Source organism: Streptomyces sp. ITFR-21 (genome assembly GCF_031844685.1).
Taxonomy (GTDB): Bacteria; Actinomycetota; Actinomycetes; order Streptomycetales; family Streptomycetaceae; genus Actinacidiphila.
Genome location: NZ_CP134605.1, coordinates 5,384,056 through 5,425,000 on the forward strand (window position 1 = coordinate 5,384,056; position 40,945 = coordinate 5,425,000).

Annotated in this window: 29 protein-coding genes and 3 pseudogenes; 28 read left to right on the forward strand and 4 right to left on the reverse strand. The window is 74.0% G+C overall.

Annotated elements, in window-relative coordinates:
- Positions 1–215: 215 nt before the first annotated feature.
- From RLT57_RS24195 to RLT57_RS24240, 10 genes are all read left to right on the forward strand, one after another.
- Positions 216–2,336, forward strand: a complete 2,121-nt coding sequence (locus RLT57_RS24195) for an ATP-binding protein (protein WP_399129923.1) — start codon at positions 216–218, stop codon at positions 2,334–2,336.
- 79 nt (positions 2,337–2,415) lie between these two features.
- A complete protein-coding gene (locus RLT57_RS24200) occupies positions 2,416–3,960 on the forward strand; it encodes a PucR family transcriptional regulator (RefSeq protein WP_311299372.1) in 1,545 nt (514 codons plus the stop codon).
- 365 nt (positions 3,961–4,325) lie between these two features.
- On the forward strand, positions 4,326–5,786 hold the full coding sequence (locus RLT57_RS24205; RefSeq protein WP_311299373.1) for an aldehyde dehydrogenase family protein: 1,461 nt from the start codon (positions 4,326–4,328) through the stop codon (positions 5,784–5,786).
- Positions 5,787–5,904: 118 nt separating this feature from the next.
- Positions 5,905–6,444, forward strand: a complete 540-nt coding sequence (locus RLT57_RS24210; RefSeq protein WP_311299374.1) for a transposase domain-containing protein — start codon at positions 5,905–5,907, stop codon at positions 6,442–6,444.
- Between the two features lie 194 nt (positions 6,445–6,638).
- Positions 6,639–8,561, forward strand: coding sequence for an acyl-CoA dehydrogenase family protein (locus tag RLT57_RS24215; RefSeq protein ID WP_311299375.1), 1,923 nt, complete (start codon positions 6,639–6,641; stop codon positions 8,559–8,561).
- Positions 8,562–8,702: 141 nt separating this feature from the next.
- Positions 8,703–9,953, forward strand: coding sequence for a 1-deoxy-D-xylulose-5-phosphate reductoisomerase (gene dxr / locus RLT57_RS24220; protein WP_311299376.1), 1,251 nt, complete (start codon positions 8,703–8,705; stop codon positions 9,951–9,953).
- Positions 9,950–11,269, forward strand: coding sequence for a M50 family metallopeptidase (locus RLT57_RS24225; protein ID WP_311299377.1), 1,320 nt, complete (start codon positions 9,950–9,952; stop codon positions 11,267–11,269). Before dxr ends, RLT57_RS24225 begins: the two co-directional genes overlap by 4 nt.
- Before the next feature lie 100 nt (positions 11,270–11,369).
- Positions 11,370–12,524 (forward strand): flavodoxin-dependent (E)-4-hydroxy-3-methylbut-2-enyl-diphosphate synthase, encoded by a 1,155-nt coding sequence (gene ispG / locus RLT57_RS24230; RefSeq protein WP_311299378.1) that lies wholly within the window; start codon positions 11,370–11,372, stop codon positions 12,522–12,524.
- Between the two features lie 124 nt (positions 12,525–12,648).
- Complete coding sequence (locus tag RLT57_RS24235; protein WP_311299379.1) at positions 12,649–13,494, forward strand: GNAT family N-acetyltransferase; 846 nt, start codon at positions 12,649–12,651, stop codon at positions 13,492–13,494.
- 22 nt (positions 13,495–13,516) lie between these two features.
- Positions 13,517–14,083, forward strand: a complete 567-nt coding sequence (locus RLT57_RS24240) for a GNAT family N-acetyltransferase (protein ID WP_311299380.1) — start codon at positions 13,517–13,519, stop codon at positions 14,081–14,083.
- Positions 14,084–14,252: 169 nt separating this feature from the next.
- Here RLT57_RS24240 and RLT57_RS24245 read toward each other — a convergent pair whose 3' ends face one another.
- Both RLT57_RS24245 and RLT57_RS24250 read right to left on the reverse strand, forming a co-directional pair.
- Positions 14,253–14,690, reverse strand: a complete 438-nt coding sequence (locus RLT57_RS24245) for a ferritin-like domain-containing protein (protein WP_311299381.1) — start codon at positions 14,688–14,690, stop codon at positions 14,253–14,255.
- Positions 14,687–15,082, reverse strand: coding sequence for a hypothetical protein (locus RLT57_RS24250; protein WP_311299382.1), 396 nt, complete (start codon positions 15,080–15,082; stop codon positions 14,687–14,689). Before RLT57_RS24250 ends, RLT57_RS24245 begins: the two co-directional genes overlap by 4 nt.
- Before the next feature lie 651 nt (positions 15,083–15,733).
- Between RLT57_RS24250 and rimP the strand changes: the two genes are divergently transcribed.
- From rimP to RLT57_RS24295, 9 genes are all read left to right on the forward strand, one after another.
- Positions 15,734–16,264 carry a ribosome maturation factor RimP gene (gene rimP / locus RLT57_RS24255; RefSeq protein ID WP_311299383.1) on the forward strand — a complete coding sequence of 177 codons (531 nt, stop codon included), beginning with the start codon at positions 15,734–15,736 and terminating at the stop codon, positions 16,262–16,264.
- 2 nt (positions 16,265–16,266) lie between these two features.
- On the forward strand, positions 16,267–17,253 hold the full coding sequence (nusA, locus tag RLT57_RS24260) for a transcription termination factor NusA (RefSeq protein ID WP_311299384.1): 987 nt from the start codon (positions 16,267–16,269) through the stop codon (positions 17,251–17,253).
- A 214-nt stretch (positions 17,254–17,467) separates the two neighbouring features.
- A complete protein-coding gene (locus RLT57_RS24265) occupies positions 17,468–17,755 on the forward strand; it encodes a YlxR family protein (protein WP_311299385.1) in 288 nt (95 codons plus the stop codon).
- 162 nt (positions 17,756–17,917) lie between these two features.
- On the forward strand, positions 17,918–21,091 hold the full coding sequence (infB, locus tag RLT57_RS24270; protein WP_311299386.1) for a translation initiation factor IF-2: 3,174 nt from the start codon (positions 17,918–17,920) through the stop codon (positions 21,089–21,091).
- Between the two features lie 95 nt (positions 21,092–21,186).
- The gene (locus tag RLT57_RS24275; protein WP_311299387.1) at positions 21,187–21,480 is read left to right on the forward strand and encodes a DUF503 domain-containing protein; all 294 of its coding nucleotides are present in this window, start codon (positions 21,187–21,189) and stop codon (positions 21,478–21,480) included.
- 33 nt (positions 21,481–21,513) lie between these two features.
- The gene (gene rbfA / locus RLT57_RS24280; protein ID WP_311299388.1) at positions 21,514–22,008 is read left to right on the forward strand and encodes a 30S ribosome-binding factor RbfA; all 495 of its coding nucleotides are present in this window, start codon (positions 21,514–21,516) and stop codon (positions 22,006–22,008) included.
- A complete protein-coding gene (truB, locus tag RLT57_RS24285; RefSeq protein ID WP_311299389.1) occupies positions 22,005–22,904 on the forward strand; it encodes a tRNA pseudouridine(55) synthase TruB in 900 nt (299 codons plus the stop codon). Before rbfA ends, truB begins: the two co-directional genes overlap by 4 nt.
- Before the next feature lie 354 nt (positions 22,905–23,258).
- Positions 23,259–27,026 carry a serine protease gene (locus RLT57_RS24290; protein WP_311299390.1) on the forward strand — a complete coding sequence of 1,256 codons (3,768 nt, stop codon included), beginning with the start codon at positions 23,259–23,261 and terminating at the stop codon, positions 27,024–27,026.
- 305 nt (positions 27,027–27,331) lie between these two features.
- On the forward strand, positions 27,332–28,285 hold the full coding sequence (locus RLT57_RS24295) for a bifunctional riboflavin kinase/FAD synthetase (RefSeq protein WP_311300847.1): 954 nt from the start codon (positions 27,332–27,334) through the stop codon (positions 28,283–28,285).
- Positions 28,286–28,602: 317 nt separating this feature from the next.
- Here the strand turns inward: RLT57_RS24295 and RLT57_RS24300 are convergent, their stop codons facing one another.
- Entirely contained in the window at positions 28,603–31,899 is a 3,297-nt protein-coding gene (locus RLT57_RS24300) for an SCO5717 family growth-regulating ATPase (RefSeq protein WP_311299391.1), read from the reverse strand.
- A gap of 355 nt (positions 31,900–32,254) precedes the next feature.
- Here RLT57_RS24300 and rpsO point away from each other — a divergent pair, with 355 nt between their 5' ends.
- The 5 genes from rpsO to RLT57_RS24325 all read left to right on the forward strand — a co-directional run bounded on the left by rpsO (position 32,255) and on the right by RLT57_RS24325 (position 37,742).
- Positions 32,255–32,542, forward strand: coding sequence for a 30S ribosomal protein S15 (gene rpsO, locus RLT57_RS24305; protein WP_033173003.1), 288 nt, complete (start codon positions 32,255–32,257; stop codon positions 32,540–32,542).
- Positions 32,543–32,899: 357 nt separating this feature from the next.
- Positions 32,900–35,119 carry a polyribonucleotide nucleotidyltransferase gene (locus RLT57_RS24310; RefSeq protein ID WP_311299392.1) on the forward strand — a complete coding sequence of 740 codons (2,220 nt, stop codon included), beginning with the start codon at positions 32,900–32,902 and terminating at the stop codon, positions 35,117–35,119.
- Positions 35,116–36,492, forward strand: coding sequence for a M16 family metallopeptidase (locus RLT57_RS24315; RefSeq protein ID WP_311299393.1), 1,377 nt, complete (start codon positions 35,116–35,118; stop codon positions 36,490–36,492). The genes RLT57_RS24310 and RLT57_RS24315 overlap by 4 nt, the downstream gene beginning before the upstream one ends.
- A 48-nt stretch (positions 36,493–36,540) precedes the next feature.
- A complete protein-coding gene (dapB, locus tag RLT57_RS24320) occupies positions 36,541–37,296 on the forward strand; it encodes a 4-hydroxy-tetrahydrodipicolinate reductase (RefSeq protein WP_311299394.1) in 756 nt (251 codons plus the stop codon).
- 5 nt (positions 37,297–37,301) lie between these two features.
- Positions 37,302–37,742: a hypothetical protein gene (locus RLT57_RS24325; protein WP_311299395.1), complete on the forward strand. Its 441-nt coding sequence runs from the start codon at positions 37,302–37,304 to the stop codon at positions 37,740–37,742.
- A 117-nt stretch (positions 37,743–37,859) separates the two neighbouring features.
- On the opposite strand, the gene RLT57_RS24330 is transcribed toward RLT57_RS24325, so the two are convergent.
- Positions 37,860–38,402, reverse strand: coding sequence for a hypothetical protein (locus RLT57_RS24330; protein WP_399129300.1), 543 nt, complete (start codon positions 38,400–38,402; stop codon positions 37,860–37,862).
- A 220-nt stretch (positions 38,403–38,622) separates the two neighbouring features.
- On the opposite strand from RLT57_RS24330, the pseudogene RLT57_RS33720 reads away from it, so the two are divergent.
- From RLT57_RS33720 to dapA, 4 genes and pseudogenes are all read left to right on the forward strand, one after another.
- Positions 38,623–38,907 (forward strand): annotated as a pseudogene (locus RLT57_RS33720) (FAD-dependent thymidylate synthase); the annotation flags it as partial.
- 60 nt (positions 38,908–38,967) lie between these two features.
- A pseudogene (locus RLT57_RS33725) lies at positions 38,968–39,360 on the forward strand (hypothetical protein); the annotation flags it as partial.
- A 3-nt stretch (positions 39,361–39,363) separates the two neighbouring features.
- Positions 39,364–39,813, forward strand: a pseudogene (thyX, locus tag RLT57_RS24345) (FAD-dependent thymidylate synthase); the annotation flags it as partial.
- Between the two features lie 161 nt (positions 39,814–39,974).
- A complete protein-coding gene (gene dapA, locus RLT57_RS24350; RefSeq protein WP_311299396.1) occupies positions 39,975–40,874 on the forward strand; it encodes a 4-hydroxy-tetrahydrodipicolinate synthase in 900 nt (299 codons plus the stop codon).
- Positions 40,875–40,945 lie beyond the last annotated feature (71 nt).

Consider the following 40,945-nt stretch of genomic DNA (forward strand, 5'->3'; position numbering starts at 1 on the left):
CGCGGCGGCGCCTGTCGTCGCAGGCTAGGCCGGGCCCCGGCCCACCCGCATACGCCGATAGGTAACACTGACCGGCCCGGTTTCGCCGGATCGGACAGTGCGCGCGCCGCCGCCCGGTCCCGCCAAGATCCTTTTACCGGCGTAGCGGCTCGACTACATTGTGCGCATCGTCAAACGACGAGACGAGGGGCGAGGGGCAGCACGCCATGGACGCCATGGATTACGAGGGCACGCACCAGCAGGCGGGCCCGTACGGGGGTCAGGCGCCGCGCAAGCCCGCCGGCGCCCCGGTGCCGCGCCCGGCCGGCCCGCCGCCGATGCCGACACAGGCGCCGCCCGCGTCGGCGCTGGAGATCTGGCTGCGCACGCCGCGGGTTGTGGACGCGCCGGGGGTGTACGGGTTCGGGCACACGCCCAACCCCGAGCCCGATCCGGACCGGCTGCCGGCCCGCCACCTCCTCGGGCTGGCCCTCCTCACCGCGTTGGCCGCCGTCTTCCTGTGGTCGCTGTTCTTCAACGGCGGTTCCCTCGCCTTCCGGCTGGTGGTCGGCATCATCCGGGTGTTTCTGCCCGACGCCTGGACACACGGGACGTTCTTCTTCACCGTCTTCGGCTACTCCGGATACGCCGTGGTGATCTTCCTGCTGGCACTGCTGCTCGGCCGCAGGGGCCAGTGGCGCGAGGTCCACCGCCGCTACATCCGGCCCGCGCTGGGCGGGTCGGGCTCCCGCCGCCGAACCGGTGCCGCCCCCGGGGACGGTCGGTCTGATCCGGTGGAGTGGCCCGAGGTGCGGGAGGCCGGGCAGTACGCGCTCGCCGACCGGCTGGCCGCGGAGGTGCGGACCGGGCGGATGAACGACGTGGACTACGCCCGGATCCGGCGTGCGTGGGCCGGGGTGCGGGCGGATCCGGGCCGGCTGCCCGCGTTCGCCGACGCAGTGGCGCGCCAGGGCGCCGGGGCGTGCGGCCACCCCTCCGGGGCGCGCGACCTGCCGCACCGCGGCGCGCCGCACGACCTGCTGACCCGGCAGGTGCGGATCGGCCGCGGCGCCGACGACGAGCGGAACCCGTACCAGCACCGCGGCTCCGGGATCGCCCTCGACCCCACGCTGCTCGGCACCGGGCTGCTCGTGGTCGGGCCGCCCGGCTCGGGCAAGACCCGGCAGCTGGTCCGGCCGGTGGTCGAGTCGCTGTGCCTGCAGGCCCTCGCCGGGCAGGCCGCGGTCGTCGCGGTGGGCGCGGCGGGTACCGATCTGGGGCCGGCCGGCGCCTACGACGTGGTGATCTCGCTCGCCGACCCCGCCTCCCGGTACGACCTCGACCTGTACGGCGGCAGTACCGATCCGGACGCGGCGGCCGGCACCCTCGCCGAGGCGCTGCTGGACGCGAACACCGGCGAGGAGGGCGAGCTGCTGCGGGCCGCGACCGCGCTCGGCCAGCTCCTCGGCCCGTACCGGGCCGCCCACGGCCGTTTCCCGTCCGTCACCGAGCTGCGCGAGCTGCTGGAGGGCACCGCGCACTCCTACGCCGCCCTGCGGGACGCCCTCGACGCGGTCGGCGCGCCGGGCATGATCAGGGAACTGGAGGCCCGCGCCCGGCAGGCGGGCCGCCCCGACGACATAGGGCCCCGGCTGGCCGACCGGGTGGCGCTGCTGGAGCGGCCCGCGTTCGCCGGGTTCTTCGACGTCACCGGACGCTCCCGGCCGTTCTCCATGTACGCGCTGGAACACCCGTTGCGAGTGCGCGTCGACCTGCCGCAGCGCGGCCACGCCGAGGCGTCCCGGATCCTGGCCCGGCTGGTGCTGGCCCAGTTCACCGCGGCCGTCACCGCCCGCCGCGACCGCTCGCTGTTCGCCTGCCTGGTGCTGGACGACGCCGCGCGGACCGTCACCGCCGAGTCGGTGCGGGGCCTGGCCCGGCTGCGGTCCGCCAACGCCGGGGTGCTGCTGACCCTGCGCACCCTCGACGACGTGCCCGAGGCGCTGCGCGGCGCCCTGCTCGGCGCGGTCGGCTGCCGGATGGCGATGTCCGGCGTGACGACCTGGGACGGCCGGCGCTTCGCCGAGGCGTGGGGCACCACCTGGGTGGAGGCCAAGGACGTCACCCGCACCCCCGACCGGTCCGGCGGCTTGGTCCGCCGCGCCTCCCGTGGGGTGCGGCGGCTGTTCACCGGCGAGGCCGCCACCACCGAGTCCGTCACCGTGCGCCGGGTGGAGCGGGACCGGTGGTCGGCCTCCGATCTGGCGCACAGCGTCCCGGCCGGGCACGCGGTGCTGTCCCTGACCACCACCGCGGGGGAGCACGCGCCGCCCGTCCTGCTCGACCTGCGGGCGTGAGCGGGTGTCGCGGGGTGCGGCACAATCGAAGAGCCCGGCCGGTCCCGGCCGGCCCCTTCCCACCGCCCGCCAGGACCGTATGCCCCTCACTCTCGCGTCCCTCGTCCACCACTCGGCGCTCAGGCTCACCGTCCTCGCGGCCGGGGACCGGCTCGACGCCGAGGTGCGCTGGGTCCACACCAGCGAACTGGACGACCCGGGACCGTACCTGGAGGGCGGCGAGCTGCTGCTCACCACCGGTCTCAAACTCGACGGCGAGGACACCCGCTTCCTGCGCGCCTACGTACGACGGCTCGCCGCGGCCGGTGTGGTGGGCCTCGGCTTCGGGGTGGGCCTCGGCCACGACGAGGTGCCGCCCGCGCTGGTGAGCGCCGCCGCGCAGGTCCGGCTGCCGCTGCTGGAGGTGCCCCGGGCCACGCCGTTCATCGCGATCAGCAAGGCGGTGTCGGCGGCCGTGGCCGCCGACCAGTACCAGGCGGTCACCGCGGGCTTCGAGGCTCAGCGGGAGCTGACCCGGGCGGCGCTGGCCCCCGACGGCACCGGCGCGCTGCTGTCGCGGCTTGCCGCCCACCTCGACGGCTGGGCCGCCCTGTACGACTCTTCCGGCGCGGTGCTCGCCGCCGCCCCCGACTGGGCCGGGCGGCGCGCCGCCCGGCTGGCCGGCGAGATCGACCGGCTCCGTGACAGGCCCGCGCCGGCCAGCGCCGCCGTCGCAGGACCGGCCGGCACCGAGGACCGGGTGGAGCTCCAGTCGCTGGGCACCGGCCGCCGCCCGCGCGGCTTCCTCGCCGTCGGCACCGAGGAGCGCCTGGACACCGCGGCGCGCTACGTCGTCAACGCCGCCGTCGCGCTGCTGTCGCTGTCCCTGGAGCAGTCCCGTACCCTCCAGGACGCCCAGGAGCGGTTGGCGGCGGCCCTGCTGCGGATGCTGCTGGCCGGTGAGCCCGAACACGCCCGCAGCGTCGCCGGACGCCTCTACGGCACCCTCTTCGACCAGCGGCTGCGGCTGCTCATCGCCGAGCCCGCCGACTCCGCCGGCGACCCCGCCTACGACGCGCCGGCCCTGCTCGCGGAGCGCACCGAGGCCGCCGCCGCCCGCAGCGGCGAACCCCTGCTCGCGGTGCGCGAGGGCACCCGCTACACCGTGCTGGCCGCCGAGGACGCGACGTCGCTGGCCACCGCCGTCGACCTCGCCGAGGCCGACGACACCCTGGCGGCCGGACTGTCCTCGGCCGTTCCGCCGGCCGAGGTCCCCGAGGCCCACCGCCAGGCCGAGAGCGCCCTCGCGGTGGCCCTGCGCCGCGGCCTGAACCTGGTCGAGCACAGCGAGGTCGGCGCGGGCTCCGTGATGCCGCTGCTGGCCGACGACGCGGTCCGGGCCTTCGCCGAGGGCATGCTGCGGCCGCTGCGCGAGCACGACGCCACAGCGCGCGGCGACCTGGTGGCCTCGCTGTCGGCCTGGCTGTCCCACCACGGGCAGTGGGACGCGGCGGCGGCCGTCCTCGGCGTGCACCGGCACACGCTGCGCTACCGGATGCGGCGGGTCGAGGAGATCCTCGGCCGCTCACTGGACGATCCGGACGTGCGGATGGAGCTGTGGCTCGCCCTGAAGGTGGACGCCTGAGGCCGGGCGCTCCAGGCCGGGGCCCGGAAGGGCGGCGGCGGGAGGCGTCCCCCGCAAGGTGGCGTGCTCAGGCGGATGCCTGGACAATCGGGTGCCGGGAGAGAGCGTGTGCCGGGAGAGGGCGGGCGCCCGGAGGCGCCGCGGTTCAGCAGCCGCTCCGCACGGGTTGTGGCCGCCGCCCGGGACGGCGGCGACCGCTCCCGGCGTGCCGGGCCGCGCGCCGGGAGTGGCCAATGCGTAGCGCGCGCCCGGCCCCGTACTACACCGTGGACAACCGCCGGGCCCCGGCGGCGCGCTTACGGTGAAGGCGTCGGACCCGGCCGGGTCCGCCGTTGTCCACGAAGTGCACGAAAGGGCGGGACACCGTGACGAGCACAGCCGCAGCCCCGTACGCGTTCTGGCTGGCAGGCCGCCCGGCCACCGGGACGGACAGCCTGGAGGTGACCAACCCGTGGGACGGCTCGACGGTCGCCGCGGTGAGCGTGCCGACCGGGGAACAGGTCGAGGAGGCGGTGGCGGCTGCCGCCGCCGCCCAGCGGGACTTCGCCGCGACACCCGCGCACGTCAGGGCCGCCGCGCTGGACCTGGTGGCCAGGCGGCTGGGGGAGCGGGCCGAGGAGATCGCCCGGCTGATCACCGCGGAGAACGGCAAGCCGGTCAAGTGGGCGCGCGGCGAGGTCGGCCGGGCGGTGTCGGTGTTCCGGTGGGCGGCCGAGGAGGCCCGCCGGTTCAACAGCGGCGAGGCGCAGCGCCTGGACACCGACCCGGGCGGGGTCGGGCGGCTGGCGCTGACCCGGCGGTTCTGCCACGGCCCGGTACTGGGCATCGCGCCGTTCAACTTCCCGCTGAACCTGGTTGCGCACAAGGTCGCCCCGGCGCTCGCGGTGGGCGCGCCGATCATCCTCAAGCCCGCCCCCGCCACCCCGCTGTCCGCGCTGGTACTCGGCGAGATCCTGGCCGAGACCAGCGGGCTGCCCGCGGGCGCGTGGAGCGTGCTGCCGGTGCCCAACGACCGGATGGCGGAGCTGGTCGCGGACCCGCGGCTGCCGGTGATCTCCTTCACCGGATCCGACACGGTCGGCCACCGGATCAAGGACGCGGTGCCGCGCAAGCACGTCACCCTGGAACTCGGCGGCAACGCCGCGGCCGTGGTGCTCGCCGACTGGTCTTCGGAGCAGGACCTGGAGTGGGCGGCGGCCAGGATCGCCACCTTCGCCAACTACCAGGGCGGCCAGTCCTGCATCTCGGTGCAGCGGGTGATCGCCGACGCCGCCGTGTACGACGCGCTGCTGGAGAAGGTCGTCACGAAGGTACGTGCCCAGGTCACCGGCGACCCCTCCGACGACGCCACCGACGTGGGCCCGCTGGTCGACGAGGCAGCCGCCGAGCGGGTCGCCCGGTGGGTGGACGACGCGGTGGCCAAGGGCGCCAAGCTGCTGACCGGCGGGGACCGGGACGGTGCCGGCTACGCGCCGACCGTACTGGCCGAACTGCCCGGCGACGCGATCCTGGCGTCCGCCGAGGCGTTCGGCCCGGTGCTGTCCCTGCACCGGGTGAACGGCGCCGACGAGGCGTTCGCGGCGGTCAACGCGTCGCGGTACGGGCTGCAGGCCGGCGTCTTCACCCACGACCTCCAACTGGCGTTCCGCGCCCACCGCGAACTGGAGGTCGGCGGGGTGATCGTCGGCGACGCGCCCTCGTACCGCGCCGACCAGATGCCGTACGGCGGGGTGAAGGACTCCGGCAACGGGCGCGAGGGCGTCAGGTACGCGATGGCCGACTACACCTACGAGCGGGTGCTGGTGCTCACCGGCCTGGACCTCTAGGAGCAACGCCGTTCAGTCAGGTGCTGGGGCTGTTCGTCAAGGCTGGTGGAACGAGGCAGCGGAGCTGCTGTAGAAGAGGTTTGTCCGCCAAGACATCCTCACTACAGGAGCTCCGCTGTTGGAACAGGCTGCCGCTCCAGGAACGGTCGGGGTAGCGAGCGGGGTGTTCGCGCCGGGGCATATCGGCGAGCTGACCCGGATCATCCCGTTCGGGATGGTCGATGAGGTGCTGGCGGCTACGGGTGCGGTGCAGCGCAGGTTTCGGCTGGTGCCGGCTCGGGTCACGGTCTACCTGCTGCTGGCCGAGCTCTCTTCGCCGGACCGGGCCACGGGCGGGTTTGTTGACCGGTTGTGCGCCGGGCTGTCCGGCCCGGCACGAGTCCGGCCCTGTGGCAGTGCTCTTCGCCAGGCCCGTCAGCGGCTGGGGCCGGCACCGCTGAAAGCACTGTTCGACCTGGTCAGCGGCCCGACTGCTACGACCTCGACTGCCGGGCGGTGGCGGGGGCTGCGGGTGGTCGCGGTCGACGGCACCCTGCTGCCCGTCCCGGACGCCGGGGCCGATCTCGCGGTGTTCACCCGGCAGCGGCTGGGCAACGGGATCGCGGGCTATCCGCAACTGCGGCTGGCCGTGCTGGTCGCCTGCGGGACCCGGCGGTGATCCAAGGCAGTCTTCGGCCCGGCCGCGCTCGGTGAGCTGGAGTACGCCCGCCGCCTGGCGGTGGACCTGCGGGCCGGGATGCTGCTGCTGGGCGACAGGAACTTCGCTGCCGCCGCACCGCTGCGTCGCGGATATTCGGGTAGTACGGACAAGGAGCACCGGTCGGCAACCGGCTACCCGGAGGTGACGCAACCGTGTCCGCACCCGCCGCAGTACGCAACGTCTCGGAGCGCGAAGCCCGGCAGGTGGCGGAGGCCGCCAGGGAACAGGACTGGCACAAGCCCAGCTTCGCCAAGGAGCTGTTCCTCGGCCGTTTCCGTCTCGACCTCATCCACCCGCACCCCCAGCCCGCCCCCGAGGCGGTCGCCAAGGGGGAGGCGTTCCTCGAACGGCTCCGCGAGTTCTGCGAGACCCGGGTGGACGGGCCGCGCATCGAGCGGGAGGCCCGCATCCCGGACGAGACCATCCGCGGCCTGAAGGAGCTCGGCGCCTTCGGCATGAAGATCGACGAGGCGTACGGCGGCCTCGGCCTCACCCAGGTGTACTACAACAAGGCGCTGGCCCTGGTCGGCACCGCCAGCGCCGCCATCGGCGCGATGCTGTCGGCCCATCAGTCGATCGGCGTACCGCAGCCGCTGAAGATGTTCGGCACCGAGCGGCAGAAGAAGGAGTTCCTGCCGCGCTGCGCCCGTACCGACATCAGCGCCTTCCTGCTCACCGAGCCGGACGTCGGCTCCGACCCGGCCCGGCTCGCCACCAGCGCCGTACCGGACGGCGACGACTACGTCCTGGACGGCGTGAAGCTGTGGACCACCAACGGGGTCGTCGCCGACCTGCTGGTGGTGATGGCCCGGGTGCCCGAGTCGCCCGGCCACCAGGGCGGCATCACCGCCTTCGTGGTGGAGGCCGGCTCCGACGGTGTCACGGTGGAGAACCGCAACGCCTTCATGGGCCTGCGCGGCATCGAGAACGGCGTCACCCGCTTCCACCGGGTCCGGGTGCCCGCGGCCAACCGGATCGGCCGGGAGGGCGCCGGGCTGAAGATCGCGCTGACCACCCTCAACACCGGCCGCCTCTCGCTGCCCGCGGCCTGCGTCGGCGCCGGCAAGTGGTGCCTGCGGGTGGCCCGGGAGTGGTCGGCGGCCCGCGAGCAGTGGGGCAGGCCGGTCGCCGCGCACGAGGCGGTCGGCGCCAAGATCGCCTTCATCGCGGCCACCACCTTCGCTCTGGAGGCGGTGGTGGACCTGTCCTCGCAGATGGCCGACGAGGACCGCAACGACATCCGGATCGAGGCCGCGCTGGCCAAGCTCTTCGGCTCCGAGGCGTCCTGGCTGATGGCCGACGAGCTGGTGCAGATCCGCGGCGGCCGGGGCTTCGAGACCGCCGATTCGCTGGCGGCGCGCGGCGAGCGGGCGGTACCGGCCGAGCAGCTGCTGCGGGACCTGCGGATCAACCGGATCTTCGAGGGCTCCACGGAGATCATGCACCTGCTGATCGCGCGGGAGGCGGTGGACGCCCACCTGTCGGTGGCCGGCGACCTCATCGACCCGGACACCAGCCTGTCCGACAAGGCCAGGGCCGGCGCCCGCGCGGGAGGCTTCTACGCCCGCTGGCTGCCGAAACTGGTCGCCGGCCCCGGCCGGCTGCCGAACGCCTACGCCGAGTTCGGGCCGCTGGCCGGGCATCTGCGGTACGTGGAGCGCAGCTCCCGCAAGCTGGCCCGCAGCACCTTCTACGCCATGTCCCGCTGGCAGGGCCGGCTGGAGACCAAGCAGAACTTCCTGGCCAGGATCGTGGACATCGGCGCCGAGCTCTTCGCGATGAGCGCCACCTGCGTACGCGCCGAGCACCTGGCCGCCACCGGCGGCCACGGCCAGGACGCCCGCCGGCTCGCCGACGCCTTCTGCCGGCAGTCCCGGGTCCGTACCGACGAACTCTTCGCCCGGCTGTGGACCAACACCGACGGCTCGGACCACCGGCTGACCGAGGCCGTCATGTCCGGCTCGCTGACCTGGCTGGAAGAGGGCATCACGGCCGACACCCTCCAGGGCCCGTGGATCGCCGACGCCGCCCCCGGCCCGTCCGGGAAGGACGACGTGCACCGGTCGGTGCACTGACCGCCCGGCCCCCCGTGGTCCCGCCCGCCCGGCCCCCGGGCGGGCGGGACCGCCGGGCGGCACCGGGTCCGCGCAGCCCGCCACGGCCCGCACGGCCGCCCCGTACACCGGCCACAGCCCCGACACGACACAATGACCCCCATGACGGACGCTCTCGCAGACCCCCACTACCGCCCGCACGTCACGCCGGAACCCGGCGGCGGTCCCCGGGACATCGTGATCCTCGGCTCCACCGGCTCGATCGGCACCCAGGCGATCGACGTGGTCCGCCGCAACCCCGACCGGTTCCGGGTGGTCGCGCTGTCGGCGGCGGGCGGCCGGGTCGAACTGCTCGCCGAGCAGGCCCGCGCCCTCGGCGTGCACACCGTCGCCGTCGCCGACCCGGCCGCGGTCGCACCGCTGCGGGAGGCGCTCGGCAGGCACTACGGCACCGACCGGCAGCCCGAGATCCTGGCCGGCCCCGACGCCGCCACCCAGGCCGCCGCCCTGGAGTGCCACTCGGTGCTCAACGGCATCACCGGCTCCATCGGCCTGCGCCCCACCCTGGCCGCGCTGGAGGCCGACCGGGTGCTCATCCTCGCCAACAAGGAGTCGCTGATCGTCGGCGGCCCGCTGGTGAAGGCCCTCGCCAAGCCCGGCCAGATCGTCCCGGTCGACTCCGAGCACTCCGCCCTCTTCCAGGCGCTGCTCGGCGGCAGCCGCGGCGAGGTCCGCAAACTGGTCGTCACCGCCTCCGGCGGCCCGTTCCGCGGCCGGACCCGCGCCGAACTGGCCGGCGTCACCCTCGCCCAGGCCCTTGCCCACCCGACCTGGGACATGGGCCCGATCATCACCATCAACTCGGCGAACCTGGTGAACAAGGGCCTGGAGGTCATCGAGGCCCACCTGCTGTACGACATCCCCTTCGACCGCATCGAAGTGGTGGTCCATCCGCAGTCCTACGTTCACTCGATGGTGGAATTCACCGACGGCTCCACGCTGGCCCAGGTGAGCCCCCCCGACATGCGGATGCCGATCGCCCTCGGCCTCGGCTGGCCTGACCGGGTACCGGACGCGGCCCCCGGCTGCGACTGGACGAAAGCAGCCACCTGGGAGTTCTTTCCGCTCGACGACGACGCGTTCCCGGCGGTCGCCCTGGCCCGTCATGTGGGTAGCCTCGGAGGCACCGCGCCCGCGGTGTTCAACGCGGCCAACGAGGAATGCGTCGACGCGTTCCGCGCCGGCCGGCTGTCGTTCACCGGGATCGTGGACACCGTCGCCCGCGTGGTCGAGGAGCACGGCGCCCCCGTGCCGGGACCCCGGCTGACGGTCGCGGACGTACTCCAAGCGGAGGTCTGGGCCCGTGCCCGGGCCGCGGAACTGGCACAGGCATCGGAGGCAGCAGGCGTATGACGGCTCTCATGACGGTCCTCGGCATAGTCGTCTTCGCCGTGGGCCTGATGGTCTCCATCGCCTGGCACGAGCTGGGCCACCTCTCGACCGCCAAGCTCTTCAAGATCCGGGTGCCCCAGTACATGGTGGGCTTCGGCCCCACCCTGTGGTCCCGCAAGAGGGGCGAGACCGAGTACGGCTTCAAGGCCGTCCCGCTCGGCGGCTACATCCGGATGATCGGCATGTTCCCGCCCGGCGAGGACGGCCGGATCACCGCCCGCTCCACCTCGCCGTGGCGCAGCATGATCGAGGACGCCCGCTCGGCCGCGTTCGAGGAGCTCAAGCCCGGCGACGAGAACCGGCTGTTCTACACGCGCAAACCCTGGAAGCGCGTCATCGTGATGTTCGCCGGGCCCTTCATGAACCTCATCCTGGCCTTCGCGCTGGCGCTGGGCGTCTTCATGGGCATCGGCATCAGCCGGCAGACCACCGTCGTCGGCCAGGTCAGCGACTGCGTGATCTCCCAGGCCGACACCGCCGAGCGCGACGCCGCCAACCCCTGCCGGCCCAGCGACCCGGTGGCGCCCGCCAAGACCGCCGGATTCAAGGCAGGCGACAGGTTCGTGGAGTTCAACGGGCAGCCGGTGCGGAACTGGGCGCAGCTGTCCAGGGACATCCGCAAGGGCGCCGGCGCCGCGGTCGTCGTCGTCGAGCGCGACGGCAAACGCGTCACCCTGCGCCCGACGATCACCACCAACGTCGTCGCCAGGACCGACGGCGACGGGAACCCGGTGGAGGGGCAGACCGTCAAGGCCGGCTTCCTCGGCTTCAGCCCGGCCAGCCGCATCGAGCCGCTCGCCTTCACCGACTCCGTCGACCACATGGGCCAGATGGCCCGGCAGGGCGTCGACTCCCTGGTACGGCTGCCGCAGCGCATCCCCGACCTGTGGAACGCGGCCTTCAACGGGGCTCCGCGCAAGGCCGACTCCCCGATGGGCGTGGTCGGCGCCGCCCGCGTCGGCGGCGAGGTGTTCTCCCTGAAGGAGCCCGCCATCGACCGGGTCGCCACCATGGTGATGCTGGTGGCCGGCTTCAACCTGTCGCTGTTCCTGTTCAACATGCTGCCGCTGCTGCCGCTGGACGGCGGCCACATCGCCGGCGCGCTGTGGGAGGCGGTCCGCAGGCACACCGCCCGGGTGTTCCGCAAGCCCGACCCCGGGCCCTTCGACGTCGCCAAGCTGATGCCGGTCGCTTACGTCGTGGCGGGGATCTTCGTGTCCTTCACGCTGCTGGTCCTGATCGCGGACGTGGTGAACCCGGTCAAACTCAGTACGTAATGCCCCGGGGCGGGTGAGAGTCGTGGGCGTGGTGCCGTAACCTCGAAGCACGTACCCGCCCACGACGGGACCTCGTTCCAACCTTGGGGATGCCACGCAGATGACCGCGATTTCGCTCGGTATGCCGGATGTTCCGACCAAACTCGCCGACCGCCGCAAAAGCCGTCAGATCCAGGTCGGAAGCGTCGCTGTGGGCGGCGACGCACCGGTCTCCGTCCAGTCGATGACCACCACCAGGACGTCTGACATCGGGGCGACCCTGCAGCAGATCGCCGAGCTGACCGCCTCCGGCTGCCAGATCGTCCGGGTCGCCTGCCCGACCCAGGACGACGCGGACGCGCTCGCGACCATCGCCAGGAAGTCGCAGATCCCCGTCATCGCCGACATCCACTTCCAACCGAAGTACGTGTTCGCCGCGATCGACGCCGGCTGCGCCGCGGTCCGGGTCAACCCCGGCAACATCAAGCAGTTCGACGACAAGGTCAAGGAGATCGCCAAGGCCGCCTCGGCCGCCCACGTCCCCATCCGCATCGGGGTCAACGCCGGTTCGCTGGACCGCCGGCTGCTGGAGAAGTACGGCAAGGCCACCCCCGAGGCGCTGGCCGAGTCCGCGCTGTGGGAGGCGTCGCTCTTCGAGGAGCACGACTTCCGCGACATCAAGATCTCGGTCAAGCACAACGACCCGGTGATCATGGTCAACGCCTACCGGCTGCTGGCCCAGCAGTGCGACTACCCGCTGCACCTCGGCGTCACCGAGGCCGGCCCCGCCTTCCAGGGCACCATCAAGTCCGCGGTCGCCTTCGGCGCGCTGCTCGCCGAGGGCATCGGCGACACCATCCGCGTCTCGCTGTCCGCGCCGCCGGCCGAGGAGGTCAAGGTCGGCATCCAGATCCTGGAGTCGCTGAACCTGCGCCAGCGCCGCCTGGAGATCGTCTCCTGCCCCTCCTGCGGGCGCGCCCAGGTCGACGTCTACAAGCTCGCCAACCAGGTGTCCGCCGGCCTTGAGGGCATGGAGGTGCCGCTGCGCGTGGCCGTCATGGGCTGCGTCGTCAACGGCCCCGGCGAGGCCCGCGAGGCCGACCTCGGGGTCGCCTCCGGCAACGGCAAGGGCCAGATCTTCGTCAAGGGCGAGGTCATCGCGACCGTTCCCGAGTCCAAGATCGTCGAGACCCTGATCGACGAGGCGATGAAGCTCGCCGAGCAGATGGAGGCCGCCGGTATCGCGTCCGGCGAACCGCAGGTGAGCGTCTCCTGACCGCCCGGTTCCAGCCGTGCTCCGCGTACCCGGCACCGGGCGCGGGGCACGGCACGCAGCCGCGCGGTAAGGTTCCGGAGTCCTTCCCCGCCGTCGTCCGCGGCCCGCACGGTGAGGCGCTTCCATGTTGACCCACCCGACTGCCCGAGTGCTCGACCCCGGCGACCTCGACGCGGCCCTCGCCGTCCTCGCCCGAGACCCGGTGGCCAACGCCTTCGTCACCTCCCGCGTCAACGTGGCCGGGCTCGACCCCTGGCGGCTCGGCGGCGAGATGTGGGGCTGGTACAGCGCCGGGAAACTCACCTCCATGTGCTACGCGGGCGCCAACCTGGTACCCATCTGCGCCACCCCGGAGGCGATCGCCGCGTTCGGCGAGCGCGCCCGGCGGGCCGGCCGCCGCTGCTCGTCCATCGTCGGCCCGGCCGAGGCCACCGCCGACCTGTGGGCGCGGCTGGAGCCCCACTGGGGCCCGGCCCGCGAGGTACGCCCCCGGCAGCCGCTGATGACCACCCGTGCGCTGCCCGCCGACGTCGGCCCCGACCCGCTGGTCCGGCGGGTCCGCCGCGACGAGATGGACGTCCTCATGCCGGCCTGCGTGGCGATGTTCACCGAGGAGGTCGGCGTCTCCCCGCTGGCCGGCGACGGCGGACTGCTCTACCAGGCCAGGGTCGCCGAACTCGTCTCCACCGGCCGCGCCTTCGCCCGGATCGAGGACGGCAAGGTGGTCTTCAAAGCGGAGATCGGCGCCGTCACCCGGCACACCTGCCAGATCCAGGGCGTCTGGGTGGCCCCCTCGCACCGCGGCCGCGGCCTGTCCGAGACCGGTATGGCAGCCGTCCTGCACTACGCCCTGCGCGACGTCGCCCCGGTCGCCAGCCTTTACGTCAACGACTTCAACGCCCCGGCCCGCGCCGCCTACCGCCGGGTCGGCTTCACCGAAGTCGGTGCCTTCATGAGCGTGTTGTTCTGACGGACCGATAGGGTCGCGGCTCATGGAGAACGTGGTGATCGCCCCCTGCGACCTGGCGCCGCGGGTGGACGAGGCGCTGGCGGTACAAGCGGTGGCGTTCGGGCTCGGCCCCGACGAGGTGGCCATCAGGCGGCAGATCGTGCTGCGCCACCTGGGCTGCACCGGGGCCCGGGCGCTCGGCGCCTTCGGTGCCGACGGCCGGCTGGTCGGCTTCGTCTACGGCCTGCCCAACGACCGCGGCCACTGGTGGTCGAGCATCGTCCAGCCGTATCTGCGCGAGCGGGGCAACGACGGCTGGCTGGACGACTCCTTCGTCATCACCGAACTGCACGTGCTGCCCGACTTCCAGCAGCGCGGCATCGGCCGCCGCCTGATCACCGGCATCACCGACACCGCCACCGAGCCCCGCAGCATCCTGTCCGCCATCGACGGCGAGAGCCCCGCCCGCCGCCTCTACCGCGACCTCGGCTACCGCGACCTGGCCCGCCCGGTGCACTTCCCGAGCGCGGGCCGCCCCTACGCGGTGATGGGCGCGCCGCTGCCACTGCTCCGTCCGGGGCAGGCCGCACCGGCCGAACGGGTCGAATGACCGCGGTACGGACCCGGGCGCCGGGCCGGCCGCTCGGGCGGTTCCCGGGCCACCCGGCGCGGCCCCGCGCCGCCGAGCCCGTCGCCGTGCGCTCCCTGCGTGCCACGCGGCCCGCCCGACCGCGGCGGCACGGCGGGCTCCGCGCCGTCCGGACAGGCCGACAAACTGGTCAGAGGCGTTCCGCCAGCCCGGGGAAGGCCACGCTCCCGCCGCTCCAGCGCACGGCCCGCACCGCCGCCGCCCGCATCCCGGCGGCCGCGTCCCGCCGTGTCCCGCCGCTCGCGGCCCGCACCAGATCGCCGTACGCCCCGGCCACCCGGTTCTCCAGGTACGCCGCCAGCCGCACCGCGTCCGCGGCGTCCGCGACCACGAAGGGCAGCTCGTAACCCGCCGCCGCGGCCACCGGCCTGCCGCCCAGACCGGTGACCGTCCGGCTCAGCGCGTCCCGGCCGGCCCGGTGCGCGTCGTACGCCTGCCGCGCCTGCGCCTCCCGCGACGCGGCGACCTGCCCGCCGACCACGCCGTACCCGTACACCGCCGCGTGCTCCGCGGCGAGTGCGGCCTGCGCCGCGGCCAGCACCGTGCCGGTACCGCCTGTGCCGCTCATGTCTTCTCCGCCCCCGCGCCCAGCAGCACGACATGTCCCGCGCCGGCCGCCGCGACCGACGCCAACAGCCGCGCCAGCTCCCCCGGCACGCCCAGCAGCGCCCTCGCCCGCCGGTCCGCCAACTCCCGCTCCGCGGCGGCGAGCGCGCCGAGCGCGTCGGCGGCGGACGGGTTCTCCGCGCGGAGCGCGGGGGACGCGCTCGCGGTCGGCGTCGCACCCCCGGGGCCGCCCACGGCGGGAGGCACGGCCTTTCCGCCGAACGCGGTCACATGCCGGGCCACCTCCGCCCGCAACGGCGCCAGCCGGCCCGCCAGCGCCGGATACGCGGCCAGCGCCGCGTCATACCGTGCCAGCAGCCCCGCACTGTCCCGCGCGGCCCCCGTCCTCTCCACCACTCCGGGCGCGGGCCTGACCGGCTCCCGCCGTATCTCCCCCTCACCCCCGGAACACCCACCGACGACCCCGACAGCCGCCACCGCCACCACACCCCGCCGGCTCACCCGAGCCACCTCCCGGACCATGCCGGCGAGTCTAGGGCGTCTTTTTTGCCGCCTTCTCGCCCCCCTTTTTTTGCCGCCTTCTCGCCTCCGGGCGCTTCGATCCGGTGTCGACGGTCCTCGTCGTACGGTCGCTCCTTCGTCGCTTCCTTCTCCTCGTCCCTTTCGACGCCGGCGCGCCCTTCGGCTCGCCGGCTACCGGCGAACCCCAGGCGGTATCGGTACCCAAGGGTGGGTGCCGTCGGGCGTCAGGGCACCCAGGGGGTGCGGGTCGGGGTTGGTGTGCCCTGCGTGGCGCCGTACGGCACCCGCCAAAGCCCCCTCACCCCAGCGGCCCCCCACCCCACCGGCCACCCCCCCGCGGCGCCGATACCCCCGACGGCACCCCCTTGGGGCACCGATCTCCCTGCGGCCCGCCCCGCCTCCGCCGGGTCGAAGCGCGCGGAGGTGAAGCGGCGGCAAAAAGCGGTGCCCGACTCCGGTAGCCTTGAGGTCTTGCATGTGATCTTCCATGACAACAGCAGACGCGGCCGAGGAGTCACCCGGATGAGCACCACCCAGAGCGAGAGGCTGCGCGCGCTGCTTGAGCCCGTTGCCGGGAAGGCGGGGCTGGAGCTGGAAGACGTCAAGGTGTCGGCCGCCGGGAAACGGCGGCAGCTGGTGGTCGTGGTGGACGCCGAGGACGGCGTGGAGTTGGACGCGGTCGCCGAGGTGAGCCGGGCGATCTCCGAGGCGCTCGACGACTCCGACGCGATGGGTGAGACGGAGTACGTGCTGGAGGTGACCTCACCCGGCACCGACCGCCCGCTGACCGAGCCGCGCCACTTCCGGCGTAACACCGGACGCCTGGTCAAGCTGCACCTCAAGGAGCGCGGCGAGCTGATCGCGCGGATCATGACGGTGGACGCCGCGGGCCTGGATCTGGAGGTCCCCGGTGTGAAGGGCCGCAAGCCCAAGCCCGGCCGCGCGGACTTCGCGGAGATCGAGCGGGCCCGGGTCGAGGTCGAGTTCAACCGCAAGGCCGACGGCGAGGACGAAGAGGCCGCGGCCGACGACGAGACTGCCGAGGAGGCGTAGCCGTGGACATCGACATGAAGGCCCTGCGGGGCTTGGTGCAGGAGCGGCAGATCTCGTTCGACCTGTTGGTCGAGGCCATCGAGTCGGCGCTCCTCATCGCGTACCACCGGGAGCCGGGCAGCCACCGCCGTGCGCGGGTCGAGCTGGACCGGCAGTCCGGGCACGTGACCGTGTGGGCCACCGAGGAGCCGGAGGAGGCGGGGGAGGGCGCCGAGCCGCGCGAGTTCGACGACACGCCGAGCGGTTTCGGCCGGATCGCCGCCTCCACCGCCAAACAGGTGATTCTGCAGCGGCTGCGGGACGCCGAGGACGACATCACCTTCGGGGAGTACGCGGGGCGGGAGGGCGACATCGTGACCGGTGTCGTCCAGCAGGGCAAGGACCCCAGGAACGTCCTGGTCGACATTGGCAAGCTGGAGGCCATCCTGCCGGTGCAGGAGCAGGTGCCCGGTGAGGACTACGCGCACGGCACCAGGCTGCGCAGCTACGTGGTGCGGGTCGCCAAGGGTGTGCGGGGCCCGTCCGTCACCCTTTCGCGTACCCATCCCAACCTGGTGAGGAAGCTCTTCGCGCTGGAGGTCCCGGAGATTGCCGACGGTTCCGTGGTGATCGAGGCGATCGCCCGCGAGGCCGGGCACCGCAGCAAGATCGCGGTCCGTTCCGCGCGGTCCGGGCTGAACCCCAAGGGCGCCTGTATCGGCCCGATGGGCGCCCGGGTGCGGGCGGTGATGGCCGAGCTGAACGGTGAGAAGATCGACATCGTGGACTGGTCGGACGACCCGGCCGAGATGGTGGCGAACGCGCTGTCCCCGGCCAGGGTCTCCAAGGTCGAGGTGGTGGACGCGGGCGCCCGCAGTGCCAGGGTCACCGTGCCGGACTACCAGCTGTCGCTGGCGATCGGCAAGGAAGGGCAGAACGCCCGGCTCGCCGCCCGGTTGACCGGCTGGCGGATCGACATCCGCCCCGACACCGAGCAGCCGCAGGACTGAACAGGACCTGAGGCGGATCTGGACCGGCCCCGGGCCCGGCCCGGCGGACGCCGCCCGGGACGGTCCGCCGGGGGATCATCCAGGACGTCCGGGACCCGCCGGGGACCGGGCCGGGGCCCGCCGCTGGCCGGATTCGTCCGGTCGCGGCGCGACGGACAACCGTACGTCGGCTTACTCGCAGGAGTGAGCCCGGTGCGGGGAGGTAGACTAAAGAGTGTCTGGTCGGACGCTGCAACCAGCATGCCCGGAGCGAACCTGCGTCGGCTGCCGTCAGCGAGCGCCCAAGACCGATCTGCTGCGTGTGGTGGTGAGCGGGGACACCTGTGTTCCCGATCTTCGCGGTACGCTGCCCGGTCGGGGTGCGTATCTGCACCCTGACCTTGTCTGTCTTGACCTGGCGGTCCGCCGCCGGGCGTTCGCCCGGTCCTTCAGGGGGCCGGTGGCGTCCGATACCGCGGAACTGCGCCGGTATGTCGAGCAGGCAGCCGGTAAGAACCCGTAAGAACGGAAGAAACGAACGGCACGGGAACCTCCGTGCGGTCAGGTACCTCGCGAGATGGAAGTAGGTCGAGATTGCGATGAGCACTCGATGAGTACGCGATGAGTACGCCCATGAAGTAGCGACGGTCCGGCGGACGATCACCCCGGACCTAAAAGGAGCGAAGTGGCTAAGGTCCGGGTATACGAACTCGCCAAGGAGATGGGAGTCGAGAGCAAGGTCGTCATGGCCAAGCTCCAGGAACTCGGTGAATTCGTCCGTTCGGCGTCCTCGACGATCGAGGCGCCGGTTGTCCGCAAGTTGACCGACGCTTTCCAGGGACCCGGTGGCAACGCCGGCAAGTCCGCTGCGAAGCCCTCGGCGCCGCGCAAGGCGACGCCTTCCCCTGCCCCCCGCCCGGGTGGCAGCTCTTCGCCGGCCCCCACCCCGGGTGCGCCGGCCCGTCCCGCCGCCCCGGCCCGTCCGGGCGGTCCGGTGACCCCCGCGGCTCCGGCCGCGGGCGGTTCCGCGTCCGCCCCGGCACCCGCCGCCGGCCCGCGGCCCGGCCCCCGGCCGGCTCCCGCCCCGGCGCCCACGCCGGCTCCGGCTGCTCCGGCCCGGCCCGCTCCGGCGGCCCCGGTGCCCGCGGCCGAGTTCCAGGCGCCGCCGTCCGCGCCCCCGGCTCCGGCCGGTCCGCGCTCCGGCGCCACCCCCGGCCCGCGTCCGGCCCGGCCGGCCGGCCCCGGTCAGCGGGACGGCGGTCAGCGGGACGGCGGCCACCGCGAGAGCGGTCCCCGTGACGGCCAGCGTCCCGGTGCCCGGCCCAGCGGCCAGGGCCAGGGCGGTCCCCGTCCGGGCGGCTCGCGTCCCGCGGGTCCGCGTCCGGGCAACAACCCCTTCACGTCCGGTTCCACCGGTATGCCGCGCCCCGGCGGCGCGGGTCGTCCCGGTGGCGGTCAGGGCGGTGCCCCGCGTCCGGCGGGTCCCGGCGGCGGCGCCCCGCGCCCCGGTGGTGCCCCGCGTCCCGGCGCGCCCAGCGGCCAGGGCGGTCCCGGCGGTTCGCGTCCGTCGCCCGGCGGCATGCCGCGCCCGCAGTCCTCGGGCCCGCGTCCGAACCCCGGCATGATGCCGCAGCGTCCGGCGCCCTCTCCCGGCGGCCGTCCTGGTGGTGGCCCCGGCGGCCGTCCCAGCGGTCCCGGCGGGCGTCCGGGCGGCGCTGGCGGTCCCGGCGCCCGTCCCGGTGGCGGCGGTGGCGGCTTCGCCGGCCGTCCGGCCGGTCCGGGCGGCGGCGGTCGTCCCGGTGGCGGCGGTGGCGGCTTCGGCGGTCCCCGTCCCGGTGGCGGCGGTGGCGCGCCCGGCGGTGGCGGCGGCTTCGGCCCCCGTCCCGGCGGTTTCGGCGGCCGTCCCGGCGGCCCGGGTGGCCGCGGTGGCACGCAGGGCGCGTTCGGTCGCGGCCCCGGCGGCCGTCCGGCGCGCGGCCGCAAGAGCAAGCGCCAGCGGCGCCAGGAGTACGAGGCCATGCAGGCCCCGTCCGTGGGCGGTGTGCTGCTGCCCCGCGGCAACGGCCAGACCGTGCGGCTCTCGCGCGGTGCCTCGCTCACCGACTTCGCCGAGAAGATCAACGCCAACCCGGCGTCGCTCGTCCAGGTGATGCTCAACCTCGGTGAGATGGTCACCGCCACCCAGTCGGTGTCCGACTCCACCCTGGAGCTGCTCGCCGGCGAGATGAACTACGTGCTGGAGATCGTCAGCCCGGAGGAGGAGGACCGCGAGCTGCTCGAGTCCTTCGACATCGAGTTCGGCGAGGACGAAGGCGGCGAGGAGGCCCTGGTCTCCCGCCCGCCGGTGGTCACCGTCATGGGTCACGTCGACCACGGCAAGACCCGCCTGCTCGACGCGATCCGCAAGACCAACGTGGTCGCGGGCGAGGCCGGCGGTATCACCCAGCACATCGGTGCCTACCAGGTGGCGACCGAGGTGAACGGCGAGGAGCGCCGCATCACCTTCATCGACACCCCGGGCCACGAGGCGTTCACCGCCATGCGTGCCCGCGGCGCCAAGTCCACCGACATCGCGATCCTGGTCGTCGCGGCCAACGACGGCGTCATGCCGCAGACGGTCGAGGCGCTCAACCACGCGAAGGCGGCCGACGTGCCGATCGTCGTCGCGGTCAACAAGATCGACGTCGAGGGCGCCGACCCGACCAAGGTGCGCGGCCAGCTCACCGAGTTCGGCCTGGTGGCCGAGGAGTACGGCGGCGACACCATGTTCGTCGACATCTCCGCCAAACAGGGTCTGCACATCGACTCCCTGCTGGAGGCCGTGATCCTCACCGCCGACGCCTCACTCGACCTGCGGGCCAACCCGGAGCAGGACGCGCAGGGCATCGCGATCGAGGCGCACCTGGACAAGGGCCGCGGCGCGACCGCGACCGTCCTGGTGCAGCGCGGCACCCTGCGGGTCGGCGAGACGATGGTCGTGGGCGACGCCTACGGCCGGGTCCGCGCCATGCTCGACGACCAGGGCAACACCCTGGAGGAGGCCGGTCCGTCCACCCCGGTGCAGGTCCTGGGTCTGACCAACGTCCCGGGCGCCGGCGACAACTTCATCGTCGTCGACGAGGACCGCACCGCCCGGCAGATCGCCGAGAAGCGTGCCGCCCGCGAGCGCAACGTCCGCTTCGCCCGCAAGGGTGTCCGGTTCTCCCTGGAGAACCTGGACGAGGCGCTCAAGGCCGGCCTGGTGCAGGAACTCAACCTCATCATCAAGGGCGACGCGTCCGGTTCGGTGGAGGCCCTGGAGTCCTCGCTGCTGCAGCTCGACGTCGGCGACGAGGTCGACATCCGCGTCCTGCACCGCGGTGTGGGTGCGGTCACCGAGTCGGACATCGACCTGGCGACCGGCTCCGACGCCATCGTCATCGGCTTCAACGTCCGGGCGGCCGGCCGTGCCGCGCAGATGGCCGAGCGCGAGGGGGTCGACGTCCGCTACTACTCGGTGATCTACCAGGCCATCGAGGAGATCGAAGCGGCACTCAAGGGCATGCTCAAGCCCGAGTACGAGGAGGTGGAGCTCGGCACCGCCGAGATCCGCGAGGTCTTCCGCTCCTCCAAGCTCGGCAACATCGCCGGTGTGCTGGTCCGCTCCGGCGAGGTGCGCCGCAACACCAAGGCGCGGCTGCTGCGCGACGGCAAGGTCATCGCGGAGAACCTCAACATCGAGGGGCTGCGCCGCTTCAAGGACGACGTCACCGACATTCGTGAGGGTTATGAGGGCGGTATCAACCTCGGTAACTACAACGACATCAAGATCGACGACGTCATCGCCACCTACGAGATGCGGGAGAAGCCGCGCGGCTGATCCGGCACCTCGGCTGAGGTGACACCGGTCCGGGGCCGGTCGGCGGAGACAAATTCCGTCGATCGGCCCCGGCCTTCGCCTGTACCGTCCCACGCATGTATGTAGGCACACTGCGTTTCGACCTGCTGCTCGGTGACGTACGGTCGCTGAAGGAGAAGAGGTCCGTGGTCCGCCCGATCGTCGCCGAGCTGCGCCGCACGTTCGAGGTCAGCGTGGCGGAGACCGGGGACCAGGAGCTCTACCGCAGGGCCGAGATCGCCGTCGCGGTGGTCTCCGGGGACCTGGGACACATCAAGGACGTACTCGACCGGAGCGAACGCTGGATGGCCGCCCGGCCCGAGGTGGATCTGCTGTCGGCACGGCGGCGCATCCACGGTGACGATGACTGAGACAGCCGAACCGAAGGCAGAGAGAAGAAGACGATGACCGACACCGCGCGGGCGCGAAAGCTGGCGGACCGCATCCGGGTCGTGGTCGCCGAGACCCTCCAGCGGCGGATCAAGGACCCGCGGCTGGGGTATGTGACGATCACCGACACCCGGGTCACCGGTGACCTGCGGGAGGCGACCGTCTTCTACACGGTCTACGGGGACGACGAGGAGCGCGCCGCCTCCGCCGCCGCCCTGGAGAGCGCCAAGGGCGTACTGCGCTCCGAGGTCGGCCGGCAGACCGGCGTGCGCTTCACCCCGAGCCTGGCGTTCGTCGCCGACGCCCTCCCGGACAACGCCCGCACCATCGAGGATTTGCTCTCCAAGGCCCGCGCGGCCGACGAGGAGGTCCGCAAGACCGCCACCGACAAGACGTACGCGGGGGACGCGGACCCGTACCGCAAGCCGGCCGACGACGAGGCGGACGACGAGGACGCGGACGCGACCGCCGCCGCGGACGACGACGAGGACGGTTCGTCGCCCGCATGAGCCGAGCGCAGAAGGACGGCCCCTCCGGGCTGGTGATCGTGGACAAGCCCGGGGGGCTCACCTCGCACGGCGTGGTGTCGCGGATGCGGCGGCTGGCCGGGACCCGGCGGGTCGGGCACGCGGGCACCCTGGACCCGATGGCGACCGGCGTGCTGATCCTCGGGGTCGAGAAGGCCACCCGGCTGCTCGGGCACCTCGCGCTCACCGAGAAGGAGTACACCGCCACCATCCGGCTCGGGCAGAGCACCGTGACGGACGACGCCGAGGGTGAGGTCACCGGGTCGGCGCCGGCCACCGCGGTCACCCGGGAGGCGGTGGACGCCGGGATCGCCGCCCTGACCGGACCCATCCGGCAGGTGCCGTCCAAGGTCAGCGCGATCAAGGTGAACGGCGTACGGTCCTACACCAGGGTGCGGGAGGGCGAGGAGTTCGAACTGGCCGCCCGCCCGGTGACGGTTTCCTCCTTCACCGTGCACGATCTGCGGGTGCCGGCCGAACCGGCCGGTGTGATCGACCTGGACGTCACGGTGGTGTGCTCCTCCGGCACCTACATCAGGGCGCTCGCCCGCGACCTGGGCGCCGGCCTCGGCGTCGGCGGCCATCTGACGGCGCTGCGGCGCACCCGTGTCGGGCCCTACGGGCTGGACGCCGCCCGCACCCTGGAGCAGCTGGAGGAGGGCTTCGCCGTGCTGCCGATCGAGCGGGCGGCCGCCGCCGCGTTCCCCCGCTGGGACGTGGAAGCCGACCAGGCCCGGCTGCTGGGGCACGGCGTACGGATCGAGGCGCCCGCGCTCACGGCCGGACCGCACGCGGTCTTCGGGCCCGACGGGCGGTTCCTCGCCCTGGTCGAGGAGAGCGGGGGGCAGGCGAGGATCGTGGCGGGCTTCGCGCAGTAGCAGCCGCCTCCGCCGGCCCCCCGCCCGCCGGACGGAGGCGGGGGGCCGGCGGGGGAAGCCCGCCTCCGCCGCCCTGACGTCCGGCCGGGCGCGGCGGCGGGCCGCCGTTCACCGTGCGACGGAGCCGCCTGTCCCCTGAACGGCCCCGTCCCACGGTCCCCTCCAACCCCCCTGACACTCCCTATCCATCCGCACCCCGGAAATCACTCCAATGGCCAGGCGCTCGGAGTGAAGCGAGGGGGCGCAAGGGGGCGCTTTCGGTCCGCGCGCTAGGCGGACGATCATCGGGCACCTACCGTCGAAGCGGGACGAAACGGGTCGCTGCGGTCAGGGCGCGGCGGCGGGGAGGTGCTGATGGCGGCGCGCGGAAGCGAACGGGACAACGCGCTGGTCCGGGTCTGCGACCTGGCCGGACGGCCGCGGGGCACCGGCTTCCTCGCCGACCTCGACGGCACGGTGATCACCAGCCACGAGGCGGTCGACGGCCTGGCCCGGCTGGTCCTGCACGCGCCCGGCGACCAGGTGTGCCTGGTCGAGGCCGACGCGATCACCCCGCTGCCCGGGTACGGGGTGGCGCTGGTCGCCACCGAAGGGCTCACCCTGCCGGCGCTGCCCGTCGCCACCCACGGCCCCGCCCACCCGGACCGGCGGATACGGCTCCGGCTGCCGTACCGTGCCGAGGGCTCCGTGGTCGGCCCCACGGCGGTCACCTCCACCGCCTGCGACCGCTTCCCCTTCCTCGACGAGGTCTACGAACTCGCCCTGGACGGTGCCGACCTGAACCGGGCGGGGGCGCAGACGTCCGGCGCGCCGCTGATCGACGCGGCCACCGGCGCGGTGCTGGCCGTGGTGGTGGCCTCGGTGGCGACCGCGCCGCGGGCCGGGCACCGGGCGAGCGGCTTCGCCGTACCGCTGCGTACCGCGAACGCGCCGGGCCCGCTGGCCGAGGTACTGGCCCGCAACGCGGCGACCGTGCCCGCCCACGGTGCGCACCTGAACCTCGCCGGCGCCCTCCGGCTGACCGGCGTCACGGTGGGCTCGGCCGCGGTGCCCGGCGAGTGGCGCGAACCGCTGCCCCGGCCCGAACTCGCCGACGCCGTGCAGGAGTTCCTGGCCGCCCCGGCGCAGGCCGCACCGCTGCTACTGGGCCTGGTCGGCGATCCCGGCACCGGCCGCAGCACCGAACTCGCCCGGCTCGCCGCCCGCCGCGCCCGCGGCGCGCACCCCGCCCCCACCCTGTGGCTGCGCGGCGCCGAACTGCGGCCGGGCGACGGCGGGATCAAGGACGCGGTGGAGCGGGCGCTGCACACCGCCGCCCGGATCGCCGACGCCGCCTCCGACCGGTCCCACGAGCCGCTCCACGCCGCCGCCGACGCCGTCGCCGGCCTCGCCCGCGCCGCCGGCCGGCCGCTGCTCGTCATCCTCGACGCGCCCGAGGAGATGCCGCCGGTCCTGGCCCACGCGCTGCCCGGCTGGACCGCCGCCACGGCCGGCTGGCTGCGTACCTCCGGCGCCCGGCTGGCCGTCGCCTGCCGCGGCGAACTCTGGGAGCAGCTCGCCGCGTCGACGCCCCCGGGAGCGTCCTGCCGGGTCCCGGTCGGGGCACTGACGGGCGAACAGGCGGTACGGGCCCGGGAACGGTACGGGCTGCCCGCCGGTTCGCTGGCGGCGGCCGACGCGGCGCACCCGCTGGCGCTGCGGCTGCTGTCCGAGGTACGGGCGGCGCTGCCCGCCGACGCCGCGGCGGGCGAGCCGCCCACCCGCGCGGAGATCTTCTCGGCGCACCTGGACCTGGTGTGCCTGCGGACCGCGGTCCGGCTGGCCGCCGCCGCGCAGCCGGCCGTCCGGGGGAGCGCGGTCCGGCGGCTCGCCGCTCGGGTGGCCGGGCAGGCGCACGAAGCGGCCCGCCGGTGCCTGGGACCAGGGCAGGGCCGGCTGGACCGGGAGGCGTTCGAGGAGCTGTTCCCGTCGCGGACCGGGTGGGCGTCCGCGGTGCTCGCCGAAGGGCTGCTCGTCCCGGCCGGGACGGGCTACCGCTTCGCGCACGAGGAGGTCGCCGACTGGCTCCAGTCGCTGCACCTGGACCTGGGCACGGCGCTGCACGCCCTCATCCACCGCTGGTTCGCCCCCAGCGGCGCGCTGCCGGAAGCCCCGGTACGCCTCCCGTCCCGCCCGGCCGCCCGCGCCGGACATCTTCCTCCGGCGTCCCCGGTCCCTCCGGTCGCCCCGGCCGGCCACCCGCGCGGCCTGCCCGTCCCGCGCCACCGGGCGGGCCCGGTCCGCCAGGCCCTGCTGGCCGCCCCGCCGGCCGCCCGCGCGGCCCACCTGCACCACCTCCTCCAGGTCCTGGACCGCCGCACCCCCTTCCCGGCCCGCTTCGCGGCGCCGCTGCCACCTGCCGCGCCCGCCCAGGAGCAGGACCGCGAGGCGGACACCGTGCCCATTCCGCACCCGGGCGCCCGCCGCGCGGCCGGCGCGGCGCGGCCCGGCCGCCGGCCACCGGACCCCCGCGTGCCCCGCGTGCCCCGCCAGGCGGGCGCGGACCGCGCGGAGCGGCTCAGGCCGGCCGGGACCACCGCCCCCCACCCCGGCCGCCCCGCCGGTGCGGTCGGTGCGGACGCGGACCGGGCCGGGCCGTCCGGGCCGGCCGAGCGGCGGGCGGACGCCCTCTGGTGGGCCACCCACCTCGTCCGCGAGACGCTCACCCGGGCCCCGGACCCGGACGTGCTCAGGGAACTGGCCGGGCGGGTCGTGGTCCGGGCCGTGGCCCGCGGCGGGTTCACCGCCGACGCCATGGGCCCGCTCGGCCACTTCGGCCCGGCCTTCTGGACCGCTCTCCCGCTGCCCGTCGCCGACCGGCTGGACCTCCTGCGCCTCCTGCTGCCCGCCGACCCCCCGCCGGGCGGCCCCGGGCCCCGCTTCCTCACCGCCGCCGCCGACCTGCTGCGCGCCCGCCCCGCCGAGGCCATGCCCGCGCTGAGCGCCTGGTTCGGCGACGACCGCCCACTGCGGACCGGGACCGGCCCGGACACCCCCTGCCTCACCGTCACCTCGGCCGCCCAGGCGCTCCTGCACACCTACCGGCACCTGGCCCTGGACGACCTCACCGAGGTACTGGTCAGCGCCGGCCACCCGGCCGCCGACCAGGTGCTGGCGGAGCTCGCGGACGAGGAGCCGTCGGCGGTCTGCCGGGCGGTGGACCGCTGGGCGCATGACGCGCGTCCCGGGCGGCGGGTCGCCGCGGCGGCCTACGGGCTGCGGGCGGCGGCCCCGGCGCGGACCGCGGCGGACCGCGAACTGCTGCGCTGCGCCGCGCTGGAGATCCTGGCCCGCCCGCAGGACGGCGCCGTGCACGGGGCCGCGCTCGGCATCCTGCTCCGGGACCCGGCCACCCGCGACCGGCACCTGCCCGCCGCGCTGCCGCGGTTCGCCGCCGGGGACCCGCACCTGACGCCGGCCGTGCTCGGCGCCGCGCTGAGCACCCACCCCGAGCCCGTCCTGCGCGCCTTCCAGGCCCGGCTGCGGGAGGCGGACGCGCCGGGCGCGGCCGACGTCGTCGCCGAACTGGCCGCCGCCGACGCCCCCACGTTCGCCCGCCGGGCCGCGGCCCTGGTGGCGGACCACCTGCGCCGCCGCCCCGAAGCCGCGCCCGACACGGCCCGCTTCCTGGACGCACGGCTCGAACGGGGCCCCGGCGCCCGGGGAGTGCTGCTGCCGCTGGTCGCCGACCTGCTGCTGGCACACCCCCCGCAGGTGCGCCGTGTGCTGGTGCCGGTGTTCGCCGCCCCCGGCACGCCCCCGTCCCGGCCGCTGCGGCAGGAACTGCTCGACCTCGCGCTCGACGCCGAACGCGACCCGGTGGTGCTGGACGCCCTGTTGACCGCCGCCGCCGAGGGCTGCCGGGGGCGGCACCCGCTGCTCACCCGGGACCTGGTGCACCGGCTCGGCCTGCTGCTGGGCCGCAGACCCGAGGGAGCCGCCCACTTCGACCGCCGGGTGGTGGAACTCGCCGTCGCCGAACCCGCCTTCGCCCGGCTGCTGAGGGAATGGCTGGCCGACGGCGGCAGCTGGGACGCGGTGGTCGGACCGTCCGCCCGCCGCCGTCTGGCCACCGTGGCCTGACCGGCCGCGCCCACGCCCGTACGCCCTGACCTGGCACCGCTTCCGGCCCGGACACCGCGTCCGGGCCGGGTGGTGCCCCGTGCCGAGTGCCGATGGGCGGCGGCCGGTACCGGCATGGCAGTCTTGACCCTGGCAGGACGACGGCGCGGTCGTCCGGTGGGCCGGCCGGGGCGATCCGGCGGGCCCCGCGGGTCGGACGGGCTCGGCCGGTTCGCCCGTCCGCGGGGTCGCACGTCGGTAGGTTCGTCGGTTCGTAGGTTCGTAGGTTCGTAGGTTCGGCAGTAGAGATGAAGCGGAGCGTCAAGGTGCAGCGCTGGCGGGGCTTGGAGGACGTGCCCGGTGACTGGGGGCGCAGCGTCGTCACCATCGGGTCGTACGACGGTGTGCACCGGGGCCACCAGCTGATCATGGGCCGCGCGGTACGGCGGGCCCGCGAGCTGGGCCTGCCCTCGGTCGTCGTCACCTTCGACCCGCACCCGAGCGAGGTGGTACGGCCCGGCACCCACCCGCCGCTGCTCGCCGCCCACCACCGGCGGGCCGAACTCATCGAGGCGCTCGGCGTCGACGCGCTGCTGATCCTCCCGTTCACCCGCGACTTCTCCAACCTCACGCCGAGCGAGTTCATCCGCACCGTGCTGGTGGACGGCCTGCACGCCAAGCTGGTGGTCGAGGGCCCCAACTTCCGCTTCGGCCACCGGGCGGCGGGCGACGTGCAGTTCCTGTCCGGGCTCGGCCCGAAGTACGACTACGACCTCGAGGTCGTGGACCTGTTCGTCCGCGGCGAGGCGGGCGGCGGCGAGCCCTTCTCCTCCACGCTGACCCGCCGGCTGATCGCCGAGGGCGACATCGAGGGCGCCGCCGAGATCCTCGGGCGCCCGCACCGCGTCGAGGGCGTGGTGGTCCGCGGCGCCCAGCGCGGCCGTGAACTCGGCTACCCGACCGCCAACGTCGAGACGTTGCCGCACACCGCGATCCCCGCCGACGGGGTGTACGCGGGCTGGCTGCACGTCGCGGGCGAGGCGATGCCCGCGGCGATCTCGGTCGGCACCAACCCGACGTTCGACGGCACCGCGCGCACGGTGGAGGCGTACGCCATCGACCGGGTGGGCCTGGACCTGTACGGGCTGCACGTGGCGGTGGACTTCCTGGCCTACCTGCGGGGCATGGAGAAGTTCGACACCATCGACGCGCTGCTGGAGCGGATGGGTGACGACGTGAAGCGGGCCCGCGAACTGGTCGAGACGGCCGGGCAGCGCTAGGGCCCGTCGGTTTCGATCTACGCGGCGTTGCCGGCCCGGTACGCACGCCTGCCGCGTGCCCGCCGGTCGGCGACGTACCGCCTCGCCTTGCTCCTCGGCCGTGCGGCCGGGACGCGCCGGACCCCGCCCCGCCGGCCACGCGGATCCGCACGGCAGACCCCACGGCCTGGCCGCCCTCCCGAGCGCCCGCCAGCCGCCCCGGCCCGGGGCGCGAGGCGCTGTGAAGGAGCCCGCCCGGACCGCGAGGGGGCCGCCGCCATGACGGTCGGGACGTCACGGCAGCAGCCCCCTCGGCCGTCGGGTCCCGCCCCCGGCTCCTACCGCTGCGGCGGATAGCCGTAGCCGTACCCGGGCTGCTGTCCCTGTCCCGGTGGCTGCTCCGGCTCCTGGGGAGACTGCTGGGGCCACGCCTGCTGAGGCTGCGGCGCCCGCGGTTGCGGCGACTGCGGCTGGAACGGCTGCGGTGGGGGCTGCGGGGCCTGGGAACGGACCTGCGGACCCGGGCCCGGCTGCCCCTGGGCCGGCGGATACGGCTGCGGGGCCCGCGGCGGTGCACCGTAGGGCTCCGGCGGCACCTGACCCGGCTGCTGCGCCGGGCCGTACCCGCCCGGGTATCCCGCGGGGACGCCCCCGTACGGTCCGGTCCCCGGCAGCGGCGGCGCCTGGACCGGCGGCGGATTCAGCCCGTCCGCCGTCCACAGCCCCTGTGCCCGCTGGGCCCGGACGAAGTCCTCGGCGACCATCGCGGACAGGCTGAAGTACGCCTCCCGCGTCTTCGGCCGCATCATGTCCAGATCCACCTCGGCGCCCGCCGCCAGATGCTCGTCGAACGGCACCACCTGCACCCCGCGGCACCGGGTCCTGAAGTGCGCCACGATGTCCTCGACCTTGATCGTCTTGCCGGTCTCGCGGACCCCGGAGATCACCGTGATGCTGCGCGCGACCAGTTCCGCGTAGCCGTGCGCCGACAGCCAGTCCAAGGTGGTGCTGGCGCTGGACGCGCCGTCCACCGAAGGCGTCGACACGATGATCAGCTGGTCGGCCAGGTCCAGTACGCCGCGCATCGCGCTGTAGAGCAGACCGGTCCCGGAGTCGGTGAGGATCACCGGGTACTGCCGGCCCAGCACCTCGACGGCCCGCCGGTAGTCCTCGTCGTTGAACGCGGTCGACACCGCCGGGTCCACGTCGTTGGCGATGATCTCCAGTCCCGACGGAGCCTGCGAGGTGAACCGGCGGATGTCCATGTAGCTGTGCAGATACGGGATCGCCTGCACCAGGTCGCGGATCGTCGCCCCGGTCTCCCGGCGCACCCGGCGGCCCAGCGTGCCGGCGTCCGGATTGGCGTCGATCGCGAGGATCTTGTCCTGCCGCTCGCTGGCCAGCGTGGCGCCCAGCGCGGTGGTGGTGGTCGTCTTGCCCACCCCGCCCTTGAGGCTGATCACCGCGATCCGGTAGCAGGACAGCACCGGGGTACGGATCAGCTCCAGCTTGCGCCGCCGCTCCGCCTCCTCCTTCTTGCCGCCGATCCGGAACCGCGACGGCTGCGCGCCGCCGCCGGACCGCCTGGCCTTCGGGGGGTTGCGCAGCAGGCGGTCGGAGGAGAGCTCCACGGCCGCGGTGTAGCCGAGCGGCGCGCCGCTCGGCGCGGCGGACTGCCACTGCTCCGGTGCGCCGGTCGGCACGCCCCCGGTCCGCGGGTCCGCCGCGCCGGGGTGCGGCGCCTGCGGCGGGAGACCTTGCTGCTGGGGGAAGCCGGACTGCGGCCCGGCCGGACCCGGCTGACCGGGGGCGGGGAAGGAGTAGCCGCCCTGCGCGGGCAGCGGTGGCAGCGGGCCCGCCGCGACGGGCTGCGCGGGCGGAGCGGACGCGTCGGGCCCGGACGGCGGGAGCCCGGGACCGCCCTGCGGCGCCTGCGCTGCCCGCTCAGGACCGGGCGCACCGGGCGCGACCGGCGCCTGCTGCCGGAACGGCGGCGCCACCGGTGGTACGGCCTCGGGCGCCGGAACGGGAGCGGGAGTCGCCGCGGCGGCCCCGCCCGGGTACCCGGGCTGCGGCACCTGCGGCGGTACGGCTCCGGTCGCGGCCGGTGCGCCCCCCGGCCCGGCGGCTGCCGGGCTCTCGCCCGCCGGGTACGGAACGGCCGGCTGTGCCGGGTACGCCGCGGGCGGCTGTGCGGGGACGGTCGGCGCCCCGGCGGGCCGCGCCGGCTGTCCTGCCTGCTGCGGGAAGCCGTGGCCGCCGGCGATCAGCGGCTGCCCGGTGGGCGGTGGGAAGTCCGGACCCGGCGGCGGCGCCGGCGGGTGGGGGCCGCCGGGGTGCGGGGGAGCGGGCGGCTCGGCGGTCGGGGCCGGGAAGCCGGACTCCGGCGGCGAGGTCTGCGCGGGCTGCGGCGCCAGCGGGCTCCGGGGCACCGGCGGGTGGGGGCCGCCGGGGTGCCCGGCGATCAGCGGCTGCCCGGTGGGCGGCGGGAAGTCCGGAGCCTGCGGCGGCGCCGGGGGGTTCGGTCCCCCCGGGTGCAGCGGCGGCTGCGGGGCCGCGGCGGGCGGCGGATAGGGGTGGCCGCCGCGGAGCGCCGCCCCGGCGGGCAAACCGTAGGGCGTCGGGATGTCCGGAGCGTCGGGTGCGGGGTACGGCGCCTGCGTCGGATCGACGGGCGGCCGCTGCGGCCGCGGTGTCCCGGCCCGCTCGAACTGCGGCGGCAGCGGCGGCACCGGGCTGTGCGACGCGGCGGGCGCCCACGGGTTCGCGGCGAGGGCCGGGGGCGGCAGGGGCGTCCACACGGGATTCCGCTTGGCCGGCTGCTCCGCGTCCGCCGGCTCCGGGAGTCCGGCCGCTTCCACGGCCCCGCCCGGTCCGCCGGACCTTCCCGCCGCGGCAGGCGCCGGCCCTTCCGGCTCCCGCGGCGCGACCGGCTCCGTATCCGCCGGCTCCGCGGTCTCCGGCGCCGCGTCACCTGCCGGTGCTGTGCCCGTCGCCGCGTCCGCGTCCGCGTCCGTGCCCGTGCCCGTGCCCGTGCCTGCGTCCGGCGTCCGGTCGGCCGGACGTGCGCCGGTGCGTTCCCCGGTCCCGCGGCGCGGTACGGCGACCGGGAACGGCGTCGTCCCGTCCTGCCGCGCGCTGTCGGCGGCCTCTCGCGTACCGGCGTCCGGTTCGGCACCGCGGTCCGAAGCCGCCCCCGCCGCAGCGGACTTGGGCTGCTCGATCCCGGGGACGGCGCCGGCCGGCCGGGCGGGCCGGGCCAACTCGAAGTCTCCGGTGACCGGTTCCGTTCCCGCCCCGGCGGCCTTCTCGGCGGCGGACTCGGCGGAATCGGTGGGATCGGTGGAAGTGGGACCGGTGGAAGCCGGAGCAGCGGGACCGGCCGTGTCGGCGGGGTCCGCGGTGGGCGCCGTGTCAGAGCCGGCAGCACCCGCCTCCGCCCCGGAGCCGGACTCCTCCCGCGCCGGCTCCTCCGCCTCCGCCTCAGGCGCGGACGCGGCGCTTTGCATGTACCAGGCCGGCAGATTTGGTTCGAGGCTGAACTCGCCGGTGTGGTCACCGGTGTCGTCCGCCGCCGAAGGGTCCTCGACAGGGCCGGGCCCGCCCGCGCGGTTCTCGTCCCGATCGCTGCTCACAATGCCTCCTGGTCCGCAGTCCGCAGCCGTCCCGCGGCGCTGTTCCGCACGTACCCCATGGGCGGTTCCGCCTCCCCGTTCAGGGGCAAGACTAATCGCCGCCCCGTACCCGGTGTCAGACCTGCCGCACATCCCCCGTCCGCCCCCGCGTATCCCCCCTCCGCCCCCCTCCGCCCCCTGGCCTCCCCCGACCGGGCCGACCCGACCCGCGGGTAAGCACCTCGGTCCGGGCTGGTACTCTGGGTGACGGTCCCGCGTGTATTGACACCGCGTGACCGTGCCTCGCGAGTCACCTGAGACACCCCGCGATGAAGACCGGGGGCGCTCGGAGGCCGATGACACCCAAGGAGTCCGTATGTCGCTCGACGTCGAGACGAAGAAGCAGATCATCGCCGAGTTCGGCACCAAGGAGGGCGACACCGGCTCCCCCGAGGTGCAGGTCGCGCTGCTGTCCCGTCGGATCTCGGACCTGACCGAGCACCTCAAGACGCACAAGCACGACCACCACTCGCGTCGTGGTCTGCTGATCCTGGTCGGCCAGCGCCGCCGTCTGCTGCAGTACCTGGCCAAGAAGGACATCACCCGCTTCCGCGAGCTTCGCGAGCGCCTCGGCATCCGTGCCGGCGCGGCGGGCGTCCGCTAGTACGCGCGGAGGGGAGCGGTTCCCGTCGGACGGGGCCGCTCCCTTTGCCATATACCCCCCCACCACCCCAGCCGCCATACACGCCCCGCGTGCGCAATGCAATGAAACCGTGTGCGCGGGGCCACGGAACGCGCGCAGGACGTGCACGATCCGGGCACCGTCTGGTGCAATGGTGCTGTTGACAACGAACGGGGAGGAGCGTCCTCCTATCCGCCGCACACGCCGGTCCTCGGTAGTGGCCCCCGGGTGGTTCCGCCCCCGGAGGCTTCGATCGAAGACCGGCCCCCGGCAGGACGCCCCTCCACCGATGGCCCGCGGGGACACGCCCCGCGGGCGAGGACGAGGAGAATCCCCCTAGTGGAGAACGAGACCCACTACGCCGAAGCCGTGATCGACAACGGCGTCTTCGGCACCCGTACCATCCGCTTCGAGACGGGCCGGCTGGCCCGTCAGGCCGCCGGCTCCGCCGTGGCCTACCTGGACGACGACACCATGGTGCTGTCGGCCACCAGCGCCTCCAAGCAGCCCAAGGAGCACTTCGACTTCTTCCCCCTCACGGTGGACGTCGAGGAGCGCATGTACGCGGCCGGCCGGATCCCCGGCTCCTTCTTCCGCCGCGAGGGCCGCCCGTCCGAGGACGCCATCCTCACCTGCCGGCTGATCGACCGCCCGCTGCGCCCGTCCTTCGTCAAGGGCCTGCGCAACGAGATCCAGGTCGTCTGCACGGTGATGGCGCTCAACCCCGACCACCTCTACGACGTGGTCGCGATCAATGCCGCCTCCTGCTCCACGCAGCTGGCCGGCCTGCCCTTCTCCGGCCCGATCGGCGGCGTCCGCGTCGCCCTGGTCAAGGGCCAGTGGGTGGCGTTCCCGACGCACACCGAGCTGGAGGACGCGGTCTTCGACATGGTCGTGGCCGGCCGGGTGCTGGAGGACGGCGACGTCGCGATCATGATGGTCGAGGCCGAGGCCACCGCCAAGACGATCAAGCTGATCGAGGGCGGCGCCGAGGCGCCGACCGAGGAGGTCGTGGCCAGCGGTCTGGAGGCCGCCAAGCCGTTCATCAAGGCGCTCTGCAGGGCGCAGTCCGAGCTGGCCGCCAAGGCCGCCAAGCCCACCGCCGACTTCCCGATCTTCCTGGACTACCAGGACGACGTGTTCCAGGCGCTGGAGTCCTCGGTCACCGACGAGCTGGCGCAGGCGCTGACCATCCCCGGCAAGCAGGCCCGCGAGGCCGAGCTGGACCGGGTCAAGGGCCTGGCCGCCGAGAAGCTGCTGCCGCAGTTCGAGGGCCGCGAGAAGGAGATCTCCGCGGCCTACCGCTCGCTGACCAAGAAGCTGGTCCGCCAGCGGGTCATCCGGGACAAGATCCGCATCGACGGCCGCGGTGTCACCGACATCCGCACCCTGGCCGCCGAGGTCGAGGCCATCCCGCGGGTGCACGGCTCGGCGCTGTTCGAGCGCGGTGAGACGCAGATCCTGGGTGTCACCACCCTCAACATGCTCCGCATGGAGCAGCAGCTGGACACCCTGGCGCCCGAGACGCGCAAGCGCTACATGCACAACTACAACTTCCCGCCGTACTCCGTCGGCGAGACCGGCCGCGTCGGCTCCCCCAAGCGCCGCGAGATCGGCCACGGCGCGCTCGCCGAGCGCGCCCTGATCCCGGTCCTGCCGACCCGCGAGGAGTTCCCCTACGCGATCCGCCAGGTCTCCGAGGCGCTCGGCTCCAACGGCTCCACGTCGATGGGCTCGGTCTGCGCCTCGACCATGTCGCTGCTGAACGCCGGTGTGCCGCTCAAGGCCCCCGTCGCCGGTATCGCCATGGGTCTGATCTCGCAGGAGATCGACGGTGAGACGCACTACGTGGCGCTCACCGATATCCTCGGCGCCGAGGACGCGTTCGGCGACATGGACTTCAAGGTCGCCGGCACGAAGAACTTCGTCACCGCCCTCCAGCTCGACACCAAGCTGGACGGCATCCCCGCGTCGGTGCTGGCCGCGGCCCTCAAGCAGGCCCGCGACGCCCGCCTGCACATCCTCGACGTGATGAACGAGGCCATCGACGTCCCGGACGAGATGTCCCCGAACGCGCCGCGGATCATCAGCATCAAGATCCCGGTGGACAAGATCGGCGAGGTCATCGGCCCCAAGGGCAAGATGATCAACCAGATCCAGGAGGACACCGGCGCCGACATCTCCATCGAGGACGACGGCACGGTGCTGATCGGCGCGACCGAGGGCTCCCAGGCCGAGGCCGCGCGCACGATGATCAACCAGATCGCCAACCCGACGATGCCCGAAGTCGGCGAGCGCTACCTGGGCACGGTCGTCAAGACCACCACCTTCGGCGCCTTCGTGTCGCTGATGCCCGGCAAGGACGGACTGCTGCACATCTCGCAAATCCGCAAGCTCGCCGGCGGCAAGCGCGTGGAGAACGTCGAGGACGTCCTCGGCGTCGGCGCCAAGGTGCAGGTCGAGATCGCCGAGATCGACCAGCGGGGCAAGCTCTCGCTGGTCCCGGTCATCGACGGCGAGAACGACAGCGACGAGGAGAAGGACGAGTCGGCCCAGTGACGACCCGCCCCACCGTGGCGACGGCCCGCCCCACCACCAAGGGGCGGGCCGTCCGCACGCACACCTTGCTGCCGGGCACCGACGGCATCGGCACCGTCCGCCGCAGCGTCCTGCCCGGCGGCCTGCGGGTCGTCACCGAGACGCTGCCGACCGTCCGCTCGGCCACCTTCGGCATCTGGGCGGGCGTCGGCTCCCGCGACGAGACCCCGGTGCTCAACGGTGCCACCCATTATCTGGAACACCTGCTCTTCAAGGGCACCCGGCGGCGCAGCGCGCTCGACATCTCCGCCGCGATCGACGCGGTCGGCGGTGAGATGAACGCCTTCACCGCCAAGGAGTACACCTGCTACTACGCACGGGTGCTCGACACCGACCTGCCGCTGGCCATCGACGTGGTCAGCGACATGCTCACCTCCTCCGTCATCCGGCAGGAGGACCTCGACGCCGAGCGCGGTGTGGTCCTCGAAGAGATCGCCATGACCGAGGACGATCCCGGCGACCAGGTCCACGACCTGTTCACCACCGTCCTGCTCGGCGACTCCCCGCTCGGCCGCCCGGTGCTCGGCACCGTCGACACCGTCAACGCCCTCAGCCGCGACCAGGTGGCCCGCTTCTACCGCAAGCACTATGACCCCACCCGCCTGGTGGTGGCCGCCGCGGGCAACCTCGACCACGACGCCGTCGTACGCCAGGTCCACCAGGCGTTCGAGGAGGCCGGCGTGCTGCGCGACACCGACGCCGTGCCGCACCCGCCCCGCGACGGGTCCCGCGCCATCCGCGCGGCCGGCCGGATGCAGGTCCTGGACCGCCGTACCGAACAGGCCCACGTCGTGCTCGGCGTGCCCGGCCTGTCCCGTACCGACGAACGCCGCTGGGCGCTCGGCGTGCTCAACACCGCCCTCGGTGGCGGCATGAGCTCCCGGCTCTTCCAGGAGGTCCGCGAGAAGCGTGGCCTGGCCTACTCGGTGTACTCCTACACCTCGTCCTTCGCCGACTGCGGCATGTTCGGGGTGTACGCGGGCTGCCAGCCGCGCCGGGTGCCGGAGGTCCTCAAGATCTGCCGCGACGAACTGCACCAGGTCGCCGAGCACGGCCTCACCGACGAGGAGCTGCACCGCGCCGTCGGCCAGCTCTCCGGCTCCACGGTGCTGGGCCTGGAGGACACCGGGGCGCTGATGAACCGGCTCGGCAAGAGCGAGCTGTGCTGGGGCGACCAGCTGTCGGTGGACGACCTGCTGGCCAACATCGCCGCGGTGACCCCGGACGAGGTACGCGCGGTCGCCCGCGACATCCTGGGGCAGCGTCCCTCGCTGGCCGTCATCGGCCCGGTCAAGGACAAGCAGGCCGGCCGCCTGCAGGACGCCCTGGCGTAACCTCGCACCACCCCCAGCAAGCCCCGCGACCGGAGGACCGAGCAACAGATGAGCAAGCTGCGTGTGGCCGTCATCGGCGCCCAGGGCAGGATCGGCTCCGAGGCGGCCCGCGCCGTCGACGCGGCCGACGACCTCGACCTGGTCGCCGCGATCGGCCGCGACGACCGGCTGGAGACGCTGACCGAGGCCGGCACCCAGGTCGCCGTGGACCTGACGCACCCCGACGCCGTCATGGGCAACCTGGAGTACGTCGTCGGCCACGGCATCCACGCCGTGGTCGGCACCACCGGCTGGACCCCGGAGCGGCTCACCGCCCTGGAGGGCTGGCTGGCCGCGGCGCCCGGCACCGGAGCGCTCGTCGCCCCGAACTTCTCCATCGGCGCCGTCCTGACCATGCGCTTCGCCCAGCAGGCCGCCCGCTGGTTCGAGACCGTCGAGGTCGTCGAGCTGCACCACGACCACAAGGCCGACGCGCCCAGCGGCACCGCCACCCGCACCGCCCAGCTGATCGCCGCCGCCCGTACCGAGGCCGGCCGCGCCCCCCAGCAGGACCCGACCACCCACGGCCTGCCCGGGGCGCGCGGCGCCGACGTGGACGGGGTGCCGGTGCACTCGGTACGGCTGCGCGGTCTGCTCGCCCACCAGGAGGTGCTCTTCGGCGGCACCGGCGAGACCCTCACCATCCGGCACGACTCGCTGCACCACAGCAGTTTCATGCCGGGCATCCTGCTCGCCGCCAGGACCGTTCCAGGCGTCCCCGGCCTCACCTTCGGCCTGGAGCACTTCCTGGGCGAAGGGGACTGAACCCGATGCGCGCCAAAATCAGCTACGCCGTCTCCGCGCTGGCCCTGGTCTTCTACTTCGTGCTGGCCGGCGACCGCGGCGTCCTGCTGATCGCCGACGGCCACCCGGTCACCGTCGCCTTCGGCCTCGCGGTCCTGGTACTGCCGCTGATCGGCGCCTGGTTCCTGTGGCACACCACCCAGTTCGCCCGGCACGCCGGCCGGCTCGGGCGCGAGCTGGAAGCCGAGGGCGGACTGCCCGTCGACGAGCTGGAACGCACCCCGAGCGGCCGGATCACCCGTGACTCCGCCGACGCGGTGTTCGCCAAGCGGCAGGCCGAGACCGAGGCGGCCCCGGACGACTGGCGCACCTGGTTCCGGCTGGCCATCGCCTACTTCGACGCCCGCGACACCCCGCGGGCGCGCAAGGCCATGCAGCGGGCCATCGCCCTGCACGACGGAAAGTAACCGCCTCCCGAACGACCGCCGCCGGCCACCCGGGATCATCCGGGTGGCCGGCGGCGTGTGCCACGGTGTCCCTGCGGCGGGGTCGGGTCCGGGCGCCCGCGCGGGACGGGCCCGGGGTCAGCGCAGTTCGGCGGCCCAGCTCTCGATCGCGTCCGCCGCGATGTCGAACGCCTCGATCCGGCCGAGGAAGTCCGCGTTGTGATCGGTCAGCAGCGGCCGCAGCGCGGCGCCGCCGCGCCGGGAGACCAGCAGCGCCTGTCCCTGCACCGTCCGCGGCAGCCCCAGCACCTTGACCGGCTGCTGCGCGGTCCGCACGGTACCCACCCGCCCCCACGGCAGGGTGACGGTGCTGAAGTACCCGACCTGGCGCACGCCCTTACCGCTCAGCCACACACCGGTCCGCAGCAGCCGCAGTGTCGCCGCGATCACCGCCAGGGCCGCCAGCAGGACCGTCACCGCCCCCGACCGACCGCCGGCCAGCCCCATGATCAGTGCCGCGAACAGCAGGTACGCGGCCAGCATCAGCGCGAGCGCGGCGGTCCCCACCCGCCACGGCCCCGGACGGTACGGCCGCATCCAGCGGTCCTGGGCGGCGTGCGGCAGCGCGCGCCCGGTGGCGTACTCGTCGGTCGCGGTGGCGGAGCGGTTGGGCAGGGACACGAGGACAGTCCTCTTCCGGCTTCCGGGTGGGGCGGGGGTGGCTCTGACCGGTGAGGTTATCCGTCCGGGCCGCAACGTCCAACCTCCGAGTCCGCCTTGTCACCTGACGTCACCTGCGTCCGTTGTCCGACCCACCCCCTAGGCTGACCCCAGCCAACAGGAAGGATCTCCGGTGTCGACCGATCTGCCCACCGAGCCCGACGTGTCCGACCGGTCCGACGTGTCCGATGAGTCCGATCGGCCCGTGCGGTTCCGCGACGACGTGACCGTCGACCTCGTCAAGCACAGTGCCTCGGACTCGGACGTACTGTGGGCGGCCCGCGTCTCCACCGCAGGAGAACAGTCCCTCGAAGAACTCACCAAGGACCCCGAGCGCTCCAAGGGCCTGCTCAACTTCCTGATGCGCGACCGCCACGGCAGCCCCTTCGAGCACAACTCGATGACCTTCTTCATCAGCGCCCCGATCTTCGTCTTCCGCGAGTTCATGCGGCACCGCGTCGGCTGGTGCCTGGCCGGCTCGACCGAGATCACCCTGGAGGACGCGGCGGGGCAGCCGCACAGCCGCCGGATCCAGGACCTGTACGAGACGTGGCACTCCGGCGCCGGGGGCCGCGACCCGCGGCGCGCCGAGCAGGTGCGCTGCTACGACGAGGACACCCTCCTGCCGTCCCGCACCCGGATCGTCGACGTCACGGAGTCCGGGGTGAAGCCGCTGCTGCGGATCACGACGGCCGGCGGCCGGGCGCTGCGCTGCTCGGCCGACCATGCGATCCTCACCCCGGACGGCTGGCGCAAGGCCGGAGAGCTGGCCGCCGGCGACGCGGTACTCGCGGCGGGCGCCACGGCCGCCGCGCCCGACGCCGTCACGGCGGTCGCCGGCGACGGCGGGGAGATGACGTACGACCTGTCGGTGGCGGGCCCCCGGCACAACTTCCTCGCCGACGGGATCGTCGTGCACAACTCCTACAACGAGGAGTCCGGGCGCTACCGGGAGTTGCAGCCGGTGTTCTACGTGCCCGGGGAGGAGCGGAAGCTGGTGCAGCGCGGCCGGCCGGGGAAGTACGAGTTCGTGCACGGCACGCCGGAGCAGCACAGGGGCGTGGTCGCCGCGATGGAGCAGTCGTACGCGCAGTCGTACGCCGCGTACCAGGAGATGCTGGCGGCCGGGGTCGCCCGGGAGGTGGCGCGGGCCACCCTGCCGGTGGGGCTGTTCTCGTCGATGTACGCGACTTGCAACGCGCGCTCACTGATGCACTTCCTCGGCCTGCGTACCCAGCACGAGCTGGCGCGGGTGCCGTCCTTCCCGCAGCGGGAGATCGAGATGGTGGCGGAGCGGATGGAAGCGGCCTGGGCCGGGCTGATGCCGCTGACGCACGCCGCGTTCAACGCGAACGGCCGAGTCGCCCCCTGAAAAATGTCCGAAGTGTTCGGATTGCGGGGCTTCGAGAGGTTCATCTAGGCTGCAGAAACGGACTTCGGCGTTGCCTGAACCCCCGAGCAGGCAGCGTCGGAGTCCTTCCCCGCAGGTCCCACGGCTGCGCCGCCGCACAGACACCGAGTAGCGTGGGATCCATGGCTGCGACCTCCACTTCCAGGGCCCCTTTCGGCCGGGTACTGACCGCAATGGTCACGCCGTTCACCGCCGACGGCGCCCTCGATCTCGACGGTGCCCAGCGGCTCGCCGGCCATCTGGTGGACGCGGGCAACGACGGCCTCGTCGTCAACGGCACCACCGGAGAGTCGCCCACCACCAGCGACGCGGAGAAGGACGCGCTGCTGCGCGCCGTCCTCGAAGCCGTCGGAGCCCGTGCGCACGTCATCGCCGGCGTCGGCACGAACGACACCGCCCACAGCGTCGCCCTGGCCCGCCAGGCCGAGCGCAGCGGCGCCCACGGTCTGCTCACGGTCACGCCGTACTACAGCAAGCCTCCGCAAGAGGGCCTGTACCGGCATTTCACCGCCATCGCCGACGCCACCGGCCTACCGGTGATGCTCTACGACATCCCCGGCCGCAGCGGCGTCCCCATCGACACCGAAACCATCGTGCGGCTGGCCGAGCACCCGCGTATCGTTGCCAACAAGGACGCCAAGGGCGACCTGGCCGCAGCGAGCTGGGCACTGAGCCGCAGCGGCCTCGCCTGGTACTCGGGCGACGACATGCTCAACCTGCCGCTGCTGTCCGTCGGCGCCACCGGCTTCGTCTCCGTCGTCGCCCATGTCGCCACCGCCGAACTGCGCGCCCTGCTGGAGGCGTACACCGGCGGCGACGTCACCAAGGCCGCCGAGATCCACCAGCGGCTGCTCCCCGTCTACACCGGCATGTTCCGCGCCCAGGGCGTCATCACCGTCAAGGCGGCCCTGGCGTTGCGCGGACTGCCCGCCGGCCCGCTCCGGCTGCCGCTCGTCGGTCTCGGCGCGGCCGAGACCGACCGGCTCAGGAAGGATCTCGCCGCAGGCGGGGTACATCTCTGACAAGACTTCACAACTTAATACGACTGAATGCGCCTGAACACAACCGCATATCCGAACGTACATCCGAATGA

Coding starts and splice junctions, on each gene's coding strand:
- RLT57_RS24195 (WP_399129923.1), top strand. CDS start 216: ATGGATTACGAGGGCACGCACCAGCAGGCGGGCCCGTACGGGGGTCAG.
- RLT57_RS24200 (WP_311299372.1), top strand. CDS start 2,416: ATGCCCCTCACTCTCGCGTCCCTCGTCCACCACTCGGCGCTCAGGCTC.
- dxr (WP_311299376.1), top strand. CDS start 8,703: ATGACGGACGCTCTCGCAGACCCCCACTACCGCCCGCACGTCACGCCG.
- RLT57_RS24225 (WP_311299377.1), top strand. CDS start 9,950: ATGACGGCTCTCATGACGGTCCTCGGCATAGTCGTCTTCGCCGTGGGC.
- ispG (WP_311299378.1), top strand. CDS start 11,370: ATGACCGCGATTTCGCTCGGTATGCCGGATGTTCCGACCAAACTCGCC.
- RLT57_RS24235 (WP_311299379.1), top strand. CDS start 12,649: ATGTTGACCCACCCGACTGCCCGAGTGCTCGACCCCGGCGACCTCGAC.
- RLT57_RS24240 (WP_311299380.1), top strand. CDS start 13,517: ATGGAGAACGTGGTGATCGCCCCCTGCGACCTGGCGCCGCGGGTGGAC.
- RLT57_RS24245 (WP_311299381.1), bottom strand. CDS start 14,690: ATGAGCGGCACAGGCGGTACCGGCACGGTGCTGGCCGCGGCGCAGGCC.
- rimP (WP_311299383.1), top strand. CDS start 15,734: ATGAGCACCACCCAGAGCGAGAGGCTGCGCGCGCTGCTTGAGCCCGTT.
- RLT57_RS24275 (WP_311299387.1), top strand. CDS start 21,187: ATGTATGTAGGCACACTGCGTTTCGACCTGCTGCTCGGTGACGTACGG.
- rbfA (WP_311299388.1), top strand. CDS start 21,514: ATGACCGACACCGCGCGGGCGCGAAAGCTGGCGGACCGCATCCGGGTC.
- truB (WP_311299389.1), top strand. CDS start 22,005: ATGAGCCGAGCGCAGAAGGACGGCCCCTCCGGGCTGGTGATCGTGGAC.
- RLT57_RS24290 (WP_311299390.1), top strand. CDS start 23,259: ATGGCGGCGCGCGGAAGCGAACGGGACAACGCGCTGGTCCGGGTCTGC.
- rpsO (WP_033173003.1), top strand. CDS start 32,255: ATGTCGCTCGACGTCGAGACGAAGAAGCAGATCATCGCCGAGTTCGGC.
- dapB (WP_311299394.1), top strand. CDS start 36,541: ATGAGCAAGCTGCGTGTGGCCGTCATCGGCGCCCAGGGCAGGATCGGC.
- RLT57_RS24325 (WP_311299395.1), top strand. CDS start 37,302: ATGCGCGCCAAAATCAGCTACGCCGTCTCCGCGCTGGCCCTGGTCTTC.
- dapA (WP_311299396.1), top strand. CDS start 39,975: ATGGCTGCGACCTCCACTTCCAGGGCCCCTTTCGGCCGGGTACTGACC.